Source organism: Flavobacterium galactosidilyticum (genome assembly GCF_020911945.1).
In the GTDB taxonomy this organism is placed as follows: domain Bacteria; phylum Bacteroidota; class Bacteroidia; order Flavobacteriales; family Flavobacteriaceae; genus Flavobacterium; species Flavobacterium galactosidilyticum.
The window spans coordinates 346,030-403,700 of record NZ_CP087135.1; the positions used below are offsets into that span (position 1 = coordinate 346,030).

Below are 57,671 nucleotides of genomic sequence, written 5' to 3' on the forward strand. Positions count from 1 at the left end.
CCTCCTTTACCGGAAGAAACAAATATTTTTACGTAATCTACAAAATTCCCCTCTGTCATTTTTTCTACTATTCAATTTTCAACTCTATCAATAAAACTCATTTCATATTGATACAAAGCTATTATTATATACGTAATGCTTTCACCATTACTTTATCAATCTTCACGCCATCCATATCAATCACTTCCAACTCAAACTTTTGCCAAATCAACTTCTCTCCTTGTCTTGGTATACGAGAAAGTTCCGTCATTATTAATCCGCTCACTGTAGTAACTTCATAATCATTGATTAATTCGTCTAACTCGAAGTAAGTCAAGAAATCGTGTAATGAATAATGACCGTCAACTAACCAGGTGCCATCTTCTCTTTCTATTAGTTGAAAATCATCTTTATAAAAGTCAGACGCATCACCTACTAATGCTTCAAGAATATCATTCAATGTTATAATTCCTTGAAAAACGCCATATTCATCAGATACAAAAGCGTAATGAATACCCGTTTTTTTAAAGTTTTCCAATGCTACATAAGCAGTAGTTTGCTCCATCATAAAAGGAGCTTCAGTCATTATATTTTCCAGATTGAAATTTGGATTTTCAAAATTGGCGAAAATATTTTTGAGATTTACTACTCCTACTATATCATCATAATTTCCATTATAAACCGGATAGATAGAATGTAATTCTTTCAGCATAAAATCTTTTACTTCTTCTTTATTAGCATTTTGAGGCAGAAACATTACTGCTTTTCTATGTGTCATCAAAGAGTTTATTTTTCTGTCTCCGATGTGAAAAACGCGTTCCACGATATCTTGTTCTATTTCCTGAACTTCTCCACCTTCAGTTCCTTCTTTGATAATTGCTTTTATCTCCTCTTCTGTTACCTTACCGTCAGCGGTAGGTTTTATTTGCAAAACATTAAGTAAAAACTCCGTTGAGTGTGTTAGCAACCATATAAAAGGCGCTGTTACTATTGAAACAATCTTCATAGGTAGCGCCACCGCTTTAGCGATTGCTTCAGGATGGTTTAATCCAATTCTTTTAGGCAATAGTTCACCTAAAACTAAAGAGAAAAATGTCAATACTACAACCACAACTCCTACTGCAACAGCAGGCGCGTAGGGTTTAAGAATCTCAAATCCTTGTATAAATATTTGAACATCAGTGGTTATTTTATCACCACTGTATATACCGGTCAAAATTCCTATTAAAGTAATTCCTATTTGTACGGTTGATAAAAATTTATTTGGCGAGTTCGCCAAATCCAGCGCTATTTTTGCGCTTTTGTTGCCTTTTTTTGCTGCAGTTTCTAATCTATTTTTTCGTGCTGAAATTAAGGCAATTTCGGACATGGAGAAAACCCCATTTAGCAGTATCAGAAAAAATATTATTATTATTTCCAAGTTGTTATTTTGATTCGTTTAGGTATTCTCATTCGATTTTTCGTTTTTTAAAATCGAGTTTTTAATTATTCATTATTTTAGCCCAGATTGCAGTGCAAAGCCCAGAACTTATAAAAGGTAATTTTCTTGACAAAAAAGAGCGACCAGCGGAAGCTCCTTTTATAGCTGAGAAAATACGTTTTATAAGTGAGGACTTGCAATGAAAAGCTGGAACAAGCTTCTATAAATTATCTATAATGTTACTTACTCTATCAGTAATTTCTGCAATGGAACCTATTCCATTTACTGCGTGAAACTTGCCTTGAACTTTATAATAATCCATTAAAGGAGCTGTTTTTTCATTATATTCATCGTAACGATTTCTGATTTTCGCTTCATCTTGATCGTCAATTCTACCACTTGTTTTCCCTCTTTCAAGTAAACGTTGAACTAAAACTTCATCATCAGCTTCAAGTGCAATTGTAGCTGCCACTTTTGAATCAATTGAAGTAAGAAAGACGTCTAAAGCCTCCGCTTGAGAAATCGTTCTTGGGTAACCGTCAAACAAAATTCCATTAGTATCTGGATGTTTATTTACCTCATCAATCAGCATTTTTGTAGTTAATTCATCTGGGACTAAGTCACCAGCATCCATATACACTCTTGCTTGCTTGCCTAGTTCTGTATCATTTTTTAGATTAAAACGAAATACATCTCCAGTTGATATGTGCGTTAATTTATATTTTTCTTTTAAAAATTCGGCTTGGGTTCCTTTCCCAGCTCCTGGTTTTCCAAATAAAACAATATTAGTCATGTTGTGGTTGTATAGTTATTCTTTTAGTTTATATACTTCTGGCAAATTTCTTCCTAAACCATCGTAGTCTAAGCCATAACCAACAATAAATTTGTTAGGAATTCTGATTCCAACGTAATCTATTTTTACATCCTTTGTATAGGCTTCAGGTTTAAAGAAAAGTGTTGCTATTTTAAAATGTTTTACATTTTGATCTTTGAACAATGCTTTTAGCTCCACTAATGTATTTCCAGTATCTACAATATCCTCAATTATTATCACGCTACGACCAGTCAAGTCTTGATTAAGACCTATTAACTGCTTTACTTCGTTTGTAGTAGAAGTTCCTTCGTAAGACGCCATTTTTATAAATGACACTTCACACGGTCTTTTATACAATTTCATAAAATCAGAAACTACCATGAAAGAGCCATTCAATACTCCTACAAAAACTGGTGTTTCATCAATAAAATCATCCTCTATTTGTGCAACCATTTTTGTCAAAGCAAACTCGATTTCTTTAGCAGAAATGAACGGAACAAATTGTTTATCGTGAAGTTGTATCATTTTTAGATGTTTAAAATAATTGGCAAATATAGCAATTTCTGAATTGAGAATTCAGGTTTAGAACCACAAGAATAGTGTACATTTGAAAATAATATGTTTTTTAGCACTTTATGAACAGCGAACTTTATAAAAAAATCTCTGATAGCACTGCTCATCGTACAAGCAGAGATGCTATTGCTAACGGAATTTTAACTGATCAAAACTTATTCCCTAGCCTATTTGAAATAGCATTAAACACAAAAGACAAAAACCATCATAAAGCCTGCTGGATTATGGAATTAGTCCTAGAGAAAAAGTTATTTTACTTAACTGATTTTCTCAATGACTTTTGTAAAAATTTAAAAACCTTTGACAGTGAGAGTTCTTTGCGATCCATTTCAAAAATATCAATGTTTTTAAGTAAATGTAGTATTTTGACAAGCTTTCAAGAGGAGCTAATTATAGAAAGTTGCCTCGATTGGCTCATTAGTGATCGTATCAAAGTGGCTACTAAGGCGTATTCCATTAGAACTTTACACCAACTTGGCAAAAAGTATGATTGGATTTATCCCGAATTACGTCGAATTCTTACTGACGATTACAGCAAACATTCCTATGCGTATAAAGCAGTTGCTCGAGAAATTTTGAAGAAAATTAAATAGCGTTTTCGGATTTAGTCTTTATAAAGTATCTTTGCATAAACATACAACTACACAATGACACGTGCGGAGCGACTGCATTTGACAGTTAATAAACAATAGCTAAAACAAATGAATTATTTTTCTTCCGATTTTAAATTAGGAATTTTAGGTGGCGGACAGCTAGGTAAAATGCTATTATTTGACACACGAAAATTTGATATACAAACTTATGTTCTAGATCCAAGCGATGAAGCACCTTGCAAAATTGCTTGTGACAAATTCTTCAAAGGTGATTTGATGGATTTTGAAACGGTTTATAATTTCGGAAAACTAGTCGACGTTTTAACTTTCGAAATTGAATTAGTTAATCTGGAAGCTTTAGTAAAATTAGAGGCAGAGGGATTAAAAGTTTATCCTTCGCCAAAAACACTGAAATTAATTCAAAACAAAGGCGTTCAGAAAGATTTCTACACTGAGCATGCTATTCCTACAGCCAACTACAAAAGGTTTAAGAATATAAAAAGCTTGGTTGTAGCAATCTTGGAATCGAAAATCGAATTGCCTTTTGTATGGAAATGTACTGAATTTGGATACGATGGTAATGGTGTAAAAGTAATTAGACAAGTATCCGATTTAGACAATTTAGCTAATGTAGAATGCATTGCGGAAGAAATGATACCGTTTAAAAATGAATTAGCAGTTATTGTTTGTCGGTCCCCGTCAGGCGAAATAAAAACATATCCTGTGGTTGAAATGGAGTTTCATCCAGAAGCGAACCAAGTAGAATATGTAATTTGTCCTGCTCGAATTGATGCTAAAGTCGCTGAAAAAGCAAGAGAGATTGCTCTAACAGTTTCAGAAAAATTCAATCATGTTGGATTGTTAGCTGTCGAAATGTTTCAAAGAGAAGACGACGAGATTATAGTAAACGAAGTAGCTCCCCGCCCGCATAACTCAGGACATTATTCTATCGAAGCTAGTTATACTTCACAATTTGAAAACCATTTGAGAGCTATTTTAAATTTACCGCTAGGTAATACCGAAAGTAAAGTGGCTGGAATTATGGTAAACTTAGTTGGTGCTGAAGGATATTCTGGAGATGTTGTTTATGAAAACATCGAAAAAATAATGAGTTGGAATGGCGTTACACCACATATTTACGGAAAGAAACAAACGCGTCCTTTTAGAAAAATGGGGCATGTTACTATTGTAAATTCTGATATTGTAGAAGCAAGAAAAATTGCTGAAGATGTCAAGAATAGCATTAGAGTAATCAGCGATTCGAAAAAATAAAAAACACCTATATAAAGGTTGTCTACAAATATCTAAAAAACAAACATGAAAGTAGCCGTAATAATGGGAAGTATCTCAGATATGCCCGTAATGCAAGAAGCAATAGACATATTAAAATCATTTGAAATCGAGGTAGAAGTTGATATTGTATCAGCACATAGAACACCTGAAAAGTTATTTGACTTTAGCCAAAATGCACATAGAAGAGGCGTTTCAGTAGTGATTGCTGGAGCTGGTGGAGCTGCGCATTTACCAGGAATGGTTGCATCTATGTCGCCACTTCCAGTGATAGGGGTTCCAGTAAAATCTAGTAATTCTATTGATGGCTGGGATTCAGTTCTTTCTATTTTGCAAATGCCTGGCGGCGTTCCAGTTGCGACTGTAGCTTTAAATGGCGCTAAAAATGCTGGAATTCTAGCTGCTCAAATTATAGGAAGTAGTGATAGTTCTGTTCTAGATCGAATTATTGCATATAAATTAGATTTGAAAGAGGCCGTACTTACAGCTTCCGAAAGTTTAAAAAAATAAAAATCAGGCCAATTAATCAGAATTGATTAATTTCGAATAATTAGTTAAAAAGTAAAGGCTTTCAAAAAATTGGAATCCTTTACTTTTTTTTAAGCTCTTAATTAAACTAAATCGTTTCAACACTTTCTTCTAGTGCGCTTTCAAAATGGGAACTTATTAAATCCTCATTATTTATCCAATTTTCAGAAGTTACTAAAGTATAGTTAACTTTATCAATTGTATTCAGTTCCCATATAATTCCTTCGGACTCTGGAAATGGAATATTTTGAGTCATTTGATCATCAAATAATCGTTTGATCAGATTTCGATCAGATAAACCATTGTTCAATAATTTCAATACATTTTCTTTAGTCAAAATTTTTGACTCATCAACTTCAGCTGGAGTAATTGAAAAATGAACTACTGACGCTTTCGCATTTGGAAACTTGCCATTATAAGCCTTAAACAACAATTGATTTACATGAAACAATCTCCCCTGCATGTGAATTTCAGGATATTCTTCGCACACTTTATCAATCAACATATTGTGAGCAATTTGCTGTATTTGCCCTTCGTTTAACTCCTCCGAAAATTTATAGTGTAATACAATTTCAGCCGCTTCACTAGGCTCGTAATCAGAAATTGCCATTTCTAATAGCTCTGGCAAATTCTTTTTCTCAGCGTTTGCTCCATCTGGATAATTGAACTTATCAAGTAATTGAATTAAATCGTCATCTGACCAATATCCTTCTACATCATTCACCGTATCAATACGTTTTATTGCAATTTTGTAATTCATAACTTTATTTTAAAATGTTTTTGATCAACTACATAGAATAATTAATCTTTTTCCAATTTACGACTTTTAAACCCAGATAGTAAATAAATAACATAACTATAACATCATGTTAGTATCATCATAGCAAGATATTGCCGACTTTTACATTACTGCCTTTTTTTATAAATTGCTACCTTTGCACTTCAAAAACTTATTATTCAAATATTAGAATCAACCACATAAACAATGAATGTTTTAACAAAATACTTTTCTACAAAACACAATACGGCTCCGTTTTCACAAATAAAAAACGAAGATTATTTACCCGCAATACAAGAAGGAATTACTTTGGCAAAAGCCGAAATTTATGCTATTATAAAAAATCCTGAGACTGCTACATTTGAAAACACGATTGTAGCAATGGATTATGCAGGAGAAATACTAGACAGAGCTTCAAGTATTTTCTTCAACCTAAATTCTGCTGAAACTAATGACGAAATGCAAAAAATCGCACAAGAGGTTTCGCCATTATTATCTGAATTTGGAAATGACATAACCTTAAATCCAGAATTGTTTGCACGAGTAAAAGCCGTTTATGATTCAAAAGAGTCTTTAAAACTTAGTCCTGAGCAAAGCACTTTATTAGACAAGAAATACAAAAGTTTTTCTCGTAATGGAGCTAATCTTGCGGAAGATAAAAAAAATCAATTACGTGAAATCGACAAAGAACTATCGAAACTAAGTTTGCAGTTTGGCGAAAATATATTAGTTGAAACGAATGCTTTCGAAATGCACTTGACTGATGAAAAAGATTTGTCAGGACTACCTGAAGGCACTATTGAAGCTGCACGATCTTTGGCGAAAGCCCAAGACAAAGAAGGCTGGATATTCACGTTAGACCATCCGAGTTATGTTCCCTTTATGACCTATGCTGATAATCGAGAATTGCGTAAAAAACTAGCAATTGCATTTGGTGCAAGAGGATTTCAAAATAACGAATTTGATAATCAGGAAATTGTATTGAAAATTGCCAAATTGCGTTTTGAAAGAGCACAATTATTAGGATACACTACACATGCTCATTTTGTTTTAGAAGAAAGAATGGCGCAAAGTCCTGAAAAAGTTCTTTCATTCTCGAATGATTTATTATCAAAAGCAAAACCTGCCGCATTAAAAGAATTCGAGCAACTATCGGCTTTCGCCAAAGAATTAGACGGAATCGAGCAATTAGAAAAATGGGATGGTGGTTATTATTCTGAAAAATTAAAACAGCAACTTTTTAATTTAGACGATGAAAAATTAAAACCTTATTTTCAATTAGAAAAAGTTCTAAAAGGAGCGTTTACAATTGCTGACAAACTTTACGGATTGACTTTTACAGAGGTATTTGACATAGATAAATACCATCCAGAAGTTATGACTTATGAAGTGACAGACGAAAATAAGGATTTAGTAGCAGTATTTTATGCTGATTTTTTTCCAAGAAAAGGAAAACGCAATGGCGCTTGGATGACTTCTTTTAAATCGCAATATGTGAAAAATGGCGTTAACGAAAGGCCACACGTTTCAAATGTTTGCAATTTCACTAAACCGACTGAAACAAAGCCTTCACTATTAACCTTTAATGAAGTAACAACTTTATTCCATGAATTTGGACATGGATTACACGGGATGTTAGCCAATACTATTTATCCAAGTTTATCAGGGACTTCGGTTTACTGGGATTTTGTTGAATTACCAAGCCAAGTGATGGAAAATTGGTGTTACGAGCCTGAAGCTTTAGCTTTGTTTGCAACACATTATGAAACCGGTGAAGTGATTCCACAGGAATATGTAAATAAGATCAAGGAAAGTGCTAGTTTCCAAGAAGGATTAGCTACGATGCGTCAGCTTAGTTTTGGATTATTAGATATGGGTTGGCACGGTCAAGATCCTTCAAATATCAGCAATATAAAAGCTTTTGAAACCGAGCAATTTGCCAATACTCAATTGTATCCTGAAGTAGCTGAAAATGCTATGAGTACTGCATTTTCACATATTTTTCAAGGCGGTTATTCTTCAGGTTATTACAGTTATAAATGGGCAGAAGTTCTGGACGCTGATGCTTTTGAATATTTCAAAGAAAAGGGAATTTTCAATAAAGAAGTGGCAACAAAATTCAAAGAAAATGTACTTTCAAAAGGCGGAACTGAACCACCAATGGAATTATACAAGCGTTTTAGAGGTCAAGAACCAAAACCAGACGCATTGTTAAAGAGAGCGGGGTTATTATAGAACTTTGCTATTTAGATATATAACCGAAGTAGCAATACTTCGGTTATTTTTTATGAACATTATCAATCAAATTCTATCCACCACTAGCAACCTTTCTAAATAAAAACTACCATCAACCACCACAAAATAGGAATGCTTTCGACCCAAAAAGACGTGTAATATTTAGATCGTTTTTTGTTTACAAAAAGCAACGAAAGCGAAACTAAAACCACTAAAACAAAATTCACGATTAATTGTTTGACGTCAAAATTGCTTTTCATAAATTCTAAAAAATAAAAAAGAATCATTAGCGTAATCCCTAGCTTTTTTGTCATTTTAGCTCCTATTTTTTGCGGAACAGTTTGCAAATAAGGATCATCATTTGACATATCAATGATTTCAAAAACGAGGACTAAAACAAAAATCAGGATAAATCTTTGGATGCATTTTAGAAAAAAATCAGATGTTATGGCCACCTCAGCATTCAACAGCGGTAAACCAATGGTTACACCAGCCCAACACAAAGCCACAATATAAATTTTTACACCAACCCAATTCCGTGCGTTTTTTCGATTTGGAAAAAAAGGAAGGGTATACAACAACGTAATACTCAAAAAAGCAATAGCCGTAATTTGAGTTATTCGCTCCAATAGAAAAAAATAATAACCAACTAAAGCTAGCGAACAAAGACTAAATAAAGCAATCAACTTTAATTCGGTACGCATTTGGGCTTTTTTGGCTCTAGCCAAGGCATCGTATTTTACAAAATTGTATCCTACAACTGTTCCAAAAAAAGCAAAGTTAGCAATAGTTTCTTCATAAGAAATGTGGAACATGTGTTGGGTCATACGGACTAAGGCATAGCAGGACAAACCCACATGAATGCTGCTGTTGATATAAAAATCAAATAGTAGTTTCAAAATCCTCATTAGACAAAATTAATCAAAGTGTTAATAAGAACGTCTTTTAGTTGAAAAATTCACAGAAAATCAAGTCAGAAAAGGCTATTTATAGCATATTAATATTTAATTTTACAGCCTTTTAAAACAACAAACACACAACACATTTTATATACAATGAAAACAGACGCTTTTGCATTAAGACACATCGGCCCAAGAGAAAATGATTTACATCATATGTTGAAGACAATTGGGGCTGAAAGTCTAGATCAATTGATCGATGAAACTATTCCAAGTGATATTCGCTTAAAATCAGATTTGGATTTAGATCCAGCAATGACTGAATATGAGTTTGCTAATCACATCACTCAATTAGGAAATAAAAACAAGATGTTTCAATCATACATTGGGTTAGGATACAATGCAGCAATTATTCCTGCAGTTATCCAGCGCAATGTATTTGAAAACCCAGGGTGGTACACGGCATATACGCCATACCAAGCAGAAATTGCGCAAGGTCGTTTAGAAGCGATTTTGAATTTTCAAACTATGGTTATCGAATTGACTGGAATGGAAATTGCAAATGCATCTTTACTTGACGAAGCTACAGCAGCAGCAGAAGCTATGGCTTTATTATTTGATGTTAGAACCCGTGACCAAAAGAAAGCTAACGTATGCAAATTTTTCGTTTCTGATGCAATTCTACCACAGACATTATCTGTTTTACAAACTCGCTCTACTCCCATAGGCGTTGAGTTAGTTGTGGGAGATCACCAAGAATTTGATTTTTCTACTGAATTTTTCGGAGCAATCCTTCAATATCCAGGGAAATTTGGACAAGTTCATGATTACGCTCAATTCATCGCTAAAGCTGCCGAAAACGAAATAAAAGTAGCCGTTGCTGCTGATATTTTGAGTTTAGCAAAATTGACTCCTCCAGGAGAAATGGGCGCTGCCGTAGTTTTAGGAACTACACAACGTTTCGGAATTCCGTTAGGTTACGGAGGTCCACACGCAGCGTATTTTGCTACCAAAGACGAATACAAACGAAGCATGCCAGGAAGAATCATTGGTGTAACCATTGATACTAACGGAAATCGTGCCCTTCGTATGGCATTACAAACCCGCGAACAACACATTAAACGTGACAAAGCAACTTCAAACATTTGTACTGCTCAGGTTTTATTATCTGTAATGGCAGGAATGTATGCTGTTTATCACGGACCAAAAGGTTTGAGATATATCGCTAATAAAGTACATGCTTCTGCAGTAACATTAACAAACACCTTAGAAAAATTAGGTTTTGAACAAACTAATACTGCTTTCTTTGACACTATCGTTATAAAAGCTGATGCTCAAAAAGTAAAAGAAATTGCACTACAAAACGAAGTTAACTTTTATTACATTGACGAAAATACGGTTTCAATCTCATTGAATGAAACAACAAGTATCGCTGATTTAAATAAGATTGTTGGGATTTTCGCTTCCGCAAAAGGGACTCAAGCAACAACAATTGAAAGTTTATCTCAAACGAATCATTTCCCAGAAAGCGTTGAAAGAACTTCAACTTTCTTAGAGCATGATGTTTTTACAAAACACCATTCAGAAACAGCATTAATGCGTTATATCAAAATGTTAGAGCGTAAAGATTTAGCGTTAAATCATTCTATGATTTCATTAGGATCATGTACAATGAAATTAAATGCTGCTTCAGAGATGTTGCCTTTAAGCAACGCACAATGGAACAACATTCACCCATTTGCACCACTAGATCAAGCGCAAGGATATCAAGAAATGCTTGCTAAACTAGAGAAACAATTAAACGTAATTACTGGTTTCGCTGGAACTACATTACAGCCTAATTCTGGTGCTCAAGGAGAATATGCAGGACTTATGGTTATTCGTGCGTATCACCAATCAAGAGGAGATCACCACAGAAATATTGCTTTAATACCTTCATCTGCACATGGAACTAATCCTGCTTCTGCAGCAATGGCTGGAATGAAAGTAGTGGTTACAAAAACATTAGAAAACGGAAATATCGACGTAGAAGATTTACGCGCAAAAGCAATTTTACACAAAGACAATCTTTCATGTTTGATGGTTACTTACCCGTCAACTCACGGTGTATTTGAAAGTGCTATAAAAGAAATCACGCAATTGATTCACGATAATGGTGGACAAGTATATATGGATGGTGCTAACATGAATGCACAAGTTGGATTAACAAATCCAGCAACTATCGGTGCTGACGTATGTCACTTAAACTTACACAAAACGTTCGCTATTCCTCACGGTGGTGGTGGACCAGGTGTAGGGCCGATCTGTGTTGCTCCACAATTAGTTCCGTTTTTACCAACTAATCCGGTAATACCTACAGGTGGTGAAAATGCTATCACAGCTATTTCTGCTGCACCTTGGGGTTCTGCATTAGTTTGTTTGATTTCTTACGGATACATCTGCATGTTAGGTGCTGAAGGTTTGAAACAATCAACAGCATATGCAATTTTAAACGCAAACTATATTAAAGAGAAATTAAACGGTCATTATGACACTTTATACTCTGGAGAAATGGGTCGAGCAGCTCACGAAATGATCCTTGAATGTCGTCCATTCAAAGAAAAAGGAATCGAAGTAACTGATATCGCAAAACGATTGATGGATTACGGTTTCCACGCTCCTACTGTTTCTTTCCCAGTTGCAGGAACCTTAATGATCGAACCAACAGAAAGTGAAAACTTAGAAGAATTAGATCGATTTTGTGATGCAATGATTGCTATCCGAAAAGAAATTGAAGAAGCAACTTTGGATAATTCTAATAACGTACTAAAAAATGCACCACATACTTTAATGATGGTAACCACTGATAATTGGATTTTTCCATACAGTCGTGAAGCAGCAGCATTCCCATTAGATTATATCGCTGAAAACAAATTTTGGCCTACGGTTCGTCGAGTAGATGAAGCCTATGGTGATAGAAACTTAAATTGTTCATGCGCACCAATTGAAGCCTACATGGAAAGTTAGATTACAACTAAAATGTCTCGAGAAATCGGGACATTTTTTTTATAATATTGCAATTAAATTGATGAATAATTCGCAAGGTAAAAATAAAACCGAGTCAAACATTTAAAATAATTATTTCTACACAAAAGCGATATATTATAAGAAAATCGCATCTATAAAAGAACTTTACAATCATATAAATAATATTTTGACTCAATATTAACTATTTAATAATTATATGCACGCATAGTAAATATTATGAGTGTAATTATTTTTTTATGTTTAAATTAGCATAAATTTTGGAAAAAAACGCAATGAAAATAAAAATAGCCGGAATAGGAAGTTATATTCCTGAGAAGAGAATAAGCAATGCAGACTTTGGAAACCATGTATTTTTAAATGAGGACGGAACCGCATTTGGCTATCCTAACGAGGTTGTCATCAATAAATTTAAAGGAATTACAGGAATCGAACAAAGGCGTTATGCTGAAGATCATTTATCCTCATCTGATTTAGCTTATTTTGCTGCTAAAAAAGCAATTGAAAACGCACAAATCGATCCTGAAACAATAGATTATATCATTTTTGCACATAATTTTGGTGACGTAAAAAAAGGGGCAATTCAATCAGATATGCTACCTAGTTTAGCAACCAGAGTAAAGCATAAATTACAAATAAAAAACCCAAAGTGCGTTGCTTACGATATCCTTTTTGGTTGTCCAGGATGGATTGAAGGCGTACTTCAAGCCAATGCCTTTATCAAATCTGGAATGGCTAAACGTTGTTTAGTTATTGGTTCTGAAACTCTATCAAGAGTCGTTGACGACCACGATAGAGATTCAATGATTTATTCTGACGGTGCTGGCGCTTCTATTATCGAAGCTTCTGATGACGAATCAGGATTGCTTTCATACGAGAGCGCAACTTATGCAATGGAAGAAGCTAACTACTTATTTTTCGGTAAATCATACGATCCAGAAGCAGATCCGGACCACCGTTATATAAAAATGCATGGTCGTAAAATTTACGAATTTGCATTGAACAACGTTCCAACAGCAATGAAAAGTTGTGTAGAAAAAAGTGGACTTGGCATAGACGATGTTAAAAAAATTCTGATTCACCAAGCCAATGAAAAAATGGATGAAGCAATCATACAACGCTTTTACAAACTACACGACAAACCGGTTCCTCAAGATATTATGCCTATGAGCATTCATGAATTAGGAAACAGCAGCGTAGCTACGGTACCTACTCTTTTTGACTTATTAATTAGAGGTGAAATTAAAGACCAGCAAATAAACAAAGGCGATATTTTATTATTTGCTTCTGTTGGAGCAGGAATGAATATCAACGCCTTCATATACAGATACTAATTAATGTAAATTCATAAGAATTTAAATTACCAAAAATCCACAGTTAGTAAAATTAACTGTGGATTTTTCATTTGTATCTGCAATAAAAAACATCAAAATAAGGAATTTATCTTTGTACATTTGCATCCTGAATCCTGACAGCAAAATTAACCTAGATAAAGAACGAAAAATCACTTCGTTCCTCGCAAAGACTATGTACGAAAAAACGTTTCCTAATAAAAGATTCAAACACACATTAGAATTTCTAAACAAACACATTACAACGACATCCACTATTTTAGATTTAGGGGTCGAAAATCCTTTTTCTAAAATCATGAAAGAAGAAGGTTTTACAGTTACAAATACAACTGGCGAAGACTTGGACAATGATCAAACGGTTTTCCAAAAAGGAAAAACAGATGTTGTTACTGCCTTTGAAATTTTCGAACATTTATTAAATCCCTACACTATCTTAAACGAAATCAAATCGGATAAGCTATTCATTTCTATTCCGTTACGTTTGTGGTTTTCTCCAGCTTATAGAAGCAAAACTGACATGTGGGACAGACACTATCATGAATTTGAAGACTGGCAATTGGATTGGCTTTTAGAAAAAACAGGATGGAAAATAATAGACCGTCAAAAATGGACAAACCCCGTTAAAAAATTTGGCATTCGTCCTTTATTGCGAAAATTCACGCCAAGATATTATATTGTTTACGCTGAAAAAATAAAATAAGCCTTGGTAACTTTGGCAAAGTTCAAAACTTCGACAAAGTTGAAAAGTCAAACATACAAATAATGAATTATTACATCGTTATACCTGCTCATAATGAAGAAGAATTGATTTCTTTGACATTAGAGTCTCTAATTTCACAAACACTTTTACCTAAAAAAGTAGTGGTTGTCAATGATAACTCTACTGATAAAACTTCGGAAATTGTTTTGGCTTTCGCCGAAGAACATCCGTTTATATCATTGGTCGAAAAAAAATCAAGTACCATTCATTTACCCGGAAGCAAAGTAATTCAAGCGTTCCAGACAGGATTTGAAACCTTAGATGAAAACTACGATGTGATTGTAAAAATTGATGCCGATTTGATTTTCCCAAATAATTATTTTGAAAAAATCGATACACATTTCAAATCAGATCCTTCAATTGGTATGGTTGGTGGCTTTTGTTATATTGAGAAAAACGGAGAATGGATTTTAGAAAACCTAACCGATAAAGACCACATTCGAGGCGCTTTAAAAGCCTACAGAAAAGAAACTTTCAAACAAATTGGCGGTTTAAAACCACAAATGGGTTGGGACACCGTTGACGAATTACTTTGTAAATTTTACAATTGGAAAGTAGTCACTGATACCTCTTTACATGTAAAACATTTAAAACCAACTGGTGCTAATTATAATAAAACAGCACGCTATAAACAAGGTGAAGCTTTTTATACTTTAGGTTATGGCTTTATAATTACCGCTATTGCTTCAGCAAAACTAGCGATGATGAAAAAAAAACCATTGCTTTTTTTAGATTATATTAAAGGATTTTGGAAAGCTAAAACAGCTAAAACACCTTTAATGGTCACAGCAGAACAAGCAAAATTCATACGTCATTACCGTTTAAAAAAAATGAAGGAAAAGCTTTTCTAACGAAAACTGAACCCTATTGACCAATAACTCGTAACTATTTTTGTATTTTAGCCCTTATTCACAATACTATGATGCTCATTCGATATATAACACAGATAGGAAGATATTTCCTGATGATAAAAGAAATTTTCAACAAACAAACCAAATGGTCTGTGATGAAAAATCTAATCTTCAAGGAAATTGATGACTTAATAATTGGTTCACTTGGTATTGTAGCCTTTATTTCCTTCTTCGTGGGAGGTGTTGTTGCAATTCAAACCGCATTAAACTTAACTAATCCTTTGATCCCAAAATACCTTATTGGTTTTGCCACCAGACAATCAGTGATATTGGAATTTGCTCCTACATTTATCTCCATAATTATGGCAGGAAAAATGGGATCATTCATAACGTCTAGCATCGGTACGATGAGAGTTACAGAGCAAATTGACGCTCTAGAAGTAATGGGAGTAAATTCGCTGAATTACTTAGTATTCCCAAAAATAATTGCACTGTTATTATATCCGTTTCTCATCGGTATCGCCATGTTTTTAGGAATTCTAGGAGGATGGATGGCTGGAGTTTACGGCGGATTTATATCTAGCGACGAATTTATCAATGGAGCGCAAATGGATTTTATTCCTTTTCATATTGCTTATGCATTTCTTAAAACATTGATTTTTGCTCTTTTATTAGCAACTATACCTTCGTTCCATGGCTATTATATGAAAGGTGGTGCACTCGAAGTAGGTAAAGCCAGTACTGTAGCCTTTGTTTGGACATCAGTTTCAATAATACTTTTCAACTATATACTAACGCAACTGTTACTAGGATCATGATAGAATTAAAAAACATAGAAAAATCATTTGGCGGTAATAAAATCCTTAAAGGCATTTCGACAGTTTTTGAAACTGGAAAAACTAATTTAATTATAGGGCAAAGTGGATCAGGCAAAACAGTTTTACTTAAAAGCCTTTTAGGTATACATACACCTGAATCAGGACATATCTGTTTTGATGGAAGAATATATTCCGAATTGGCTGCCGATGAAAAGAGAGACCTTAGAACCGAAATAGGAATGGTATTTCAAGGTAGTGCATTGTTTGACTCCATGACTGTTGCTGAAAATGTTGGTTTCCCTTTAAAAATGTTTACTAGAGATAACAAAGCTAAAATTAAAGAGCGTGTTGACTTTGTACTAGAAAGAGTAGCACTCAAAGATGCGCATCACAAATTACCTTCTGAAATTTCAGGAGGAATGCAAAAAAGAGTTGCAATTGCACGAGCAATCGTAAACCGTCCAAAATATCTTTTCTGTGACGAACCTAATTCTGGTCTTGATCCAAATACGTCTACCTTAATTGATAATTTAATTAAGGAAATTACCGAAGAATACGATATCACAACCGTTATTAATACACATGATATGAACTCGGTTATGGAAATTGGAGATAATATTTTATTCTTAAAAAATGGTCTTAAAGCTTGGCAAGGAACCAAAGAAGAAATTTTCATAACTGATAACGAAGCCGTAGTTGACTTTGTTTATTCTTCAAATTTATTCAGAAAAGTGAGAGAAGCGTATTTGAAGGGGTAAAGACTCTTATTTATTTACCTGCAATGAGTTCGGCAACACCTCCACCTCAGCATTAGGATTGAATAAGTACATTTTTCCAGAACTTACTTCGATGCATTCAAAACGCTTGGTGCGAACTGCCATTTTCTTAAAAATCTTTCCATTAGAAATTCTAAAAACGCTGCCGTACGGAATTTCGAAAACATAGTTTTTATCATTTTTTTGGTCAAATTGTTTTAAAGCCAAAGATAAAGTAGCATCGGTGTCACTACTGGCACTTGGATTTCTAAAATGTCTTGCCAACAAAGGTAAAATTTGATTTGGAAAAATTTCTGGTCTAATGTAAGGAACCATCAATTGCTGAAAAGTATACTTCCATTCGTTTCCATGCGGCTTGATGTTTCGACCAAATTTTTCGAAAGCCACTAAATGAGAAATTTCATGAATCAACGTTATCAAGAAGCGATACTTATTCAAACTTCCGTTTACGGTAATTTCATGCTTACCATTCATTCCCTTTCGATAATCACCATGGCGTGTAGCGCGCTCATTGACAATTTTCAAATGCACTCTATGGGTCACAATCAATTCAAAGGCAGGTTTTACTGCGTGATCAGGTAGATATTTCGTTAATGTTTCGCTCAAAACAAACTATGAATTATGGATTCGTAGAGGAAACCTGTAGCACTTTTCCATTGAAATATTTATTGCCTGTCAAAGTAAAATTAAAAATATAATCGGCCATTTCATTCGCTGATATTGGCGCTTGATAACCTGGAAAAGCTTCTTCAAGCATTTCTGTTTGAACAGAACCTAAAGCCAAAACATTAAAAGAAATTCCACGATCTTTATATTCTTCTGCTAATAATTCCATAAGCGTAATTACAGCTCCTTTACTTGAACTATAAGCCGCAAGTCCAGAAAATTTAAGACTTCCTTGAATTCCTCCCATAGAACTAACAGCGACTACGTGACTACCTTTTTGTAAATAAGGCAAAGCGATACGAGTCAAATTTGCAACAGCAAAAACATTGACTTTATAGATATTTTCAAAATCTTGTTTCGTAGTTTCTGAAAATGGTTTCAATATTAAACTTCCGGCATTATGAATAATAGCGTCTATTTGTTTCCAAGATTTATACAAAAAATCGTTTACCTTAACTAACTCCGATTCATTAGACAAATCAACTGAAAGACAAGTGATGTTTTTATTCCCTAATAAAGTTTGAGGAATTTTTCTAGAAATAGCTAAAACATGGTGTCCCGCATTTGCAAATTGTAAAGCTAATTCATGCCCTATTCCCCTACTCGTACCTGTAATAATAATATTTTTCATAAGGCAAAAATAAACAAAAACGACAAATTAGCATCGCTTTACGCAAAGGATTGTTTTTCAATTTTAAAAACAAAGAATATTAGAATTTTACTTAATTTTGATAAAAGCCATTAATTTAAACTTCACATTCGATGATAGAAAACATACAATTTGAAATAGCAACATTAAATGATATTGATGGCGTATTGGCATTACAAGAATTATATTTGGTTTCTAACTTATCTGATGAGGAAAAAGATGCTGGATTCGTCACAACACCATTTACGATTACTCAATTGACAGAAGTAATCAACTGCAAAAACTTATTTGTTGCAAAAGACAACAATAAAATCATCGCTTACATTTTTACTGGAAGCTGGGATTTTTTCAATCAATGGCCCATTTTCAATCATATGATTTCATTACTGCCTGCCTTAAAATTTTTAGATTTTAATTTCACCACAGAAAATAGTTTTCAATATGGACCAATATGCATTCATAAGGATTATCGAGGAAAAGCATTGATTTTTTCATTCTTTGAATTTATGAGAATCAATATGAAAAGCAAATATCCATTTAGTTTAACTTTTATAAATAAAACGAATATTCCATCTCGCAAAGCACATACTGAAAAACTAAACTGGACTATTATAGATGATTTTCAATTCAATCAAAATGAGTATTATATTTTAGCCTATGATATGAATCAGGACTTTTGTTAAAAAATCATCTTGTCACTTTTCTTGCTTTCTATATTTAAAAATAAACACATGCAAAACTAACACTTGAATAAAAAGAAAGGCATTGAAACACAAAACCCTTTTCAACCGAAATTGAAAAGGGTTATTCTTAACCAGTATTTATTATTTATGATATTAATCCTCTAGAAATTACTATTCTTTGAATCTCCGAAGTTCCTTCATAAATTTGGGTGATTTTTGAGTCACGCATCATTCGCTCTACATGATATTCGGCAACATAACCGTTTCCACCATGAATCTGAACCGCTTCATTTGCAACTTCTAGTGCAATTTCTGATGCATATAATTTTGCCATGGCTCCAGAGTGTGCAATATCTTTACCTTCATCTTTTTCAGCTGCTGCTTTCATTACTAACAATTTGGCAGCTGTAACTTTAACATACATATCTGCTAATTTAAAAGCAATTGCTTGGTGATTGAAAATGGCTGTGCCAAAAGCTTTACGCTCTTGCGAATATTTTAAAGCAATTTCATAAGCTCCGGTTGCAATTCCTAATGCTTGTGATGCAATTCCGATTCTTCCTCCATTGAGTACATTCATCGCAAATGCAAAGCCGAAGCCGTCTTCACCAATTCTATTTTCTTTTGGAACTTTTACATCATTAAATAATAACGAATGCGTATCACTTCCGCGAATTCCCATTTTTCTTTCTTTTGGCCCAATATCAAAACCAGCCCAACCTTTCTCCACTATAAAAGCATTGATTCCTTTGTGTTTCTTTTCCACATGAGTTTGTGCTATTACTAAATAAGTTGATGCAGTTGCACCATTTGTAATCCAGTTTTTTGTCCCGTTTAACAAATAATGATCGCCCATATCAATCGCAGTAGTTTTTTGCGAAGTAGCATCACTTCCTGCTTCTGGTTCCGATAAACAAAAAGCACCAATCACTTCTCCTTTTGCAAGTGGAACTAAATATTTGATTTTTTGTTCTTCGTTGCAATATTTTTCCATTCCAGCACAAACAAGTGAATTGTTTACAGACATAATCACGGCTGCTGAAGCATCAACTTTTGCAATTTCAGTCATTGCCAATACATACGAAATACTGTCTAAACCTGAACCACCATATTTTGGATCCACCATCATTCCCATAAAACCAAGATCAGCCATCATTTTAACCTGTTCAGTAGGGAATTTAGCATGCTCATCTCTTTCAATAACTCCTGGCAACAATTCATTTTGAGCAAAATCTCTAGCAGCCTGTTGAATCATTATTTGTTCTTCGGTTAGATTAAAATCCATATGTTTATGAGGTTATTTGTTCTTAATTTTGTTTCTCAAAAGTAATTATTAAAAATTAAATTTCAAACGTTTTCGTAATTTTACCCAATCTTTAAGGAAAAACATAATTATTAGAGAATTAATATAAAAAACGTTAATAGATCATATTGATTTAGCACTACTTATGCATATTTCCTTTATCAGACTTTATACTTTTTATCATTTAAAATAAAGCTAAAAATACATAATTCACATTAGTCTATTATTTATATTTGCCAAAATTAAACATATCGCAAAAAATGAAAGATTTATTAAATAAATTCGAAAACAAAGAACCTGAGATAGTTTTCCATTGGAAAGATGCCGAAACTGAAGCGGAAGGATGGACAGTGATCAATTCATTACGTGGCGGTGCTGCAGGTGGAGGAACCCGAATGAGAAAAGGGTTAGATATGAATGAAGTTTTGTCTTTGGCAAAAACTATGGAAGTAAAATTTTCAGTTTCTGGCCCAGCAATTGGTGGAGCTAAATCTGGAATTAATTTTGATCCTAATGATCCAAGAAAAAAAGGGGTATTGCAACGCTGGTACAAAGCCGTTTCTCCTTTATTAAAAAGTTATTACGGGACAGGTGGAGATTTAAATGTTGATGAAATTCACGAAGTGATTCCAATGACAGAAGAATGTGGCGTTTGGCATCCACAAGAAGGTGTTTTTAATGGACACTTCAAACCTACAGAAGCAGATAAAATCAACCGAATTGGGCAATTGCGTCAAGGTGTAGTTAAAGTAATTGAAAACCCAAAATATTCTCCTGATGTACTAAGAAAATATACAGTTGCTGATATGATTACTGGTTTTGGTGTTGCTGAAGCAGTTCGCAATTATTACGCTATTTACGGCGGAGATGTAAAAGGCAAGAAAGCAATTGTACAAGGTTTTGGAAATGTAGGCTCAGCAGCTGCATTTTACTTAGCTGGAATGGGCGCTAAAATAATTGGTATCATTGATCGTGATGGCGGAATAATCAATGAAAATGGTTATTCGTTTGAAGAAATAAAAGCATTATTTCTTGCAAAAGATGGCAACAAACTTGTTGCTGACAACATGATTTCTTTTGAAGAAATTAATCAAAAAATATGGACAATTGGAGCTGAAATATTCACTCCTTGTGCTGCTTCAAGATTGGTTACTCAATCGCAAATTGATAGCTTAATTGCTAATGGTCTAGAAGTTATTTCTTGTGGTGCCAATGTTCCTTTTGCTGACACAGCTATATTCTTTGGCCCAATAATGGAAGATGTAGATCACAAAGTGAGTTTGATTCCAGACTTTATTTCTAATTGCGGAATGGCTCGTGTTTTTGCTTATTTCATGGAAAAGAAAGTACAAATGACGGATGAAGCTATTTTTCAAGACACTTCAGATACTATTAAAAGAGCCATTGAAAAAACACACGCTTTGAACAACGCAAAAACTAATATTAGCGCTACTGCTTTTGAAATTGCATTAAATCAATTAGTGTAATCTTATGCTAAATTACAAATGATTCACTTGTTTGTACTTTCACTACATAAGGTCAGTTTACTGCATTCCTTTTAAAGGAAATACAGTAAACTGATTTTTTTTACCCCAAATAAAAACCTTTAAAAAATCAGTTCTGTTACTAATTTTAATCTAACAGATTAGCAATTTTTATAATATATTAGCGTTTTCATAATAAATAAAATTTCTATGAGTCTATTGTTACAAGCAGACAGCCTATCTGTTGCAAAAGAAAGTTTAGTTGAAGCAGTTCCTGTTGAAAAAACTTTATCAATTATTGAATTACTAACTAGCGGAGGATTAGCAGGTCAAATAATTATGACTGCCTTATTTTTAATGTTTTTCGTCGCTTTATACCTTTATTTCGAACGATTAATGGCCATAAATGCAGCTTCAAAAATTGAACCCAGCTTCATGGCACAAATTAAAGACAACATCAAAAACGGACGTATTGATAATGCAAAAATGGCATGTGCTCATTATAAATCTCCAGTTGCAAGATTAATCGAGAAAGGAATTTCAAGAATAGGAAAACCTCTTGATGACATAAACACCGCAATTGAAAACGCTGGTAAACTAGAAATTTACAAGCTAGAAAAAAATGTAAGTATGCTTGCTACTATTTCAGGAGCGGGTCCTATGACTGGTTTCTTAGGAACGGTTGTTGGTATGATTCAAGCGTTTCATAAAATGGCTAGTTCTGGCGGACAAATTGAAGTAGGCGCGCTTTCTGAAGGAATTTACACCGCTATGACAACAACAGTTGTTGGTTTAGTAGTAGGAATTATTGCTTATGTGGGCTACAATCACTTAGTAGTAAAAACAGATAAAATCGTTCACCAAATGGAAGCCAATGCAGTTGACTTCTTAGACTTATTAAACGACCCAGCATAATTATGAATTTAAGAGGAAGAAATAAAGTTAGTGCTGAATTCAATATGTCGTCCATGACAGATATTGTGTTTTTATTGCTGATATTCTTTATGCTAACGTCAACAATGGTAACCACTAACGCATTAGATTTAGTCTTGCCAAAAGCAAAAGGAAAAACAGATAGCAATAAAAACGTAGCAGTAAGCATCAATAAGAAATTAGAGTTTTTTATTGACAAAGAACCCGTTTCAGAAGCTGAATTAGAATCAAAATTATTATCGATGTTTGCTGCAAACAAAGATAAAGCTATTATTTTAAGAGCTGAAGAAGGAGTTCCAATTGAGAAAGCGGTTAATGTTTTAGACATTGCAAACAGAAACCAAATCAAAGTTGTTTTGGCGGTAAGACCTAAATAGTTTTCACTATTTTAAAAAAAGAATTATTCTACATGAAATATATAGAAACAGAAGAAGAAAAGAAATCATTTGTAATCACATCAATTATTTTTGTGATTCTATTTGTTTTGTTCTTTTATTTAGGATTAACCTCTTTAGATCCACCACCTGAAAATGGAATTGCGATCAACTTTGGCACTACAGAATTTGGATCAGGAAACATACAGCCTACTGAAGCAATACAATCAGCTCCGAAAGCTGTGGCTGCAAAAGAAGCTGCCGCAAGCAATGATGATGTATTATCACAAGATATTGAAGAAGCTGTTGTTATAAAGGAAGCTAAAAAAATACAACCTACTAAACAAACTGCTAAAGAAGAAGTTAAACCAAAGCCCAAAGAAAACCCAAAACCTTCAAAAAGCACCTCTGATGCGTTATCAAGTCTAATAAATGGTCCTAAATCTGATGGAAAAGCTCAAGGCGGTGAAGGAAATGACAATTTAGCCGGAGATAAAGGAAGTCCAAATGGCAATCCTTACGCTAACAGTTATTATGGTTCTGGAAGCGGAAGCGGCAATGGAAGCGGATGGGGATTAAACGGTAGAAGCATTAGTTCTAGAGGGAAAGAAGTTCAAAAATGCAATGAATTTGGGACAGTCGTAGTTCAAATAACAGTAAACAGAAATGGCAATGTGATTGCTGCGAAATATACTAAAGGAACAACAAATACTAACCCTTGCTTAATAGAGCCCGCTTTGGCGACAGCCAGAAAATACAGATGGCAACCAGATGCTAACGCCCCAGAAACCCAAATAGGTTTTATAACGGTTAATTTTAAAATTGGCGAATAATCATAACTATAAATAATAAAAACTCAAGTATCTTTGAGTTTTTATTATTTATAGACCTCATGAATTACCAAGAAACTACGCATTGGATGTTTAATCAACTACCGATGTATCAAACCCAAGGCGCATCGGCTTATAAAGAAGACCTCACTAATATTTTATTATTATCAGATCATTTAGGTAGTCCCGAAAAGAAATTACAATGTATACATGTAGCTGGAACTAATGGCAAAGGCTCTACTTCCCACATGCTATCTTCAATACTACAAGAAGCCGGCTACAAAGTTGGTTTATACACTTCCCCTCACTTAAAAGACTTTAGAGAGCGGATCAAGATAAATGGCAAAGAAATTTCAGAAGATTTCGTTTGTACATTTATTGAAAAACACAAATCCTATTTTGAAAAAGGAGCTTTCAGTTTTTTCGAAATGTCTGTTGGCTTAGCTTTAGACTATTTTGTAAAAGAAAAAGTGGAGATCGCAATTATTGAAGTTGGGATGGGTGGTAGATTAGACGCTACCAACATAATTACGCCTCTAGTATCAGTGATTACAAATATCGGATTAGATCATACCCAATTTCTGGGAAACACACTAGAATCAATTGCTTTTGAAAAGGCAGGAATTATAAAACCAACGATTCCTGTAGTCATTGGCGAATACACTCCAGAAACAAAACCTGTATTTCTAAGTAAAGCCAAAGAATGTCATTCGAAAATCTATTTTGCTTCTGATTTATTAGCAGAAACTTTCCCTTCAGACTTAATTGGCGACTATCAAACACATAATAAAAAAACTGTTTTAAAGACAATCGAAGTCTTAAATTGCCAAAATGATTATACGATCACAGAGAACAATAGTAAGTCAGGTTTTTTAAATGTTGTACGAAATACAGGATTACAAGGTAGATGGCAACAATTAGGAGAATCGCCAAAAGTAATTTGTGATACAGCACACAACAAAAACGGACTAGAAATAGTACTTAATCAAATCCAAAAAGAGACTTTTGGCAAGTTACATATCGTTTTAGGAGTAGTAAACGACAAAGATTTAAACGAAATATTACCTTTATTTCCTAAAAAAGCAATTTATTATTTCTGCAAACCTAATTTACCTCGTGGATTAGACGCATCCATTTTAAAACAAAAGGCTCTCAATTTTGAACTAAACGGAGAAGCATACAGCTCTGTTTCAGAAGCTTACAAAAAAGCAATAGAAAATGCTTCAAACAGTGACTTTATCTATATTGGAGGGAGTACTTTTGTGGTAGCAGAAATATTATAATTTTTTTATTTTTTTTCTTGCAGAATTAAAAAAGTGGCGTATATTTGCACACGCAATAACGGCAACGAAATTTGTCAAACTGCAAAAATAGGGCGATTAGCTCAGCTGGTTCAGAGCACCTCGTTTACACCGAGGGGGTCGGGGGTTCGAACCCCTCATCGCCCACCAAGAAACTCCTTAAGAAATTAAGGAGTTTTTTTATGTTATCATTAAATAAAGTCTAAAGTCCTTTCCAGAGCCATTCCTCGCGAGCCTTTAATCAAGATTGAATTATTTTCAAACGAATCTTTTAAAAGCGATTCTGAAAAAGCTTCGAATGATTCAAAGAAGTAAAAATTATCTTGCTCTACTTTATTCGCATAAAATTCAGAACCAACAAAATAACACCTCACTTCTTTTCGATTGGCCAACGACTCAACGACAGCTTCATGCTCATCATGACTTTCTTGCCCTAACTCAAACATATCGCCTAAAATCACCACTTTACCGGATTGCGCTAATTGCAAGAAATTCTCAATTGCAACTGCCATACTACTCGGGTTGGCATTATAAGCATCTAATATAATTTGATTTGTTCCTTTAGTCATTAACTGCGATCTATTATTTTCAGGAACATAGCTTTGCAACGCCTCTTTTATATCGCCGTCAGCAACTCCAAAGTAAACGCCTATACAAATAGCAGCATTTATGTTGTTTGCGTTATACAAGCCTATTAAATGAGATTTTATCACCTTTGCTGAGTACGTTATTTCTACAAATGGATTCGCTTTTATATTAGTGATATTTATATCTGCATTTAATTTATTTAAACCAAAAGTGTAGGATTTTAAACTTGCCGATTTTTCCACTTGAATAGGATCCTCTAAGTTGATGAAAGCAAGTTTTTCATTTCCTGAAAGATAATGATACATTTCACTTTTTCCTTTAATAACTCCATCAACTCCACCAAATCCTTCCAGATGGGCTTTGCCAAAATTTGTTATGTATCCGTAATCTGGCGTTGCTAGTTCACATAAAAATTCAATTTCTTTCTGATGATTTGCTCCCATTTCAACGATTCCTACTTCGGTTTCTAATGTAAATGAAAGTAAAGTTAACGGGACGCCAATATGATTATTTAGATTCCCAACTGTTGATTTAGTTCTGAACTTTTTTGACAGAACCGCATTAATTAGCTCCTTTGTGGTGGTTTTACCATTGCTCCCAGTTAAAGCAATTATTGGCAGCTTTAGATACCCTCTATGGTATTTAGCTAATTCTTGTAACGCAACTAAACTGTTCTCAACAACGATTGTTCTTTCATCAATAAAATGAGATTCGTCATCAATTATTACATAATTAGCGCCTTTCTCTAAAGCGGTTTTTGTAAATGTATTAGCGTCAAACCGATCCCCTTTTATAGCAATAAACAAAGAATTGCTTTCAATTTTACGTGTATCAATTGAAACTGAGGTGCATTTTAAAAATAAAGTATGAATGTATTTAATATCCATTTGAAATGATTTAAAAAAATAAAAGCCCTAATCAAAGGGCTTTTATTTGTATTTTATAATTGAATTTAATTTCTTGCTGATCTTTTTTTATCTGCTTTAGGCCCTACTCTAGACATAGCACATCTAAACCCGATATAATCTGTAGCCATATCTTGTGGAAAATATCTTCTTTGTGCTGGATCTAACCAATATGCCCTGTCTCTCCAAGATCCTCCTTTATAAACTCTAGATTCGTCATTAATTAAAGTAGTTCTTTTACTAGACTCATCATACTTTCTGACCATTTTACCTAAACTATCTGTAGTAACGTTGTGTCGAGGAGAATTGTACATTGCTCTTTCCGATTTTGTTTTGGCATCAGCCGATTCTGCATCAGCTAATTTATAGTATTTTGACGATTGCTCATCACCATCTCTATAATTTGTATTATCACTTTTATCAAAATTAGTTCTTAGATAAGTTTCATTTTCATCAACTGGAACTTGAACGATTTGACCTGGAAAACTGGTAGCGACTCTTTTTCCATTACTTAAAGTTTTATATTGAATATTATCTTTAGTAACAATTTCTACTTTACCATCTGGACCAATTTTATTCTTAGTGTATTGATTCCCTCTAAAATAGTTAAAGTCGTTTGCTTCATTATCAATTATAGGTCTGTAAACGTCTTGAACCCATTCTGCAACGTTCCCTGCCATATCATATAATCCAAAATCATTTGCTGGATATTTTTTAACTTCATTTGTAATATCAGCTCCGTCATCAGACCAACCTGCTATTCCACCATAATCTCCATTTCCTTGCTTAAAGTTTGCTAGCTGATCTCCTTTACTTTGTCTCTTTCCTGAACGTGTGTAACTACCTGACCATGGATATTTTTTCTGACCTTTGTAGATGTTGTATTCTCTTTGCCCTACATCGGCAGCTGCAGCATATTCCCATTCAGCCTCTGTTGGTAGCCTATATTCTGGAAGAATGATTCCTGATGAACGTTGTGCATACAAACCTTTCGCTGGTGGAGTTACACCATTTTTTCCAGCTTTAGAAGATTTTTTCGCTCCTTTCTGTAATACAATACTTTCATCTCCGCCGTAAACAGAAGTAGGAGAATTTAAATAAGTTTCAGTATCAAAATTACTCTCAGCTGATACATCAAGTGTTTTTGCGTTTTTTTTCAAATAACCATTTTTCTCTAACTGAAGTTCGTTTACACGATCGGTTCTCCATTTACTAAACTCAACAGCTTGAACCCAGTTAACTCCCACTACAGGATATTCTGCATATGAGGGATGTCTCAAGTAGTTATTGGTCATTGTTTCGTTATATCCAAGTCGGTTTCTCCATACCAATGTATCTGGCAAAGCACCACCATAAATGTCTTTGTAATTATCGTCTGTTATAGAATAAACACCTTTCAGGTAATCTAAATAATCTAAGTACATTGAATTAGTAACTTCGGTTTCATCCATGTAAAAAGACTGAACGTGCTGTTGTGTTGGTGTATTATTCCAATCGTGCATCACATCGTCTTGAACTTTACCCATTGTAAAAGTACCACCTTCAACAAAAATTAATCCTGGACCTGATACTTGCTTTTTACTGCTTGAGCCTTTTCTGCCATCCATATTCCAACCGGTTGCTCTTGAAGTGTTTTTTGAACTGGATTTTTTACTGCAACTAGTGAAACTCACAATCAACATGATTGACAGTAACAACTGCATGCCCATAACTCTCTTTGCTTTCATACTCTTTAGTAGGTGATAATTTTAGTGACGCAATATAATAATTAAGAATTAATAGCATCAAACAATTTTTAATAAATCTAACTTTAACATTAAATTATCTAATAGAACGCAAATTTATATTATTTATTATTTAGTATTACACTAAATGAATTATTTTTACTAACTAATAATAACTTGCTATTTATTACGTTAGAAAAACGATGAGAAAAATATTATTGACTCTAATTATCTTATTCCCGTTTGTTTCTTCTGCTCAAATTAGAGGTACTGAATCCATCGAATGGTTAGAAAAAAAAGAAATGTTTTATGGCGATTTCAAAGTCATAATCCCTCAATTTACAGGAAATAGCTTTCATTATAACTCTTCTACAAACACGTTGCTTTTTACTTTAAAAATTAAAGAACCAATTTCTTTTGATAAGGGTAAGATTTTTATTAGTAATGTTGTTTATGAAACAATTTCAGTGATGCAACTTGGCGACTTGTCACTTGAAAATATTACAGATAACCCAAATGCTAAATTTACCGTTACTAACTCAAGAGACATAAGAGAAGCTTTTATTACTCTTACACCTATTATAAAAGACGATTTTGGTTATAAGCGCATTAAATCTTTTTCATATGAGGTTGAAAATACTAACTCGAGAACTACAAGATACAGCGGTGTTGCTAAAACTGCGTCTATTTCTAACTCTGTCTTATCTAGTGGTAATTGGTTTCGCTTTTACATAGAAAAATCTGGTGTTTATAAATTATCTAAAAATTTCCTGCAACAAATAGGACTCGATATTTCTACCACTGATCCCAGAAAAATTAAAATATATGGTAATGGAGGTCGCATGTTACCTTTATTGAATAGCACATATTACCCAGATGATTTAGTTGAAAACGCAATTCAAGTTTTAGGTGAGAGTGATGGTGTCTTTAATAATGAAGACTATGTGCTATTTTATGCGGAAGGAGTTGATACCTTTAATGAAGAAAGCCAGACGAACGTTAATTTGTACGACACTAAATCCTATTATTATGTTACAACGCAAGGTGTTGATGGAAAAAGAATACAAAATTTAGCGCAACCTACTGGAAACAGCACTCTAGATTTAACCACATTTGATGACTATCAGTTTCATGAGCTTGATCTAGTGAATATTGCTCGGCTGGGACGTCAATGGTTCGGAGAATCATTTGAAGTTAAAAATGAACAAGAGTTTAGTTTTACATTTCCCAATATTGACACTTCTGTGCCTATTAAAATAAATGTCGGAGCTGCTTCAAGTGCATTTGTAACCACCTCTTTTGATGTTAGTGCTAATGAAAATCTAATTTCAAAAATTTCTTTTCCTGCCATAAATACAAATTTCGGAATCGAATTTGTATCAGGGTTTCTACCTATTAATAGCACTTTTGCAGCAGCAGAGAATGTTAAAATCAAACTCAATTATACTAATAATGGCGTTCCAGGCTCAAAAGGTTTTCTTGATTACATAAGGCTATTCGCCAAAAGAAAATTGATTGGATACGGTAAACAATTTCATTTTCAATACAATCAATCTTCCGGCAGTAGCGGAATTGTCAATTATCAATTTTCTAATGCGACAGGAATCAATCAAATTTGGGATGTAACTGACATCTATAATGTATCTAAAATAGAAAACACTAGCCTGAGTAATACTTTGAGTTTCAAAGCAAGTTTAGGTGAACTACGTAAATACGTTGCAATAGATGCGAATGACTACTACATTCCGTTGAAAGAAAGCAAGTCTAAGGTTGCAAATCAAAACCTGAAAGGAACATTATTTAATAACAAACAGGGACAATTCCAGGATATTGATTACGTAATTATCACGCCGTCATTTTTACTTTCACAGGCCAAAAAATTAGCTGATTTTCATCGCAATCCCAAGTACTCAAATTTGAACGTAAAAGTTATTCCCTTAGAATTAATATATCAGGAATTTGCATCCGGAAAACAAGATATAGCCGCAATTCGTAATTGTATTAAATACATATATGATAATGCTTCTTCTAATGAAAAGAGGATCAAATACATCAATCTTTTTGGAGACGCCTCCTATGATTTTAAAAATAGAATCCCGAACAACACTAATGTTGTACCAATTTATCATGCTTTAAAAAGCAATTCAACTAGAGAATCTTCTTTTGCTTCTGATGATTTTTTTGGACTTACGGATGATGATGAAGGGAATATTGATTCTTATTTTGGAGATATTGATATAGCAGTTGGTAGGATGCTTGTGAATGATGCCAAGCAAGCCGATGAAATGGTGAATAAAGTTATTGATTATCATGATATCAAATCTTTCGGTAGTTGGAGAAATAATTTTGTCCTAATTTCTGATGATTCAGATAATGGTTCCGATGCTACCTTACAATCCCGACAAAATAAACTAGCTGAAACTATTTCCTTGAAAAAACCTTTTTTGAATATCGATAAAATATTTTTAGATTCCTACTCTCAAGAAGCCTCTGCTGGCGGTAATAGATACCCAAAAGCCCGTACTGATTTCTTCAACGCTTTTGAAAAAGGAGCCTTGGTTTTTAACTATTTAGGTCATGGTGGTGAAGATGGCTTATCCTCTGAAAGAATTTGGGAGAAATCAGATGGCCAAAATCTTAGCAATCAATTCAAATATCCTTTATTTATAACTTTAACGTGCGATTTTTCGCGATTTGACAATCCTTTTAGACCAACTGCCGGCGAATATACGTATTGGAATCCAAAAGGTGGTGCTATAGCAATGATTACTACCATTCGAACCATAAATCAAACTGGTGCTGAGAATTTCAATGATCTGTTGACAGACTATCTTTTATCGTACGGTTCGAATCAATATACATCTATTGCAGAGGCACTGCGTCTTTCAAAAAATAGTTTCCTTAATTCAGCTAAGAATGTTATCTTTTATATAGGTGATCCAGCACTAATGCTTGCTATTCCAAAACCAAAAATCAGACTAACAAAAGTAAATGACATTCTGGTTACAGAAAACACTGAGGCCTTTAAATCATTATCAAAAATGAAACTAACTGGAGAAGTTACTGACGAGAACGACAAACGGCTGACGGATTATTACGGAGAGGTTTCAACTATAATTTTTGATAAAACCATTTCAAGAAAAACTAATAACAATGATGGATTTAGTCCTGCAATGAATTTTAATGTTTTAGGAGAAACGATTTTTAGAGGTAATGCACGGGTTAAAGAGGGTCAATTTGATTTTAGTTTTGTAGTGCCTAGAGATATTAGAGTCCCCTTAGAAAAAGGCAGAATTAGTTTTTATGCGAAGGGGAATAATCAATTAGAAAATGAAACTGGTTTCGATTCAACTATTAAAATAGGTGGAATTAATGAAAATGCCATCGCAGACAATATTAATCCACGAGTGCAGTTATATATGAATGATGAAACTTTTGTTTCAGGAGGAATTACAAACGATTCACCCTTTTTAGTTGCTATTCTTGAAGACGAAAACGGAATTAACACTGCAAGCGGAATAGGTCATGATATTGTTGCAATTCTTGATGGCGACGTTAGTAATCCGTTTATTTTAAATGACTATTATCAAACAAAATTAGATGATTTTACAAATGGTAATCTTCGATTTCCATTACGTAAGTTAGCTCCAGGATTACATACCATTACTTTTAAAGCTTGGGATGTTTACAATAATCCAGTAACTGCCGAAATTCAGTTTATTGTGGCAGGTGATGATACGATAACATTGTCAAATGTTTTGAATTATCCCAATCCATTTGTTAATTACACAGAGTTTTGGTTTACGCATAATAGACCTTACGAGCCTCTCGAAGTTCAGGTCCAAGTAATGACAATAACTGGAAAAATTGTTTGGACTAAAAATCAAATAATTACTACAGAAGGCTTTCTGTCAAAAGAAATTAATTGGAATGGCAAAGACGACTTTGGTGATTCCATTGGAAAGGGCGTTTATGTTTATAAGCTGACGGTAAGATCAACTCTAACAAACATGAAAAGCGAAAAATTTGAAAAACTTGTAATACTTTAATACTATATTTGCCTAATTAACATTACACATAAAATGAAAAAAATATTATTCATTATTGTTTGTCTATTTACCATTTCGTTTGCTAAAGCGCAAGATCGCGTTATATCACCTGGAGTTCCATTTTTATTAGTAGCTGCTGACGCAAGAGCTGCAGGTATGGGTGATATGGGAGTTGCTACTTCTAGCGATGCATTTTCTCAGCAATGGAATCCAGCAAAATATGCATTTTCTACTGATGCGCAAGGATTTTCTGTTAGTTATACTCCGTACTTAACTGATTTAGTAAATGATATTTCATTAGCACAAGTTACTTATTTCCATAAATTAAATGAGCGAAGCGCATTTGCTGGAAGTTTACGTTATTTTGGGTTAGGAAAAATTGAATTGCGTCAAACAGGCGATCCAAATGAAACTTTTCCTATTGTATCTCCTAATGAATTTGCTATTGATGGATCTTACTCTTTAAAGCTAAGCGAAAAGTTCTCTATGGCTATCGCAGGGCGTTTTATTAATTCTAATTTAAAAGTTGCTTCTGATAATAATGATGCTACATCAGCAAGTTCTTTTGCTGTTGATGTTGCTGGTTTCTTTCAATCAGAAGAACTTGCATTTAATGAATTTAATGGCCGATGGAGAGCAGGATTTAATATTCAAAATTTGGGCCCTAAAATTAGTTATGATAGAACAGACCTAAGCACTAATTTTCTGCCAGCTAATTTGAAAATAGGAACAGGTTTTGATTTTATTTTAGACGATTATAACAAAGTGGCGCTAAATGTTGAGTTTAACAAACTATTAGTTCCAACACCTCAAAATCCAGATTTAAATAATGATGGCACTACGACGCCTGATGAATACAATCAAACTATTGAAAATTATCGCTCAATAGGCTGGACTTCTGGCATTTTTAAATCATTTGGTGATGCGCCTGATGGCTTTAGTGAGGAAGTGAAAGAAGTTACTTATGCAATTGGAGCTGAGTACTTGTATCAAGATTCCTTCGCCATGCGAATGGGTTATTTTCACGAAAGTCCTTTAAAAGGTGCTAGACAATTCTTTTCTCTTGGAGCAGGTTTTAAATATAATGTTGTCAAAGTCGATGTTTCATATTTATTTTCAGCATCTAAAGTAAAAAATCCGTTAGAAAACACATTGCGTTTCTCTCTTACATTTAATTTTGGAGACAAATACGACGAATACTAAACGAATTATAATTAATAAATAATAATCCAAATTTCAGTCCCGATTCTTCGGAGATGAGATTTGGATTTTTTTCCTTAAAAAGTATGAAAGAAATATCAATTACGACGCACTTTAATGCGTTCGATGTCATAGAAGATTTACCAATTGACGTCCAAGATTTAATGGCGAAAGCAATAAAAGTTAGAAAAAATGCTTACGCTCCTTACTCTAAATTCAGAGTTGGCGTGGCAATTTTATTAGATAATGGGGAAGTTGTTTTAGGTTCCAATCAGGAAAACGCGGCTTATCCTTCAGGGTTATGTGCAGAACGTGTCGCTATATTTTACGCTGGAGCTAATTATCCACAAGCTAATATTTTAAAAATGGCAATTACAGCTGCTTCAGATTCGAACCAGACTACAGCACCAATCCCGCCATGTGGATCTTGCAGGCAGTCTATAGCGGAGTATGAAATTCGACAAGAAACACCTATTGAAATTTATTTCATGGGAGAAGTAGGAGTCATATATAAGTCTGAATCACTAAAAAACTTACTCCCATTTATGTTTGATAAAAAATTCTTGTAAAAATTCTAAAAATTGCCTATTAAATTTTAGTTCTAAGTTGGAATGTGTTATTTTTGCATTTCCTAAAATCCCGAATGGAATCTAATTCGCGTTATTCAGGTACAAATTGACAACACTTTAGCAAAAGAAAAAATCAGATGAAAGAAGTTACAAAAGAAGTATATTTAAAGTGGTACGAAGACATGCTGCTTTGGAGAAAGTTTGAAGACAAACTTGCAGCACTATACATCCAACAAAAAGTTAGAGGATTTCTACATTTATATAATGGTCAAGAGGCTGTACTAGCTGGAGCATTGCATGCAATGGACTTGACCAAAGACAAGATGATTACTGCTTATAGAAATCACGTTCAACCGATAGGTATGGGTGTAGACCCTAGACGTGTAATGGCTGAACTTCTTGGAAAGGTTACAGGAACTTCAAAAGGTATGGGTGGTTCTATGCATATTTTTTCGAAAGAACACCGTTTTTATGGTGGTCACGGAATTGTAGGAGGTCAAATTCCTGTAGGTGCTGGTTTAGCTTTCGCTGATAAATATTTTGAAACTGGTGGAGTTACTATGACCTATTTTGGAGATGGTGCAGCGCGTCAAGGTTCATTACACGAAGCTTTCAACATGGCTATGCTATGGAAACTTCCAGTTGTATTCATCGTTGAAAACAACGGTTATGCAATGGGAACTTCTGTTGAAAGAACTGCAAATCATACTGACATCTGGAAATTAGGATTAGGATATGAAATGCCTTGTGGACCTGTTGACGGAATGAATCCTGTAAAAGTTGCTGAAGCAATGACTGAAGCAATTGACAGAGCACGTCGCGGTGACGGACCTACTTTTCTAGAAATGAAAACATACCGTTATAGAGGTCACTCTATGTCAGATGCACAATTATACCGTTCGAAAGAAGAAGTAGAAGAATACAAAAAGATAGATCCAATTACACAAGTTTTAGATGTAATTAAAGATCAAAAATATGCTACAGAAGAAGAAATTGAAGCGATAGATCAAAGAGTAAAAGATTTAGTAGAAGAATGTGCAACATTTGCTGAAGAATCAGACTACCCTCCAATTCAACAATTATATGACGTAGTATACGAACAAGAAAACTATCCTTTTATACCTCATAAACTATAAATCAATATGGCTATCAAAATAACAATGCCTCGTTTGAGCGATACTATGACGGAAGGAACAGTAGCAACTTGGCTAAAAAAAGTAGGAGATAAAGTTAGCGAAGGAGATATTCTTGCTGAAATTGAAACTGACAAAGCAACGATGGAATTTGAGTCTTTCAATGAAGGAACTCTTTTATATATAGGTATTCCAGAAGGAGAAACTGCTCCAGTAGATTCTCTATTGGCAATAATAGGAAAAGAAGGTGAAGACATTTCATCTTTAATTTCTGGAGGTGCTGAAACAGCTGATGCTACATCTGCAGCAACCGAAGAAAAGAAAGAAGAAGTTGCAGCTCCCACAGCCACAACAATTACTTCTCTTCCAAAAGGACTCGTAGTTGTTACTATGCCTCGTTTGAGCGATACAATGACAGAAGGCACTGTCGCTACTTGGTTGAAAAAAGTAGGTGATAAAGTTAGCGAAGGAGATATTCTTGCTGAAATTGAAACTGATAAAGCAACAATGGAATTCGAATCCTTCAACGAAGGGACATTGTTATACGTAGGAATTGAAGAAGGAAACACAGCTCCAGTTGACAGCCTTTTAGCTATCATAGGGCCTGCGGGAACTGATATAAGCGGAATCGCTGCAAATCATAAAACGGGCGGAACACCACAAACTGCTCCTGTATCAACAGAAGAAAAAGCAGTTAAAACTGAAAAAGCTACAGAAGCAATCGTTCAAGAAGGTTCAACTGATGGACAAAGAATTTTAGCATCACCGTTAGCAAAGAAAATTGCTAGTGACAAAGGAATTCAACTAAACCAAGTGAAAGGTTCAGGAGAAAATGGACGTATCGTAAAAAGCGATATCGAAAACTTTACTCCAGCATCTGTGGCTCCACAAGCTGCTGCTGCAAATACACCTGTTAAAACAGAAACTAATTCAACACCTGCTGCAAAAGTATTTGTTCCTGCTGGAGAAGTATTTACGGAGGAAATTAAAAATTCGCAAATGCGTAAAATCATTGCGAAACGTTTAGCTGAATCATTATTTACTGCACCGCACTACAACTTAGTGATCGAAGTGAATATGGATGATGCAATGAAGTCAAGAGCAATTATCAATAGTATTCCTGATACAAAAGTATCTTTTAATGATATGGTGATTAAAGCTTGTGCTTTAGCATTGAAAAAACACCCAAAAATAAACTCACAATGGAGAGAAGATGCTATTATCATCAATCACCATGTGAATATTGGAGTTGCCGTAGCTGTTGAAGATGGTCTAGTAGTTCCTGTATTGCGTTTTACTGATGCAATGAGTTTATCTCAAATAGGCGGAAACGTAAGAGATCTCGCTACAAGAGCGAAGAATAAAAAATTACTACCAACAGAAATGGAAGGAAGTACTTTTACCGTTTCTAACCTTGGAATGTTTGGTATTACTGAATTCAATTCTATTATTAACCAACCAAACTCTGCTATCCTTTCTGTAGGTGCAATTGTAGAAAAACCAGTAGTTAAAAATGGTCAAATCGTTGTGGGCAACACGATGATGTTGTCTCTTGCTTGTGACCACCGTACTATTGATGGAGCAACGGGAGCACAATTCTTACAAACATTAAAACAATACATAGAAAACCCAGTGACTATGCTTGCATAATTACTGATTAACATATTTTTTAAAAACCCGTCATTTGTTAAAATTGACGGGTTTTTTATTTGGGCATGCCCCAGCTTCCACTCCCGAAAAGTCGAGACGTTACAGCGCTGTCGGGCTGTACGCTATATCTTTTATTTCATTCCATTACATAAAAGGATACCGCTTCCATCCCTCGTACGGAAGAAATTAGGGTCTAAAACTTATTTTTCTCCTCAATCCATTTTGACATATATTTAGTACTTCTCAAAGTATGATGTTGCAGCAGTTCTCCCATAAAATTATTCAAACGATGTTGTTGCACATTATTTAGCAAATATTCTACATGTTCTTTAAAATCACCTTCAAATAATCCCTTTAAATAACGTTGATTTATTATATCAACTCCATATTTTTGGGCTTGAAGCCAAATTTTTTCATCTTGATACAATTGAACCGCTTTCTCTGCAAAACTTTGTGGATTATTTACAACGAAACCATTCCAAGGCAATTTATCATGCATTGACTCCGCGCCAATAGAAGTCGTAACACTTGGCGTTCCACATTGCATAGCTTCTAACAATTTACCTTTTATTCCTGCCCCAAAACGTAAGGGAGCTAAAACAATTCGTGCTTTAAGAACTACTTCATTGGCGTTTTCCGCACGCCCCTTTATCAAGAAACCATGTTTTACATTATTTAATTGAAGTACTTTTTGAGAAGGATAAGCACCATAGATATTTACAACGGCTTCCGGTAATTGTTTTTTGATTAATGGCCAAATCGTCTCTTTTAAATATTGAATGGCATTCCAATTAGGTTCATGAAGAAAATTACCAATGAAAACAAAATCTTTTCGTTCTTCAAAAGATGGTAAGTTTTCTAGATTAGGAACATGATCTGTTTCTAATAAAAGCGGCAAATAATACAATAAACAATTATCAATTTTAAATGTAGTCTGTAATAATTCCATTTCAAATTCAGAAATCATCAAAGATAAATCACAGCGGAAAACACTGGCTATTTCTCTTTTAGATACTTCTTCAATTAGCAAATCTGTTGTTTGAAATTCTCGTTTTTCTTTGACAGCTTTTTGTCTAGCTAATCGCAAACAATGTAAATCTTCGGTATCTAAAATTCGTAATGCATTGGGGCAATTCTCGGCTACGCGCCATCCAAATTGCTCTTCGATCATAAAACGATCGAACAAAACAATTGTCGGATTTAAGTCTTTTACGAAAGTATCAAAAGTGGAACAGTTTAACGCGATTGACTTTTTATTGACATCATACTGACTCAAATCAACCATAAAGTCACTGTCTTGAGCTGGACTGGCAAAAGTAACTTGAAATCCTTGTTGTTGAAAGAGCGAAATCAATTGCATCATTCTCCCACCTGCAGCAGAAGAATTGGGCTCAGGCCAAACAAAACCTATTACTAAAAGTGATTTCTGTTGATTCATAGTTTTTAAAAGTTGTTGCTGCAAAATAATGCTATTTTGAACGGAATTAGCACGTAAAACTGATTAAAGTATTAAAAAATAATCCAACAGAGATTTCGTAGATTAACATAGATTAAAGTTTTGTCTATATACTAATGAATATAAATTTTTTAAATTTAGAAACAGATCAATTTATATTGTTTTTAGCATAAGAATCGTGTTGTTTGCACAGATTTGCGTGAGGGATAGCAGTGTAAATCCTCCCGATTTTTATCGGGAGATTGCAGCGAATAGCCCGACAGTAATAAAAAATGGCTATACGAATTTGTGCTTTGCCATTTTTTTATTGCTGGCACGCCCAAATTATTCAAAAGTTAATTGACTCCATTAACTACCTAAATCAGTCAGAAAAGACTAATTTAGCGCTAAATAAATTGCAATATTATGTTAGGATTAAAATTAGCCACAGATCCAAGATGGGTAAATATAGTTGAATCAAACATTCACGAAATTTTGACTGACCATGCTTGGTGCGAGCAAAAAGCGGCTTCGAATGCAATTAGTTTAATCACTCAAAATCCAGAAAAGGAGGAGTTGGTTACTGAACTATTAGTTATTGCGCGAGAGGAATTAGAGCATTTACAGATGGTTCATGATATCATTAAGCAAAAAGGACTTCAGCTTGGTCGTGAAAATAAAGATCATTATGTGAACGAACTTTTTAAATTCATGAAAAAAGACGGCAGCCGAAATGATGCTTTAATTGATCGATTATTATTTTCAGCGATGATTGAAGCAAGAAGTTGCGAGCGTTTTAAGGTGCTATCTGAAAATATAGAAGACAAGGAATTAGCAAGGTTTTATCGAGATTTAATGATTTCTGAAGCTGGACATTATACCACTTTTTTAAATTTTGCTCGACAATATACGGAAAAAGTAGATGTAGAGAAACGCTGGAAGGAATGGATTGAATTTGAAACATCAATCATCGTAAACTACGGTAAAAACGAAACGGTACACGGATAAGAGTTTTAAAAATAGTCTGTAAAAAAGGGATATCTTTCAAGTATCCCTTTTTCATTTTAACCTATTCTTGTTTTACAATCATAAATTCAGATCTTCTATTTAAGGCATTTTCCTCTTCGGTGCAATTTTCTTTGCAATCAACTTTTGGATCTGATTTCCCGAATCCTTTTGCTGATAATTTTTCTGAGGAAATTCCTTTGGAAACAAGATATTGAAGTGTAGCATTCGCTCTTTGCTGCGAAATCTCAAGATTTATCATATTAGAACCTCTTGAATCGGTATGTGATTTAATAAGTACTGCTAATTTAGCATTTTGAGACATTACGTAAGCTAATTTATCTAGTTCAATAGCTGCTTGCGAAGTGATATTACTTTTGTTAGCCTCAAAATAAATTGGATTTAATATGATCTCTGTATCGGTAACAACTACACCAATAGGATCCACAAGGACTTCTATATTTTGTTTTCCACTTTTAATTTTAGTAAGGGCAACTGATTTAGTTACAAAACCATCTTTGTAAATATCGATTGCATAGCTTACTTGACAATCTGAATTGTATACTACTTCACCATTTTCGTCAGTTAGTTTGGTTGATAAAATATTTTCATTTTCATCCTTAAAAACTACTTTGGACTTTTCTAAAATCTCACCCGTTTTAGCGTTTTTTACGATTGTTACCATTTCTGATTTACAGACAGGAATTGCAGTGTAAATATCATCCACCCCTAATCTATTACTAGACATATAACCAATATTTTTTTCTTCATTAAAAGTAAATGCAAAATCATCCTTCTCTGTATTCACTGGACTTCCCATGTTGCTTGGTCTTTCATTTGTATTTAAATCAACATAGTAAATATCTAAACCTCCAAATCCGATCCAACCATTTGAAGAAAAATATAGAATATTGTCATCGGTTGTAAAAGGAAAATTCTCATCACCAACCGTATTAACTTTATCTCCAAGGTTCTCAGGAATTCCATAACTTCCATCTGAATTTACAGCTACTTTCCATATATCTGAACCTCCTATTGACCCCGGTCTGTTAGAGGAAAAGTATAGAAGAGTGCCTTCTCTATTTATAGATGGATTACCAGTAGAATATTGGTCACCATTAAAAGGAAGAGAAATAATTGAGCCCCATTTTTCATTTACTTTAGTGGCTCTATGCAAATTGATTTGACCTAATTTTAATTTCCCAACCTTATCTGTTAAATATGATTTTGAGTTAAAACTTTCACTAGAAAAATAAGCCGTATTCCCATCTTTAGTTATTGTCATTGGTCCTTCGTGATAAACCGAATTTAATTCTGAAATTGCTTTAGGATCTGAATATGTTCCATCCACATCATTATAATTTGACTGATACAAATCTAAAAAAGGCTCATTAGTACGAGCGTATATTTTGTTATTCTCATTTCTAGCACTCGCAAAATAAAGTATATTACTGTGGAAAAATGCTCCAAAATCGGATTTTTCAGAATTCAGTGCTATGTTATTTACGACAAATCGTTTTTCTATTTTCCTTAATTTGGTAAGATAATCTAGATTTTTATTAAACTCTTTAGCTCTTTCATCATTAGGTGACATAGTGACGAAAACTTTCATTTGGCTATCAGACTCAGAATATTTACTATTTGATTTTAAAATTTGAGCATAATTAAAATAGGTCTCTGCATCTTGTTTAGACTTCATTGCTTTTGAATACCACTTTTCTGCTTCTACTGAATTCCCATTATTAAAATAACAGGAGCCTAGTTGCTTATAGATATAGGGATCTGACATCCCATTTTCAATTAGAGATAAGTATTCCTTAGAAGCTAAAGCATATTCGAATGAGCTGAAAAGTTTATCTGCATTCTTAGTATGCTTATTTTGTCCATTTAACGCCAGACACGTAAATACAAAAAATAAAAGTATAGTAGTTTTTTTCATTAATTGAAGTGTTTGATGTTAGAAAAATCTAGGAGAACGTGAAACTTTTTTCGATTCAAATAAATCATACAATAATATAAATTCATGAGATGATGAAGTGGTTACCTTCAAACTAGAAACAATATGATCATACGCATAACCTATTCGTAATTCCGGTGTTATTGCAAAATTCACCATACCGCCAAAACTATCTTGCAAACGATAAGTAGCACCAATTTCAACTTTTTCATTATATAAAAAATTTGCAGATAGATCCAAAGAAGGACTTACATTAAATGCTGATTTAAGCATGAGTGAAGGCTTGAATTTCAAATCATAATTCAAATCAAAAACGTATCCTGCTGCCAAAAAATAGTGCGATACATCTGAACCATATTCACGCCCATTGAAATCTAAATGGGCTGATTTTATTATGTTAGGAATCGAAAATGATAGATAGTATTTTTCAGTGTAATAAAAAGCTCCCGTGCCTAAATTCAACGATGCGTCGCTACTATCTTCACCAAAAACACCTTCAGAAGGATCAGGTAATGAAGACTGGATAGCTCGCAAGCCAACTTTATGAAGAGTTAAACCTGCTTTTAATCCGAAAGCTAATTTACTTGTTTCATTTAGTCTTATCCTATAGGAGAAATCTCCAAACACATTTTGTTCTGTTATGGGACCAATTTTATCCGATACTAATGACAACCCTACACCAACATTATTTCCTACAGGAGTATGGCCGGAAAAAGTAAAAGTGCTTGGAGCACCATCTATATTTACCCATTGTTTTCTATATAAAAGACCAAGAGAAATACTTTCTTTAGAACCTGCGTAAGCTGGATTTACTACATTCAAATTATACATATACTGCGAGTAATGAGGATCTTGTTGTGCTTTTGCATCTATAAAAGTTATAAGAACTAAAAGAGATGCTAAAAATATTTTATTCATATCTATTTGTTTTTCGTTTTAGTCGACCAGAATAAATTATTGGATTTCAATAAAAATAAATTTTATTTATTATTGCTATCGGATTAGATAAATCCAACCTGTTTTTGCTTCACCATTATTAAACTCAATTACATAATAATAGGTGGCACTTGGCAGATCTTCTCCTTTATTGGATTGCCCTTTCCATTGGTCCGTATAATTAGAATAGTTGTACACTTTTATACCATAACGATCAAATATTTCAAGTTTTTTAACATCCATTAATCTTAAATCAAAGTAATCATTAGATCCATTTCCATCCGGTGAAATTCCTTTTTGAATATTACAGAATATTGTTTCCACTGTAACCTTTTTTGTTATTTCACAGTTTGTATTTGTAGACATAATGGTTAGTGAATAATTTAAAGGGAAAGTTTCTTTATCTGAACTTGATGCAATCAAATCCGAAACATTTAAAATATTAGAATTTGTTCCTACAATATTTCCGTTAACATCTTTCCATTGATAGGAAACCTCATTAGGATCATATGAATTTGATAATGGAGTAGCTGTCAATATATATTCTTTATCATCACAATTTCCGTTGATTTCGAATTGGATCTGCTGAGGAATTGACTTAATTATTTGAACTGCACCTTTAATTTCGCAGGAAGTATTGTTTTTAAAGCGTACACTAATAGTATAGTTCCCTGGGGATAAATCAGAAAAGATGGGGCTATCTTGAAATGTATTTCCACTACTATATTCAACACCTGCCTGAGATAAAATCTTTATTACTCCTACGGAAGCAGAACATGATGGTTGCTTAGTAATAGTTGCTATTGGTACTGCAGGAGTTGCTGTTATCGTTAATATTACCTTAGTTCTCGATGCACTTACACAATCTCCTATTGAAGATTCAGCATAATAAGAAGCGGTTCCTACCCCAACCTGAACAGGGTTAGAAACAAGGATTCCACCCACTAAATCTGTGTACCATTTAATGGTGTTTCCAACTGCTGTTGCTGTCAATGTTTGATTAGAAGTGCCATTAGAACAAACCGTTTGATTATTTGCTGTTGGATTTGGTACGACTCCAACAATTGTTAAAGTAACAGGTGTACGAGTAGTACTTGTGCAAATACCACTTGAGGATTCTGCATAATAAGTTATACTTCCCACTCCAACTTGGACTGGATTAGCAATTGCATTTCCACCAACTGGAGTTGTATACCAAGTTATCGAATTACCAATTGCGGTAGCTGTCAAAGTTTGAGTGGATGTTCCATCTGTACACTTCATAATATCTCCGCCACTAGGTGGTGCATCAGGTCTTGCATTTATTGTTAAGGTTACTACAGTTCTAGAATCGCTTATGCAAAATGTTGTGCTATTCACCGTTTCGGCATAGTAATTAATTGTACCTACTGAATTCAATGTAGGATTTGCTACCACGTTTCCAGCACTTGGAGCATCGTACCAAATTATTGTTTCTCCACTTTGAGCCGTTGCAGTTGCGGTCAGAGTTTGAATGGGAGACGAAGCACATTCGGTTTTATTGCCTCCACTTATAGGAATAAGTGGTTTTTGATTAATAATTAATGTAACTGCAGCTCGAGAATCGCTAGTACATAAGGTAGTACTATTCAATGATTCGGCATAATAAGTAATGGTTCCTAAAGAATTTAATATAGGATTCGTAACTATATTTCCGCCAGTTGGGGCATCATACCAAACAACAGTTTCTCCTACTTGGGTTGCTGCTTTAGCTGTTAAAGTCTGAATGGGCGAAGTCGCACACTCCGTTTGATTACCATCACTTACTGGAGCACCAAGTTTTGGATTAATAGTTAAAGTTATTGAGGTACGTGCTGTACTAGTGCAAGAGGATAAATAATTTACAGATTCAGCATAGTAAGTGATTGTCCCTACCGAGTTCAATGTAGGATTTGCTACCACGTTTCCAGCACTTGGAGCATCGTACCAAATTACTGTTTCTCCACTATGAGCCGTTGCAGTTGCGGTGAGAGTTTGAATGGGAGACGAAGCACATTCGGTTTTATTGCCTCCACTTATAGGAATAACTGGTTTTTGATTAATAGTTAATATCACTGCAGCTCGATAATCGCTAGTACATAAAATTGTACTATTTAATGACTGGGCATAATAAGTAATAGTTCCTAAAGAATTTAATATAGGGTTTGCAACTATATTTCCGCCAGTTGGAGCATCATACCAAACAACAGTCTCTCCTACTTGGCTTGTTGCTTTAGCTGTTAAAGTCTGAATGGGCGAAGTCGCACACTCTGTTTGATTACTAGCAGTTGGAACTTCTGGCGCAAAGCGAAATTCTATTTGTACATCGGCAGTTGATTGCAAGCAGGCTCCATTTGAAATGGTCCAAGTAAATATATATATGCCTTCTGCACTTACTGTGGCATTAGCATCACCGCTATTTATATTGCTAAAAGTAACTGTTCCTGGCCCTGATTTGACTGACCAATTTCCTATACCTATCGCTGGAGTATTACCCCCAAGGGAGGTACTTGTTAATGTACAGTTTTTTTGACTCGCAGCAACAGTGGCAATTGTAGTTTTTTCAATTAAATTAATAGAAATACTCGCCTCATTATAACATGGGATTAAAGCATCTGCTGAAACAACTACAGGGTTAGGATCTCTAAAATTAAAATTAATAGCGCCATTTCCATAATCCAAACCACTTGTTAATTCAGGACTTAAAAAAGAATTAGTCAAATTAAAATCCACTGCATTGTCATCTTGTACTGTAAAAGCAAAGAATTTTATATCTCCTATAGTATATCCTATTAAAGATTTCAAAACTTCAACTTCAAATCCACGATTATAATCATTTACACCAGAATTGCCGATATTAACTCCCATACTGGCGGAAGGCATTCCAGAAGACGCATTTCCTAATCTTATCTTAGTGGAATTTCCAGTCTTTAATTCAATAATATCCGCAAAATAATTTGTTCCGCCATCATCAGTTGCAATTGCTAGACAGTAATCAGCTTGAAAATAAGAGTCAAATGTACTTAGGTTATTGTTGAAAAAATTAAATCCTTTTACAGATGGAACTATATTGGTTTCATCACCATAATTCGAAATATTAAATCCTCCAGGTTTTGTGTCAAGAAATAATAATAATATACTCCTGTTATTTTCTAATTTACCGGGTATACCAAAAACTAATTTATCTTCGGTTGGACTAATTTTTATAGCACTAATATACCCTTGTGATGCCTTAGGAGATAGAGCAGCAGAAAGCATATTGTCCTCAACAGCACCTTTTCCCCAAGCAGTTTCATTTAGAGAACCATCTAAACTTACAGCATACCGAGTCTTAACAGTTACTACTTGACCTTTTTTTAATAAATTACTTGTATAAGTTCTATTGGTAGACATTGCCTGCACTATAGCTCCATCAACAGAAAACTCGAAAACATCACCGCCCGCCACCAACAGCAGAAAAAGAAATCGGCAAACCTTCACATAACTCATCATTGGAAGGAAAAGAAATCAAAGTGACTGGTGGAGGAGAATCATATACAGAGGCTACAACAGGAACTCTAATACTGACATCACTTCCTGCATGACTTTGAACATAAAATGTTGTTGTTTCACTAACATTAGGACCATAGATAGAACCCGTATGCAATATTGTATTTGAAGTTTGATTAGAAAACCATTCAATTGCGTCACCACTCCCACCAGATGCAGTAATAAAAACTCTTACTAATGAATCTGTTGCTAGCTTACAAGAACTTCCTGCGGTGGTTAGTGGAGGAGGTATAAGTGCTTTTGTCTTGGAGTTTTTTAAAGCTTTACTTGCTTTTTTAACAGTATCAATTACCTGCCTATCAAGTACTAAGTGTAGATTTATTCTTGAATTGCTAAAGTTTTTTTCAAAATTACCAGCTTTAGTTTTACTTCCTAATAAAGAAAAAAATAATAAAATTAAAAATAAAAATAATTTATTTTTCATAGGTTAATATTGAAATTAATATAATTGATTGGGGGTTATATTAAATTAAAAGATAAAATTATGTTATTTTTATCTTAAAACAATCAAAAAATTAATAAATATTTAACAATACAAAAAATAACAAGCTATCAACTACAAACAAAATATCCTCATAAGTTTAACAACAAAAAGACTATTATTTCAAATAAAAAATGACCTTTAAAATTCAATAAGATAACACACAATCAATAAAACCTAGATAATTAGATTTTTTTAAATAAAGGAATTTTATCTTCATTATAGAAGTAAAAATTACAACTTTTATATTTTCAAGATTAAAAATTCATATTTCAAAACACCTAAAAAAATTCATAAATAACCTGATTTATTAACAACATGTTCAATGGCTTTGATTTCTTAATTTTGTTTGATGAAGTATAATGGCTGCTTATAGTTAGCAATTTCAATTAAAGCATTATAAATATATTTACATACTAGTGCACCACCTTCGCTGTTAATAAACTCTATATCATCTTCTGGTGTATGATATTGTGGATGTCCGCCCGTATGAAAGCCAATACAAGAGATATTACTTTTGTAAAAAGAAACGTGATCAGAACCTCCAACTTCACCAGCATGCACGATAAGATTTAAGCCACTATTTACTCCTAGCCTTTTCATTAAGTCGACCCCATCAGGAAAGGTTCCAGCGCCACCCATATAAAGATGATGTTCTGAATTTAATCTTCCTACCATGTCCATATTCAGCATTACTTTTACTTCATTTTTACTTACAGGCAAATGATCTACAAAATATTTAGAACCTAACAATCCTTCTTCTTCACCGCTGAATGCTACGAAAATTATACTCCTTTTGGGCTTCAATTTAGAATTTGATAATTCTTCTAAAATAGAGAGTAGTGCAGCAACACCTGATGCGTTATCATCCGCACCATTATGAATTGCAAGAGTATCCTTTTTTTTACTACCAGAACCTTTTCCTCCCCATCCCCAATGGTCATAGTGCGCCCCTATTACAATAAATTCATTTTTTAGCTCACTATCAGAGCCTCCAAAATACCCAACAACATTTTGAGCAGAAACTGTACCTGATTTCATCTTATTGATATCAGGCTTAACGAATAGTTTAAAAGATTGATAGTAGTTATTACTAAACTTTTTTAAGCCATATTTTTTAAAATGATTTTTTATGTATTTAGCAGCCTTATTATTCTGTTTTGTTCCTGGAAAACGGCCTTCCATCTTATCAGCAGAAAGATACTTGTCATGCTTGTGAAAAGTCTCAGCATTAATACCTTTTTGAGCAGTTACAGATGTACTAATAAATAGAATAACACTAATAATAAGAACCCATATAGGCTTTTGAAATAATAACATCTTTTGAATATTTAATAAAGCTAAAATAACGCTTTTTTTAAGAAAATGAATAAGACATAAACAAATTCAAGAAAAGAAAAGAAAAGAAAGGAGAAGGCCCTACTCATAGAATCCGAACCTTTTATAAAACAAAAAACCCCTCATCTCTTGATGAAGGGTTTTTAAAGAAAGGCGACGACATACTCTCCCACATAACTGCAGTACCATCTGCGCAGGCGGGCTTAACTACTCTGTTCGGGATGGGAAGAGGTGAGCCCCGCCGCAATAACCACCTTAAGGTCGTTTTGCAATGGGTAACTAGCCTGGAGCTAATTAACATTACACAATATCTTAACATACTGAGATAAAGAAAAAGTAAATTATTAGAAAGTTTCTTCCTCCGGGCCGAAGCACGGAGGAAAAGCGTACATAAGCTTACGGGTTATTAGTACTACTCGACTATGACATTACTGCCTTTACATCTATAGCCTATCAACGTGGTCATCTCCCACGACCCTTAAAAGAAATCTCATCTTGTGGTGGGTTTCGCGCTTATATGCTTTCAGCGCTTATCCCTTCCAAACGTAGCTACTCTGCCATGCCACTGGCGTGACAACAGATACACTAGAGGTTTGTCCAATTCGGTCCTCTCGTACTAGAATCAGATCCACTCAAATTTCTTGCGCCCACAGTAGATAGAGACCGAACTGTCTCACGACGTTCTGAACCCAGCTCGCGTGCCACTTTAATGGGCGAACAGCCCAACCCTTGGGACCTTCTCCAGCCCCAGGATGTGACGAGCCGACATCGAGGTGCCAAACCCCCCCGTCGATATGAGCTCTTGGGGGAGATCAGCCTGTTATCCCCGGCGTACCTTTTATCCTTTGAGCGATGGCCCTTCCATGCGGAACCACCGGATCACTATGCTCTACTTTCGTACCTGATCGACCTGTATGTCTCTCAGTCAAGCTCCCTTATGCCATTGCACTCTACGCACGGTTACCAAGCGTACTGAGGGAACCTTTAGAAGCCTCCGTTACTCTTTTGGAGGCGACCACCCCAGTCAAACTACCCACCAAGCAATGTCCCCCGCAATCACGGGGTTAGGCCTCAGATAAACAAAGGGTTGTATTTCAACAATGACTCCACAACGCCTAGCGACGCCACTTCACAGTCTCCAACCTATCCTACACATCATTTATCCAAGGTCAATACTAAGCTATAGTAAAGGTGCACAGGGTCTTTTCGTCCCACTGCGGGTAAACGGCATCTTCACCGTTACTACAATTTCACCGAGCTCATGGCTGAGACAGTGTCCAGATCGTTACACCATTCGTGCAGGTCGGAACTTACCCGACAAGGAATTTCGCTACCTTAGGACCGTTATAGTTACGGCCGCCGTTTACTGGGGCTTCATTTCAATGCTTCTGATTGCTCATAACATCTCCACTTAACCTTCCAGCACCGGGCAGGTGTCAGGCCCTATACTTCATCTTACGATTTTGCAGAGCCCTGTGTTTTTGATAAACAGTCGCCTGGACCTCTTCACTGCGGCCAGCATTACTGCTGGCGACCCTTCTCCCGAAGTTACGGGTCTATTTTGCCTAATTCCTTAGCCATGAATCTCTCGAGCACCTTAGGATTCTCTCCTCGACTACCTGTGTCGGTTTGCGGTACGGGTACTTATTACCTGAAGTTTAGAGGTTTTTCTTGGAAGCCCTTAGGCGCACTATCTCTTCTACCGAAGTATCCGAGTACTATCGTATTTCCCCAAAGCCCGTGGATTTGCCTGCGGGCCTTATAGGTAGGTACTTCAACGAACTATTCCGTCAGTTCGCGGCGCTTTCATCACTCCGTCACCCCATCACAGTAATAACTAGTACGGGAATATTAACCCGTTGTCCATCGACTGTCCCTTTCGGGTTCGCCTTAGGTCCCGACTAACCCACAGCTGATTAGCATAGCTGTGGAAACCTTAGTCTTTCGGTGTGCGGGTTTCTCGCCCGCATTATCGTTACTTATGCCTACATTTTCTTTTCTAACCAGTCCAGCATGCTTTACAACACACCTTCAACCCTGTTAGAATGCTCCCCTACCACTTACGAAATAAATCGTAAATCCATAGCTTCGGTAATATACTTATGCCCGATTATTATCCATGCTCGTCCGCTCGACTAGTGAGCTGTTACGCACTCTTTAAATGAATGGCTGCTTCCAAGCCAACATCCTAGCTGTCTGGGCAGACAAACCTCGTTCTTTCAACTTAGTATATATTTGGGGACCTTAGCTGATGGTCTGGGTTCTTTCCCTCTCGGACTTGGACCTTAGCACCCAAGCCCTCACTGTTAGTGAACATTATATAGCATTCGGAGTTTGTCAGGAATTGGTAGGCGGTGAAGCCCCCGCATCCAATCAGTAGCTCTACCTCTATATAACTTTATAACTAACGCTGCACCTAAATGCATTTCGGGGAGTACGAGCTATTTCCGAGTTTGATTGGCCTTTCACCCCTACCCACAGATCATCCCAAGACTTTTCAACGTCAACGGGTTCGGTCCTCCACTGTGTGTTACCACAGCTTCAACCTGTCCATGGGTAGATCACACGGTTTCGCGTCTAACACTACTGACTAAAGCGCCCTATTCAGACTCGCTTTCGCTACGGATCCGTGGCTTAACCACTTATCCTTGCCAGCAACGTTAACTCGTAGGCTCATTATGCAAAAGGCACGCCGTCACCCCACAAAAGGGCTCCGACCGCTTGTAAGCGTATGGTTTCAGGATCTATTTCACTCCGTTATTCACGGTTCTTTTCACCTTTCCCTCACGGTACTGGTTCACTATCGGTCTCTCAGGAGTATTTAGCCTTAGCGGATGGTCCCGCCAAATTCAGACAGGGTTTCACGTGCCCCGCCCTACTCAGGATACCACTATCGTTATCTTCTATTACTTATACAGGGCTATCACCTTCTATGGCTCTACTTTCCAGTAGATTCTAATTCTATCCGCAACAAATGTCGTGGTCCTACAACCCCAAATATGCCGTAACATCTTTGGTTTGGGCTAATCCGCGTTCGCTCGCCACTACTTACGGAATCACTTTTGTTTTCTTCTCCTCCGCCTACTTAGATGTTTCAGTTCAGCGGGTTTGCCCACCTATCGGTGTACTATGTCTTCAACATAGTGGGTTGCCCCATTCAGGTATCTACGGATCAATCGATGTGTGCTCGTCCCCGTAGCTTTTCGCAGCTTATCACGCCTTTCATCGCCTCTGAGAGCCAAGGCATCCCCCATACGCCCTTATTTTGCTTATTGTACCAACACATTAATTAAAATGCGCCGTTTCTTTTACTTGCCTAATGATAAACAAGTAAAAAATGCTTTCTACTTTTTATTATTTTCTTATCTCAATATGTCAATGAACTTTTATGCTGAATTTATTTCAGCATCTTGTGGAGAATAACGGAGTCGAACCGTTGACCTCCTGCGTGCAAGGCAGGCGCTCTAGCCAGCTGAGCTAATCCCCCAATACAGTTGGCAATGTTTCAGTGTTCAGTTTTCTGTAACTTTACCGTACATCCAAATGAGTTGTGAATTGCTAACTCTAGATTCTTCTTTTTTTTAAGTAATTGTTGTCTCGGACAGACTCGAACTGTCGACCCCTACATTATCAGTGTAGTACTCTAACCAGCTGAGCTACGAGACAAGGTGATTTCTGATTTATGATTAACGACTTTTGATCTCAGATTTAAAATCTGCAATCAATAATCAGCATTCAACAATCCTAAATCGTTTATCTTTTACTTAATTGTATTATTTGAACTAACAGCAAGAGTAATAAAATACCCACATTCTATACCTATAAAATCTTTGTCTTCTTTCCCTAGCGTGTATTACTACTAACACTAAGGCTCTAGAAAGGAGGTGTTCCAGCCGCACCTTCCGGTACGGCTACCTTGTTACGACTTAGCCCTAGTTACCAGTTTTACCCTAGGCAGCTCCTTGCGGTCACCGACTTCAGGCACCCCCAGCTTCCATGGCTTGACGGGCGGTGTGTACAAGGCCCGGGAACGTATTCACCGGATCATGGCTGATATCCGATTACTAGCGATTCCAGCTTCACGGAGTCGAGTTGCAGACTCCGATCCGAACTGTGACCGGTTTTGTAGATTCGCTCCTGGTCGCCCAGTGGCTGCTCTCTGTACCGGCCATTGTAGCACGTGTGTAGCCCAAGGCGTAAGGGCCGTGATGATTTGACGTCATCCCCACCTTCCTCACAGTTTGCACTGGCAGTCTTGTTAGAGTTCCCGACATGACTCGCTGGCAACTAACAACAGGGGTTGCGCTCGTTATAGGACTTAACCTGACACCTCACGGCACGAGCTGACGACAACCATGCAGCACCTTGTAAATTGTCTTGCGAAAAGTCTGTTTCCAAACCGGTCAATCTACATTTAAGCCTTGGTAAGGTTCCTCGCGTATCATCGAATTAAACCACATGCTCCACCGCTTGTGCGGGCCCCCGTCAATTCCTTTGAGTTTCATTCTTGCGAACGTACTCCCCAGGTGGGATACTTATCACTTTCGCTTAGCCACTGAACTTGCGCCCAACAGCTAGTATCCATCGTTTACGGCGTGGACTACCAGGGTATCTAATCCTGTTCGCTACCCACGCTTTCGTCCATCAGCGTCAATCCATTAGTAGTAACCTGCCTTCGCAATTGGTATTCCATGTAATCTCTAAGCATTTCACCGCTACACTACATATTCTAGTTACTTCCTAATAATTCAAGTCTAGCAGTATCAATGGCCGTTCCACCGTTGAGCGATGGGCTTTCACCACTGACTTACTAAACCGCCTACGGACCCTTTAAACCCAATGATTCCGGATAACGCTTGGATCCTCCGTATTACCGCGGCTGCTGGCACGGAGTTAGCCGATCCTTATTCTTACGATACCGTCAAGCTACTTCACGAAGTAGTGTTTCTTCTCGTATAAAAGCAGTTTACAATCCATAGGACCGTCATCCTGCACGCGGCATGGCTGGATCAGGCTTGCGCCCATTGTCCAATATTCCTCACTGCTGCCTCCCGTAGGAGTCTGGTCCGTGTCTCAGTACCAGTGTGGGGGATCTCCCTCTCAGGACCCCTACCCATCGTAGTCTTGGTAAGCCGTTACCTTACCAACTAACTAATGGGACGCATGCTCATCTTTTACCGTTGTGACTTTAATAGTGGTTTCATGCGAAACTGCTATACTATGCGGTATTAATCCAAATTTCTCTGGGCTATCCCGCTGTAAAAGGTAGATTGCATACGCGTTACGCACCCGTGCGCCGGTCTCTAGGTCCGAAAACCTATACCCCTCGACTTGCATGTGTTAAGCCTGCCGCTAGCGTTCATCCTGAGCCAGGATCAAACTCTTCATCGTATATTGTGCGTCAAGCTAAGCTTGACTATTATTATGCGACTCCAATTCTATCGGTGTTATTCAAATCTTTCGATTCTATTACTCTTATTCTTGTGTCACGCTTGTTAGCGTGACGGCTGTCAATTCAATATGTCTAGGAACGTGTTCTTCTTGTTTTTTTTCGCCTCGTTCAACTCACATGGTGTGTCTCTGGAAGCGGCTGCAAAAGTAAAACTTGTTTTCTTAACTGGCAAGAAAAATTTGAAGTTTTTTTTGAGAAATTTTATCCCTCTTTTCTTCTGGTTTTCTTATCAATCTGTCAAGGAACTTTGCTTGTTTTGCGGGGTGCAAATGTAGTAAGGACTTTCGAATCTCACAAGCTTTTTTAAATCTTTTTTAGAAAATAATTTCTAATCTTAATTTGATGTGCTTGTCAGTATTTTAAAGAACGCCTGCGTTGTTGCGGGTGCAAAAGTAGGGAGTTTAAAACACTATTCAATACTTTTTAAGCGCTTTTTTAAAAAATTTTAAAACATTTTTTTTAACCCGCTCTAAACCTGAAGCTTGAAGTGAAAAGTTTTTTTCTTAATCATTGCTACCCTTTAAATAGAGTAACTCAAATAACGCAAGAACTAGTCCCGTAGGGTCTTTTGATTGATTTGATTGTTCTTGTTTTAGGCACGCTCCTATGCTTCTTCTTATACCTACTATATCTAGTAGTCCTATGTATCGCTTTTTATAGCAAGTACCCGAACGCTTATTACTACGAAATCCAACCGTAGATCAGCCCACGACTGAAACCATCAGCGATGATTGAGCATAATTAATTTAAGCTTTATCTCTATACCTTATATATAGGAGTGATCCTGATTTTCAAATAATAACAATAAGCCCTGATTCTAAACCCAGGATCGCATTGGGATTAGAAAAGCAGAATCAAACTTGACATGGACTTGCGGCTAATAGCCCGACACTTTGTAAAAGAAATTAAAATTTCAATTAGCTTTAGCTGCTCTTTTATAAAGGGAAATGTTAAGAAAAATTAAAACTTAATCATAACGAATAGCTTTGACTGGCGAAATCTTAGTGATTATATAAGAAGGAATGAGCAAAACCAAAAAACATATTGTTATTGTAAGAAGGTTAAGTACCAAAATATAACCAAAATTTAAATAAACGGGGGCCTGGTTGACATAGTAATTTTCTGGATTGAGTTTTATTATTCCGAAATGTTGTTGAATTAGTAATAACGAAATCCCGATGAGATTCCCCCAAAAGAGGCCTCTAACTATTAAATAAAATGCATTGTAAAGAAATATTTTTCGTACCGACCAATTGTCAGCACCCAACGCTTTTAATATTCCTATCATTTGAGTGCGCTCCAAAATAAGAACTAGCAGCGCCACTACCATGTTGATTGTTGCAACGAGAATCATGACAACGAGAATGACTAAGATATTAAAATCGAATAACTGCAGCCATTCGAATATATAACTGTATTTTTCAATTATTGTTTTTGTATCTAAAGTGGAAGAGGTTTGCTCATAGACTTGCTCACCCGTTTCTTTAATATTATCAAAATCATTTACAAATACTTCAAATGCTCCAACTTCATCATTGCTCCATTTATTAATTCGTTGCAAATGCCTTATATCACCTATTATATACGTAGCATCAAATTCTTGAAATCCTGAATTGAAAATTCCTGTAATTCTAAAACGGCGACTAAGAGGCAATTTATTTTGTTCTTCTTTTATGAAGAACGTATTAAAGGAATCACCGACCTTAAGATTTAGTCGATTTGCGAGGAATTGCGAAATAACGACGTCTTGATTTACTTCTTTTGAGAAATCAGGAAGCTTTCCGTAGACTAAGTATTCTTTAATATTATTCCATTTATAATCTTTACCAACACCTTTGAGTACGATCCCTTCAAAAGCCGTTTCAGTTCTAATTATTCCTGCTTTAGTAGCAATGGCTTGAATGTGACTTATTCCTGGAACTGAAGTGAAATTAGGGTAAAAACTTTGTTTAGTAGAGATAGGAACTAAAGTGACTTCAGATTGGTTATTATCATAATTTGAAATAACAATATGCCCATTAAATGCCGATACCTTTTCTCGGATTTTTTGTTGTAACCCAATACCTGTAGCTACTGAAACAATCATCATAACCATACCAATGGCAATTGCCGAAATTGCAATTTTAATAATCGGAGCAGAAATACTGCTTTTATAATCCTTAGATGTAATAAGTCGTTTGGCTATGAAGTATTCTAAATTCAATGTGGGCTATGTATTTAATTATAATTTAAACCGCTTAGTATAGGGCTTTCGCCAAAAATACTTCTAAAACACGAATTACACTAATTGACATTAATAAAATTTAATTTCCTAGAATAAAAGTCAAGAGTTGCAGAAGGAATTAGAAACTAATTCAGCACCATACTTTAAATCTAAAGTGGTAGTTTTTTTTTCATTTCTTCGACAATATTAAAAGCTGCTGGACATATACCTACATTCTTTAAAGTAAGATCCGTGATTTGCTGAAACTTTTTTCTATCAGTATGCGGAAATTCTCTACAGGCCTTTGGTCGCACATCGTATATGAAACACGTATTATCTTGGTCTAAGAAGGAACACGGAACACTTTGCAACACATAATCCTGATCTTCATCGATTCTTAAATATTGTTCGATAAATTGTTGTGGCTTTTGTTTTAAATACTTGGAAACACGCTCAATATCAGCAGAGGTAAATAACGGACCAGTCGTTTTACAACAATTAGCACATTTTAAACAATCTGTTTTTTTAAATTCAGCATTGTGTAGATCCTGCATTACATAATCTAAATTTTTTGGTGTCTTCTTTTTTAGCTTATCAAAATACTTTTTGTTTTCGATATGCTTATCTTTGGCTTCTTTCGGAAGTTCGTTTAAAGTAGGTTTCAATTTTTAATATTAAAGTTGATTCTACAAAAGTAATCACTTCATGCTCTAAATATAAAATAATAACAAATAAAGAGGATAGATTTTAGCAATCCTCCCATTGAAACTATGAAAGATCTTTTTGGCAAAGCCATTCTCGACTACCAAACCAATAACGCTCCAGAGAATTTGATAACTGAAACGACGATATCTGAAGAGGACGAAATGTCTGTTGCCTATTTATTTCGATCCTTCAAAGAAATGCCAAAATTAGAACAGAAAGCATTACAACTTGCAAATGGCAAAGTGCTAGACGTGGGTTGTGGAGCTGGAATACACAGTTTGTATTTACAAAACGAAAAAAATCTTGAAGTCCATTCGATAGATATATCTAACAATGCTGTTGCGGCCTGTAAACTTAGAGGCTTATTAAACGTTCAAGTTCAAAACATTCTCGAAATGGATTCTGATGCCTCAGATAATAAATATGATACCGTTTTATTACTAATGAATGGAACTGGTATTTTTGGAAATTTGAAAAATACAACTCAATACTTACAAAAACTAAAAAACTTATTAAAACCAAATGGACAAATTTTGATTGACAGTTCTGATATCATATACATGTTTGATGCAGATGAAGACGGCGCTTATGAAATACCCGCAAATGGTTATTATGGCGAGTTGCAATTTACACTTAGTTATAAGGGAGAAAAAGAAGATTCGTTTCCTTGGCTATATCTTGATTACAATACTTTACAAAATGCGGCTTTCGCAAATGGACTGCAATGCGAATTAGTACTTGAAGGAGAGCATTACGATTACTTAGCGTGTTTGACTTTATAAAAATAAAAATGATAAGAACAAAAGGCTAACTTACAGCTGTTCCTATTAAAGAAGGTACAAGCACTAAAATAACACTTTTCTAATCAACCAATTTATATTCCCGCTATATCTAACTATTCCAATTTTAAAACTGTTCGATAAAAACTAATCCTTCAGCAATTTTATATAGCATAAAAAAGCCCAAATTTTTCAATTTGGGCTTTTTTATCTGTCTATTTTAATTACTGCATATACTTCATCATCATAGCTTGTAAATCCGCTCCCCATTCTTGACCAGGTGCAGTTGATTTCTTAAAAAGATCTCCAGCCGAAGCTGAAATTTTTTTTCCTACTGGCGACTCATAAAAGGCTAGCATTGCTTTTACGTCTTCTGCCGAATAAGTTTGCATGTAAATTGTCGCTAATTTAGCATACAAAGCTGGTAAAGACGCATCGAAATCTTTAGAGAACTCCATCTTTTTTGCTTCTGGAATACTTTGCAAAATCTGTTCCTTTGCCATTTGCATTGGCCCAGCAGCTCCGGACAGTTCGATTACTTTCAACGCGTCAGCTTTAAAAGAGTCTTGAGCGCTTGCCATATTCGCTAGAAAAATTAATGCGAAAGTTAAAAATACTTTTTTCATTGGTTATAGTTTTTTATAACCAAATATAATCTTTTTTACGGTATATTTAAATATTTATGCGTTTGTAATGAAACGCGCCATTTTGGATTTTTCATTACGTAATCTACAATTAGTGGCGTCATTTCATCATTTTTACTCCACTCTGGTTGCAAAAACAAAATAGCCTTAGAATTTACTTTCTCTGCTTGTTCTTCAGCAAAAATAAAATCATGCTTATTATGAATAATTACCTTCAACTCGTGAGCGTTTTCATAAACTGTTTCTGTAGGTAGTTTATTTTTCTTTGGTGACAAACAAATCCAATCCCAAGTACCAGATAGAGGATAAGCTCCTGAAGTCTCAATATGTACTTTAAGATTTTGCTCTTTTAACCTTTGAGTCAGCAAGTTCATGTCCCACATTAACGGTTCACCGCCAGTAACAACAACAGTTTCAGAATACTTACTTGCATTACTAACTATTAAATCAATTCCTGTA

The 57,671-nt window shown here is 35.1% G+C and carries 44 protein-coding genes, 3 tRNA genes and 3 rRNA genes (2 of these 50 only partly in view); 24 read left to right on the top strand and 26 right to left on the bottom strand.

Annotation, left to right across the window (positions count from 1 at the left end; all coding sequences use genetic code 11):
* The 4 genes from obgE to hpt form a co-directional block, all read right to left on the bottom strand.
* A protein-coding gene (gene obgE / locus LNP27_RS01575) for a GTPase ObgE (RefSeq protein ID WP_229942776.1) crosses the window boundary here: on the bottom strand, positions 1–59 show its start. 943 nt of this gene lie to the left of the window's left edge; only the first 59 of its 1,002 coding nucleotides appear in the window; the start codon lies at positions 57–59; its stop codon lies beyond the left edge, outside the window.
* A 65-nt stretch (positions 60–124) separates the two neighbouring features.
* Positions 125–1,348 (bottom strand): hemolysin family protein, encoded by a 1,224-nt coding sequence (locus tag LNP27_RS01580; RefSeq protein ID WP_229942777.1) that lies wholly within the window; start codon positions 1,346–1,348, stop codon positions 125–127.
* Positions 1,349–1,619: 271 nt separating this feature from the next.
* Positions 1,620–2,192 (bottom strand): adenylate kinase, encoded by a 573-nt coding sequence (locus tag LNP27_RS01585; RefSeq protein WP_229942778.1) that lies wholly within the window; start codon positions 2,190–2,192, stop codon positions 1,620–1,622.
* Positions 2,193–2,207: 15 nt separating this feature from the next.
* On the bottom strand, positions 2,208–2,738 hold the full coding sequence (hpt, locus tag LNP27_RS01590; RefSeq protein WP_229942779.1) for a hypoxanthine phosphoribosyltransferase: 531 nt from the start codon (positions 2,736–2,738) through the stop codon (positions 2,208–2,210).
* Positions 2,739–2,848: 110 nt separating this feature from the next.
* Between hpt and LNP27_RS01595 the strand changes: the two genes are divergently transcribed.
* The 3 genes from LNP27_RS01595 to purE all read left to right on the top strand — a co-directional run bounded on the left by LNP27_RS01595 (position 2,849) and on the right by purE (position 5,179).
* Positions 2,849–3,379, top strand: a complete 531-nt coding sequence (locus LNP27_RS01595) for a hypothetical protein (protein WP_229942780.1) — start codon at positions 2,849–2,851, stop codon at positions 3,377–3,379.
* Positions 3,380–3,487: 108 nt separating this feature from the next.
* On the top strand, positions 3,488–4,651 hold the full coding sequence (locus LNP27_RS01600) for a 5-(carboxyamino)imidazole ribonucleotide synthase (RefSeq protein WP_229942781.1): 1,164 nt from the start codon (positions 3,488–3,490) through the stop codon (positions 4,649–4,651).
* 45 nt (positions 4,652–4,696) lie between these two features.
* Entirely contained in the window at positions 4,697–5,179 is a 483-nt protein-coding gene (purE, locus tag LNP27_RS01605; RefSeq protein ID WP_229942782.1) for a 5-(carboxyamino)imidazole ribonucleotide mutase, read from the top strand.
* Between the two features lie 106 nt (positions 5,180–5,285).
* On the opposite strand, the gene LNP27_RS01610 is transcribed toward purE, so the two are convergent.
* Positions 5,286–5,957, bottom strand: a complete 672-nt coding sequence (locus tag LNP27_RS01610; RefSeq protein ID WP_229942783.1) for a hypothetical protein — start codon at positions 5,955–5,957, stop codon at positions 5,286–5,288.
* A gap of 225 nt (positions 5,958–6,182) precedes the next feature.
* Here LNP27_RS01610 and LNP27_RS01615 point away from each other — a divergent pair, with 225 nt between their 5' ends.
* Entirely contained in the window at positions 6,183–8,210 is a 2,028-nt protein-coding gene (locus LNP27_RS01615; RefSeq protein ID WP_229942784.1) for a M3 family metallopeptidase, read from the top strand.
* Positions 8,211–8,305: 95 nt separating this feature from the next.
* Here LNP27_RS01615 and LNP27_RS01620 read toward each other — a convergent pair whose 3' ends face one another.
* Complete coding sequence (locus LNP27_RS01620; RefSeq protein ID WP_229942785.1) at positions 8,306–9,118, bottom strand: UbiA prenyltransferase family protein; 813 nt, start codon at positions 9,116–9,118, stop codon at positions 8,306–8,308.
* Positions 9,119–9,265: 147 nt separating this feature from the next.
* Between LNP27_RS01620 and gcvP the strand changes: the two genes are divergently transcribed.
* The 6 genes from gcvP (at position 9,266) to LNP27_RS01650 (ending at position 16,672) form a co-directional block, all read left to right on the top strand.
* The gene (gene gcvP / locus LNP27_RS01625) at positions 9,266–12,115 is read left to right on the top strand and encodes an aminomethyl-transferring glycine dehydrogenase (RefSeq protein ID WP_229942786.1); all 2,850 of its coding nucleotides are present in this window, start codon (positions 9,266–9,268) and stop codon (positions 12,113–12,115) included.
* Positions 12,116–12,408: 293 nt separating this feature from the next.
* Positions 12,409–13,467 carry a 3-oxoacyl-ACP synthase III family protein gene (locus LNP27_RS01630; protein ID WP_229942787.1) on the top strand — a complete coding sequence of 353 codons (1,059 nt, stop codon included), beginning with the start codon at positions 12,409–12,411 and terminating at the stop codon, positions 13,465–13,467.
* Between the two features lie 193 nt (positions 13,468–13,660).
* The gene (locus LNP27_RS01635) at positions 13,661–14,185 is read left to right on the top strand and encodes a methyltransferase domain-containing protein (protein ID WP_229942788.1); all 525 of its coding nucleotides are present in this window, start codon (positions 13,661–13,663) and stop codon (positions 14,183–14,185) included.
* A 62-nt stretch (positions 14,186–14,247) separates the two neighbouring features.
* Positions 14,248–15,096: a glycosyltransferase family 2 protein gene (locus tag LNP27_RS01640; RefSeq protein ID WP_229942789.1), complete on the top strand. Its 849-nt coding sequence runs from the start codon at positions 14,248–14,250 to the stop codon at positions 15,094–15,096.
* 68 nt (positions 15,097–15,164) lie between these two features.
* Complete coding sequence (locus LNP27_RS01645) at positions 15,165–15,914, top strand: MlaE family ABC transporter permease (RefSeq protein WP_229942790.1); 750 nt, start codon at positions 15,165–15,167, stop codon at positions 15,912–15,914.
* Positions 15,911–16,672: an ABC transporter ATP-binding protein gene (locus tag LNP27_RS01650; protein ID WP_229942791.1), complete on the top strand. Its 762-nt coding sequence runs from the start codon at positions 15,911–15,913 to the stop codon at positions 16,670–16,672. Before LNP27_RS01645 ends, LNP27_RS01650 begins: the two co-directional genes overlap by 4 nt.
* 6 nt (positions 16,673–16,678) lie before the next feature.
* On the opposite strand, the gene LNP27_RS01655 is transcribed toward LNP27_RS01650, so the two are convergent.
* Complete coding sequence (locus LNP27_RS01655) at positions 16,679–17,296, bottom strand: SprT-like domain-containing protein (protein WP_229942792.1); 618 nt, start codon at positions 17,294–17,296, stop codon at positions 16,679–16,681.
* A gap of 13 nt (positions 17,297–17,309) precedes the next feature.
* Positions 17,310–17,987 carry an SDR family NAD(P)-dependent oxidoreductase gene (locus tag LNP27_RS01660; protein WP_229942793.1) on the bottom strand — a complete coding sequence of 226 codons (678 nt, stop codon included), beginning with the start codon at positions 17,985–17,987 and terminating at the stop codon, positions 17,310–17,312.
* Positions 17,988–18,118: 131 nt separating this feature from the next.
* Here LNP27_RS01660 and LNP27_RS01665 point away from each other — a divergent pair, with 131 nt between their 5' ends.
* Complete coding sequence (locus LNP27_RS01665) at positions 18,119–18,688, top strand: GNAT family acetyltransferase (protein WP_229942794.1); 570 nt, start codon at positions 18,119–18,121, stop codon at positions 18,686–18,688.
* A gap of 145 nt (positions 18,689–18,833) precedes the next feature.
* Here LNP27_RS01665 and LNP27_RS01670 read toward each other — a convergent pair whose 3' ends face one another.
* Positions 18,834–19,973: an acyl-CoA dehydrogenase family protein gene (locus tag LNP27_RS01670; protein ID WP_229942795.1), complete on the bottom strand. Its 1,140-nt coding sequence runs from the start codon at positions 19,971–19,973 to the stop codon at positions 18,834–18,836.
* A gap of 278 nt (positions 19,974–20,251) precedes the next feature.
* Here LNP27_RS01670 and LNP27_RS01675 point away from each other — a divergent pair, with 278 nt between their 5' ends.
* From LNP27_RS01675 to LNP27_RS01700, 6 genes are all read left to right on the top strand, one after another.
* Positions 20,252–21,478 carry a Glu/Leu/Phe/Val dehydrogenase dimerization domain-containing protein gene (locus LNP27_RS01675; RefSeq protein WP_229942796.1) on the top strand — a complete coding sequence of 409 codons (1,227 nt, stop codon included), beginning with the start codon at positions 20,252–20,254 and terminating at the stop codon, positions 21,476–21,478.
* Positions 21,479–21,685: 207 nt separating this feature from the next.
* Entirely contained in the window at positions 21,686–22,390 is a 705-nt protein-coding gene (locus LNP27_RS01680) for a MotA/TolQ/ExbB proton channel family protein (protein ID WP_229942797.1), read from the top strand.
* A gap of 2 nt (positions 22,391–22,392) precedes the next feature.
* Positions 22,393–22,785 carry an ExbD/TolR family protein gene (locus LNP27_RS01685; protein ID WP_229942798.1) on the top strand — a complete coding sequence of 131 codons (393 nt, stop codon included), beginning with the start codon at positions 22,393–22,395 and terminating at the stop codon, positions 22,783–22,785.
* A 32-nt stretch (positions 22,786–22,817) separates the two neighbouring features.
* Positions 22,818–23,615 carry an energy transducer TonB family protein gene (locus LNP27_RS01690; RefSeq protein WP_229942799.1) on the top strand — a complete coding sequence of 266 codons (798 nt, stop codon included), beginning with the start codon at positions 22,818–22,820 and terminating at the stop codon, positions 23,613–23,615.
* A 59-nt stretch (positions 23,616–23,674) separates the two neighbouring features.
* On the top strand, positions 23,675–24,895 hold the full coding sequence (locus LNP27_RS01695) for a bifunctional folylpolyglutamate synthase/dihydrofolate synthase (RefSeq protein WP_229942800.1): 1,221 nt from the start codon (positions 23,675–23,677) through the stop codon (positions 24,893–24,895).
* A gap of 90 nt (positions 24,896–24,985) precedes the next feature.
* Positions 24,986–25,063 (top strand) — tRNA-Val (locus LNP27_RS01700).
* A gap of 41 nt (positions 25,064–25,104) precedes the next feature.
* Here the strand turns inward: LNP27_RS01700 and LNP27_RS01705 are convergent.
* Positions 25,105–26,388 carry a UDP-N-acetylmuramoyl-tripeptide--D-alanyl-D-alanine ligase gene (locus tag LNP27_RS01705; RefSeq protein WP_229942801.1) on the bottom strand — a complete coding sequence of 428 codons (1,284 nt, stop codon included), beginning with the start codon at positions 26,386–26,388 and terminating at the stop codon, positions 25,105–25,107.
* A gap of 65 nt (positions 26,389–26,453) precedes the next feature.
* The gene (gene gldJ, locus LNP27_RS01710; protein ID WP_229942802.1) at positions 26,454–28,133 is read right to left on the bottom strand and encodes a gliding motility lipoprotein GldJ; all 1,680 of its coding nucleotides are present in this window, start codon (positions 28,131–28,133) and stop codon (positions 26,454–26,456) included.
* 200 nt (positions 28,134–28,333) lie between these two features.
* Here gldJ and porU point away from each other — a divergent pair, with 200 nt between their 5' ends.
* The 5 genes from porU to LNP27_RS01735 all read left to right on the top strand — a co-directional run bounded on the left by porU (position 28,334) and on the right by LNP27_RS01735 (position 36,731).
* Positions 28,334–32,179 (top strand): type IX secretion system sortase PorU, encoded by a 3,846-nt coding sequence (porU, locus tag LNP27_RS01715; RefSeq protein ID WP_229942803.1) that lies wholly within the window; start codon positions 28,334–28,336, stop codon positions 32,177–32,179.
* A 33-nt stretch (positions 32,180–32,212) separates the two neighbouring features.
* Positions 32,213–33,382, top strand: a complete 1,170-nt coding sequence (gene porV / locus LNP27_RS01720; protein ID WP_229942804.1) for a type IX secretion system outer membrane channel protein PorV — start codon at positions 32,213–32,215, stop codon at positions 33,380–33,382.
* Between the two features lie 83 nt (positions 33,383–33,465).
* Complete coding sequence (gene cdd / locus LNP27_RS01725) at positions 33,466–33,948, top strand: cytidine deaminase (RefSeq protein WP_229942805.1); 483 nt, start codon at positions 33,466–33,468, stop codon at positions 33,946–33,948.
* Between the two features lie 137 nt (positions 33,949–34,085).
* A complete protein-coding gene (pdhA, locus tag LNP27_RS01730) occupies positions 34,086–35,084 on the top strand; it encodes a pyruvate dehydrogenase (acetyl-transferring) E1 component subunit alpha (protein WP_188049903.1) in 999 nt (332 codons plus the stop codon).
* A gap of 6 nt (positions 35,085–35,090) precedes the next feature.
* Positions 35,091–36,731, top strand: coding sequence for a dihydrolipoamide acetyltransferase family protein (locus tag LNP27_RS01735; RefSeq protein ID WP_229942806.1), 1,641 nt, complete (start codon positions 35,091–35,093; stop codon positions 36,729–36,731).
* Positions 36,732–36,924: 193 nt separating this feature from the next.
* Here the strand turns inward: LNP27_RS01735 and LNP27_RS01740 are convergent, their stop codons facing one another.
* A complete protein-coding gene (locus tag LNP27_RS01740) occupies positions 36,925–38,169 on the bottom strand; it encodes a glycosyltransferase (protein WP_229942807.1) in 1,245 nt (414 codons plus the stop codon).
* 423 nt (positions 38,170–38,592) lie between these two features.
* Here LNP27_RS01740 and LNP27_RS01745 point away from each other — a divergent pair, with 423 nt between their 5' ends.
* The gene (locus tag LNP27_RS01745; protein ID WP_229942808.1) at positions 38,593–39,174 is read left to right on the top strand and encodes a MiaE family protein; all 582 of its coding nucleotides are present in this window, start codon (positions 38,593–38,595) and stop codon (positions 39,172–39,174) included.
* A gap of 61 nt (positions 39,175–39,235) precedes the next feature.
* Here LNP27_RS01745 and LNP27_RS01750 read toward each other — a convergent pair whose 3' ends face one another.
* From LNP27_RS01750 to LNP27_RS01805, 12 genes are all read right to left on the bottom strand, one after another.
* Positions 39,236–41,110 carry an OmpA family protein gene (locus LNP27_RS01750; RefSeq protein WP_229942809.1) on the bottom strand — a complete coding sequence of 625 codons (1,875 nt, stop codon included), beginning with the start codon at positions 41,108–41,110 and terminating at the stop codon, positions 39,236–39,238.
* 18 nt (positions 41,111–41,128) lie between these two features.
* A complete protein-coding gene (locus LNP27_RS01755; RefSeq protein ID WP_229942810.1) occupies positions 41,129–42,046 on the bottom strand; it encodes a PorP/SprF family type IX secretion system membrane protein in 918 nt (305 codons plus the stop codon).
* A 75-nt stretch (positions 42,047–42,121) separates the two neighbouring features.
* Positions 42,122–45,454, bottom strand: a complete 3,333-nt coding sequence (locus tag LNP27_RS01760) for a T9SS type B sorting domain-containing protein (protein ID WP_229942811.1) — start codon at positions 45,452–45,454, stop codon at positions 42,122–42,124.
* Between the two features lie 40 nt (positions 45,455–45,494).
* Positions 45,495–46,034 carry an Ig-like domain-containing protein gene (locus LNP27_RS01765; protein ID WP_229942812.1) on the bottom strand — a complete coding sequence of 180 codons (540 nt, stop codon included), beginning with the start codon at positions 46,032–46,034 and terminating at the stop codon, positions 45,495–45,497.
* A 396-nt stretch (positions 46,035–46,430) separates the two neighbouring features.
* Positions 46,431–47,411, bottom strand: a complete 981-nt coding sequence (locus LNP27_RS01770; RefSeq protein WP_229942813.1) for a M20/M25/M40 family metallo-hydrolase — start codon at positions 47,409–47,411, stop codon at positions 46,431–46,433.
* Between the two features lie 166 nt (positions 47,412–47,577).
* Positions 47,578–47,687: ribosomal RNA gene (rrf, locus tag LNP27_RS01775) — 5S ribosomal RNA — on the bottom strand.
* A 128-nt stretch (positions 47,688–47,815) separates the two neighbouring features.
* Positions 47,816–50,704 (bottom strand): 23S ribosomal RNA (locus LNP27_RS01780).
* Between the two features lie 138 nt (positions 50,705–50,842).
* Positions 50,843–50,916, bottom strand: a tRNA-Ala gene (locus LNP27_RS01785).
* A 105-nt stretch (positions 50,917–51,021) separates the two neighbouring features.
* Positions 51,022–51,095, bottom strand: a tRNA-Ile gene (locus tag LNP27_RS01790).
* A 211-nt stretch (positions 51,096–51,306) separates the two neighbouring features.
* Positions 51,307–52,820 (bottom strand): 16S ribosomal RNA (locus LNP27_RS01795).
* The 16S, 23S and 5S rRNA genes sit together here with 2 tRNA genes alongside, the layout of an rRNA operon.
* A gap of 1,028 nt (positions 52,821–53,848) precedes the next feature.
* Complete coding sequence (locus LNP27_RS01800; protein ID WP_229942814.1) at positions 53,849–55,084, bottom strand: ABC transporter permease; 1,236 nt, start codon at positions 55,082–55,084, stop codon at positions 53,849–53,851.
* Positions 55,085–55,254: 170 nt separating this feature from the next.
* A complete protein-coding gene (locus tag LNP27_RS01805) occupies positions 55,255–55,749 on the bottom strand; it encodes a YkgJ family cysteine cluster protein (protein WP_229942815.1) in 495 nt (164 codons plus the stop codon).
* Between the two features lie 105 nt (positions 55,750–55,854).
* Between LNP27_RS01805 and LNP27_RS01810 the strand changes: the two genes are divergently transcribed.
* Complete coding sequence (locus LNP27_RS01810; protein ID WP_229942816.1) at positions 55,855–56,571, top strand: class I SAM-dependent methyltransferase; 717 nt, start codon at positions 55,855–55,857, stop codon at positions 56,569–56,571.
* A gap of 221 nt (positions 56,572–56,792) precedes the next feature.
* Here LNP27_RS01810 and LNP27_RS01815 read toward each other — a convergent pair whose 3' ends face one another.
* Positions 56,793–57,194 (bottom strand): DUF2059 domain-containing protein, encoded by a 402-nt coding sequence (locus LNP27_RS01815; protein WP_229942817.1) that lies wholly within the window; start codon positions 57,192–57,194, stop codon positions 56,793–56,795.
* 35 nt (positions 57,195–57,229) lie between these two features.
* Positions 57,230–57,671, bottom strand: the 3' portion of a protein-coding gene (locus tag LNP27_RS01820; RefSeq protein WP_229942818.1) for a 7-carboxy-7-deazaguanine synthase QueE. 191 nt of this gene lie beyond the right edge of the window; only the last 442 of its 633 coding nucleotides appear in the window; its start codon lies off the right edge, out of view; its stop codon occupies positions 57,230–57,232.

Coding starts and splice junctions, on each gene's coding strand:
- LNP27_RS01685 (WP_229942798.1), top strand. CDS start 22,393: ATGAATTTAAGAGGAAGAAATAAAGTTAGTGCTGAATTCAATATGTCG.
- LNP27_RS01615 (WP_229942784.1), top strand. CDS start 6,183: ATGAATGTTTTAACAAAATACTTTTCTACAAAACACAATACGGCTCCG.
- LNP27_RS01660 (WP_229942793.1), bottom strand. CDS start 17,987: ATGAAAAATATTATTATTACAGGTACGAGTAGGGGAATAGGGCATGAA.
- LNP27_RS01695 (WP_229942800.1), top strand. CDS start 23,675: ATGAATTACCAAGAAACTACGCATTGGATGTTTAATCAACTACCGATG.
- LNP27_RS01705 (WP_229942801.1), bottom strand. CDS start 26,388: ATGGATATTAAATACATTCATACTTTATTTTTAAAATGCACCTCAGTT.
- LNP27_RS01675 (WP_229942796.1), top strand. CDS start 20,252: ATGAAAGATTTATTAAATAAATTCGAAAACAAAGAACCTGAGATAGTT.
- LNP27_RS01630 (WP_229942787.1), top strand. CDS start 12,409: ATGAAAATAAAAATAGCCGGAATAGGAAGTTATATTCCTGAGAAGAGA.
- LNP27_RS01585 (WP_229942778.1), bottom strand. CDS start 2,192: ATGACTAATATTGTTTTATTTGGAAAACCAGGAGCTGGGAAAGGAACC.
- porU (WP_229942803.1), top strand. CDS start 28,334: ATGAGAAAAATATTATTGACTCTAATTATCTTATTCCCGTTTGTTTCT.
- LNP27_RS01745 (WP_229942808.1), top strand. CDS start 38,593: ATGTTAGGATTAAAATTAGCCACAGATCCAAGATGGGTAAATATAGTT.
- LNP27_RS01740 (WP_229942807.1), bottom strand. CDS start 38,169: ATGAATCAACAGAAATCACTTTTAGTAATAGGTTTTGTTTGGCCTGAG.
- LNP27_RS01595 (WP_229942780.1), top strand. CDS start 2,849: ATGAACAGCGAACTTTATAAAAAAATCTCTGATAGCACTGCTCATCGT.
- hpt (WP_229942779.1), bottom strand. CDS start 2,738: ATGATACAACTTCACGATAAACAATTTGTTCCGTTCATTTCTGCTAAA.
- LNP27_RS01690 (WP_229942799.1), top strand. CDS start 22,818: ATGAAATATATAGAAACAGAAGAAGAAAAGAAATCATTTGTAATCACA.
- LNP27_RS01635 (WP_229942788.1), top strand. CDS start 13,661: ATGTACGAAAAAACGTTTCCTAATAAAAGATTCAAACACACATTAGAA.
- LNP27_RS01760 (WP_229942811.1), bottom strand. CDS start 45,454: ATGTCTACCAATAGAACTTATACAAGTAATTTATTAAAAAAAGGTCAA.
- LNP27_RS01750 (WP_229942809.1), bottom strand. CDS start 41,110: ATGAAAAAAACTACTATACTTTTATTTTTTGTATTTACGTGTCTGGCG.
- gcvP (WP_229942786.1), top strand. CDS start 9,266: ATGAAAACAGACGCTTTTGCATTAAGACACATCGGCCCAAGAGAAAAT.
- LNP27_RS01815 (WP_229942817.1), bottom strand. CDS start 57,194: ATGAAAAAAGTATTTTTAACTTTCGCATTAATTTTTCTAGCGAATATG.
- porV (WP_229942804.1), top strand. CDS start 32,213: ATGAAAAAAATATTATTCATTATTGTTTGTCTATTTACCATTTCGTTT.
- LNP27_RS01765 (WP_229942812.1), bottom strand. CDS start 46,034: ATGAAAAATAAATTATTTTTATTTTTAATTTTATTATTTTTTTCTTTA.
- LNP27_RS01755 (WP_229942810.1), bottom strand. CDS start 42,046: ATGAATAAAATATTTTTAGCATCTCTTTTAGTTCTTATAACTTTTATA.
- LNP27_RS01640 (WP_229942789.1), top strand. CDS start 14,248: ATGAATTATTACATCGTTATACCTGCTCATAATGAAGAAGAATTGATT.
- LNP27_RS01650 (WP_229942791.1), top strand. CDS start 15,911: ATGATAGAATTAAAAAACATAGAAAAATCATTTGGCGGTAATAAAATC.
- LNP27_RS01665 (WP_229942794.1), top strand. CDS start 18,119: ATGATAGAAAACATACAATTTGAAATAGCAACATTAAATGATATTGAT.
- LNP27_RS01680 (WP_229942797.1), top strand. CDS start 21,686: ATGAGTCTATTGTTACAAGCAGACAGCCTATCTGTTGCAAAAGAAAGT.
- pdhA (WP_188049903.1), top strand. CDS start 34,086: ATGAAAGAAGTTACAAAAGAAGTATATTTAAAGTGGTACGAAGACATG.
- gldJ (WP_229942802.1), bottom strand. CDS start 28,133: ATGAAAGCAAAGAGAGTTATGGGCATGCAGTTGTTACTGTCAATCATG.
- LNP27_RS01580 (WP_229942777.1), bottom strand. CDS start 1,348: ATGTCCGAAATTGCCTTAATTTCAGCACGAAAAAATAGATTAGAAACT.
- LNP27_RS01645 (WP_229942790.1), top strand. CDS start 15,165: ATGATGCTCATTCGATATATAACACAGATAGGAAGATATTTCCTGATG.
- LNP27_RS01600 (WP_229942781.1), top strand. CDS start 3,488: ATGAATTATTTTTCTTCCGATTTTAAATTAGGAATTTTAGGTGGCGGA.
- cdd (WP_229942805.1), top strand. CDS start 33,466: ATGAAAGAAATATCAATTACGACGCACTTTAATGCGTTCGATGTCATA.
- LNP27_RS01610 (WP_229942783.1), bottom strand. CDS start 5,957: ATGAATTACAAAATTGCAATAAAACGTATTGATACGGTGAATGATGTA.
- LNP27_RS01620 (WP_229942785.1), bottom strand. CDS start 9,118: ATGAGGATTTTGAAACTACTATTTGATTTTTATATCAACAGCAGCATT.
- purE (WP_229942782.1), top strand. CDS start 4,697: ATGAAAGTAGCCGTAATAATGGGAAGTATCTCAGATATGCCCGTAATG.
- LNP27_RS01770 (WP_229942813.1), bottom strand. CDS start 47,411: ATGTTATTATTTCAAAAGCCTATATGGGTTCTTATTATTAGTGTTATT.
- LNP27_RS01670 (WP_229942795.1), bottom strand. CDS start 19,973: ATGGATTTTAATCTAACCGAAGAACAAATAATGATTCAACAGGCTGCT.
- LNP27_RS01735 (WP_229942806.1), top strand. CDS start 35,091: ATGGCTATCAAAATAACAATGCCTCGTTTGAGCGATACTATGACGGAA.
- LNP27_RS01810 (WP_229942816.1), top strand. CDS start 55,855: ATGAAAGATCTTTTTGGCAAAGCCATTCTCGACTACCAAACCAATAAC.